General features: G+C 56.0%; 51 protein-coding genes and 3 tRNA genes (2 of these 54 cut by a window edge). 27 read left to right on the forward strand and 27 right to left on the reverse strand.

Annotated features, from left to right (window positions below):
- From radA to BUB62_RS02225, 4 genes are all read left to right on the forward strand, one after another.
- On the forward strand, positions 1–1,152 hold the 3' portion of the coding sequence (radA, locus tag BUB62_RS02210) for a DNA repair protein RadA (RefSeq protein ID WP_073105570.1). The gene continues 234 nt to the left of window position 1, outside the view; 1,152 of the gene's 1,386 nt are visible here — the last part of the coding sequence; the start codon falls outside the window, past its left edge; the stop codon is at positions 1,150–1,152.
- A gap of 279 nt (positions 1,153–1,431) precedes the next feature.
- Positions 1,432–2,904 (forward strand): TlpA family protein disulfide reductase, encoded by a 1,473-nt coding sequence (locus tag BUB62_RS02215; protein WP_073105571.1) that lies wholly within the window; start codon positions 1,432–1,434, stop codon positions 2,902–2,904.
- Between the two features lie 92 nt (positions 2,905–2,996).
- Positions 2,997–4,415 carry a T9SS type A sorting domain-containing protein gene (locus BUB62_RS02220; protein WP_073105573.1) on the forward strand — a complete coding sequence of 473 codons (1,419 nt, stop codon included), beginning with the start codon at positions 2,997–2,999 and terminating at the stop codon, positions 4,413–4,415.
- Between the two features lie 121 nt (positions 4,416–4,536).
- Complete coding sequence (locus BUB62_RS02225) at positions 4,537–5,556, forward strand: SPASM domain-containing protein (protein ID WP_073105574.1); 1,020 nt, start codon at positions 4,537–4,539, stop codon at positions 5,554–5,556.
- A gap of 112 nt (positions 5,557–5,668) precedes the next feature.
- Here the strand turns inward: BUB62_RS02225 and BUB62_RS02230 are convergent, their stop codons facing one another.
- The 6 genes from BUB62_RS02230 to BUB62_RS02255 form a co-directional block, all read right to left on the reverse strand.
- Positions 5,669–6,010 (reverse strand): hypothetical protein, encoded by a 342-nt coding sequence (locus BUB62_RS02230; RefSeq protein WP_073105575.1) that lies wholly within the window; start codon positions 6,008–6,010, stop codon positions 5,669–5,671.
- 112 nt (positions 6,011–6,122) lie between these two features.
- On the reverse strand, positions 6,123–6,311 hold the full coding sequence (locus BUB62_RS02235) for a FeoB-associated Cys-rich membrane protein (RefSeq protein WP_073105576.1): 189 nt from the start codon (positions 6,309–6,311) through the stop codon (positions 6,123–6,125).
- Positions 6,312–6,514: 203 nt separating this feature from the next.
- Positions 6,515–7,333 (reverse strand): inositol monophosphatase family protein, encoded by an 819-nt coding sequence (locus BUB62_RS02240; protein ID WP_073105578.1) that lies wholly within the window; start codon positions 7,331–7,333, stop codon positions 6,515–6,517.
- A gap of 131 nt (positions 7,334–7,464) precedes the next feature.
- Positions 7,465–9,168 (reverse strand): apolipoprotein N-acyltransferase, encoded by a 1,704-nt coding sequence (gene lnt / locus BUB62_RS02245; RefSeq protein ID WP_084538756.1) that lies wholly within the window; start codon positions 9,166–9,168, stop codon positions 7,465–7,467.
- A gap of 16 nt (positions 9,169–9,184) precedes the next feature.
- Entirely contained in the window at positions 9,185–9,892 is a 708-nt protein-coding gene (rsmI, locus tag BUB62_RS02250) for a 16S rRNA (cytidine(1402)-2'-O)-methyltransferase (protein WP_073105579.1), read from the reverse strand.
- Positions 9,893–9,942: 50 nt separating this feature from the next.
- Complete coding sequence (locus BUB62_RS02255) at positions 9,943–10,191, reverse strand: 4a-hydroxytetrahydrobiopterin dehydratase (RefSeq protein WP_073105580.1); 249 nt, start codon at positions 10,189–10,191, stop codon at positions 9,943–9,945.
- Positions 10,192–10,369: 178 nt separating this feature from the next.
- Between BUB62_RS02255 and BUB62_RS02260 the strand changes: the two genes are divergently transcribed.
- From BUB62_RS02260 to BUB62_RS02270, 3 genes are all read left to right on the forward strand, one after another.
- Entirely contained in the window at positions 10,370–10,876 is a 507-nt protein-coding gene (locus tag BUB62_RS02260) for a hypothetical protein (protein ID WP_073105583.1), read from the forward strand.
- 58 nt (positions 10,877–10,934) lie between these two features.
- A complete protein-coding gene (locus tag BUB62_RS02265; protein ID WP_073105585.1) occupies positions 10,935–11,147 on the forward strand; it encodes a hypothetical protein in 213 nt (70 codons plus the stop codon).
- An 89-nt stretch (positions 11,148–11,236) separates the two neighbouring features.
- A complete protein-coding gene (locus BUB62_RS02270) occupies positions 11,237–11,935 on the forward strand; it encodes a metallophosphoesterase family protein (RefSeq protein WP_073105588.1) in 699 nt (232 codons plus the stop codon).
- Positions 11,936–12,069: 134 nt separating this feature from the next.
- Here the strand turns inward: BUB62_RS02270 and BUB62_RS02275 are convergent, their stop codons facing one another.
- A complete protein-coding gene (locus tag BUB62_RS02275; RefSeq protein WP_073105589.1) occupies positions 12,070–12,876 on the reverse strand; it encodes a tetratricopeptide repeat protein in 807 nt (268 codons plus the stop codon).
- A gap of 69 nt (positions 12,877–12,945) precedes the next feature.
- Positions 12,946–13,506 carry a hypothetical protein gene (locus BUB62_RS02280; protein ID WP_073105590.1) on the reverse strand — a complete coding sequence of 187 codons (561 nt, stop codon included), beginning with the start codon at positions 13,504–13,506 and terminating at the stop codon, positions 12,946–12,948.
- Positions 13,507–13,684: 178 nt separating this feature from the next.
- Here BUB62_RS02280 and BUB62_RS02285 point away from each other — a divergent pair, with 178 nt between their 5' ends.
- The 3 genes from BUB62_RS02285 to rpiB all read left to right on the forward strand — a co-directional run bounded on the left by BUB62_RS02285 (position 13,685) and on the right by rpiB (position 16,531).
- A complete protein-coding gene (locus tag BUB62_RS02285; protein ID WP_073105592.1) occupies positions 13,685–14,974 on the forward strand; it encodes a serine hydroxymethyltransferase in 1,290 nt (429 codons plus the stop codon).
- Between the two features lie 144 nt (positions 14,975–15,118).
- On the forward strand, positions 15,119–15,982 hold the full coding sequence (gene tatC, locus BUB62_RS02290) for a twin-arginine translocase subunit TatC (protein ID WP_073105594.1): 864 nt from the start codon (positions 15,119–15,121) through the stop codon (positions 15,980–15,982).
- A gap of 114 nt (positions 15,983–16,096) precedes the next feature.
- A complete protein-coding gene (gene rpiB / locus BUB62_RS02295; RefSeq protein ID WP_073105595.1) occupies positions 16,097–16,531 on the forward strand; it encodes a ribose 5-phosphate isomerase B in 435 nt (144 codons plus the stop codon).
- Positions 16,532–16,608: 77 nt separating this feature from the next.
- Here the strand turns inward: rpiB and BUB62_RS19250 are convergent, their stop codons facing one another.
- Positions 16,609–18,021, reverse strand: coding sequence for a hypothetical protein (locus BUB62_RS19250; protein ID WP_159437389.1), 1,413 nt, complete (start codon positions 18,019–18,021; stop codon positions 16,609–16,611).
- Between the two features lie 153 nt (positions 18,022–18,174).
- On the opposite strand from BUB62_RS19250, the gene BUB62_RS02305 reads away from it, so the two are divergent.
- The 5 genes from BUB62_RS02305 to BUB62_RS19710 all read left to right on the forward strand — a co-directional run bounded on the left by BUB62_RS02305 (position 18,175) and on the right by BUB62_RS19710 (position 25,452).
- Positions 18,175–18,606 (forward strand): ribosome-binding factor A, encoded by a 432-nt coding sequence (locus BUB62_RS02305; RefSeq protein WP_073105598.1) that lies wholly within the window; start codon positions 18,175–18,177, stop codon positions 18,604–18,606.
- A 96-nt stretch (positions 18,607–18,702) separates the two neighbouring features.
- Entirely contained in the window at positions 18,703–19,512 is an 810-nt protein-coding gene (locus BUB62_RS02310; RefSeq protein WP_073105601.1) for a class I SAM-dependent methyltransferase, read from the forward strand.
- A gap of 146 nt (positions 19,513–19,658) precedes the next feature.
- Entirely contained in the window at positions 19,659–19,991 is a 333-nt protein-coding gene (locus tag BUB62_RS02315; protein ID WP_073105602.1) for a hypothetical protein, read from the forward strand.
- Positions 19,992–20,039: 48 nt separating this feature from the next.
- On the forward strand, positions 20,040–21,269 hold the full coding sequence (locus tag BUB62_RS02320) for an ABC transporter permease (protein ID WP_073105603.1): 1,230 nt from the start codon (positions 20,040–20,042) through the stop codon (positions 21,267–21,269).
- 247 nt (positions 21,270–21,516) lie between these two features.
- Positions 21,517–25,452: an SNF2-related protein gene (locus BUB62_RS19710; RefSeq protein WP_317041370.1), complete on the forward strand. Its 3,936-nt coding sequence runs from the start codon at positions 21,517–21,519 to the stop codon at positions 25,450–25,452.
- A gap of 67 nt (positions 25,453–25,519) precedes the next feature.
- Here the strand turns inward: BUB62_RS19710 and BUB62_RS02330 are convergent, their stop codons facing one another.
- Together BUB62_RS02330 and BUB62_RS02335 are read right to left on the reverse strand one after the other, a co-directional pair.
- Positions 25,520–26,659, reverse strand: coding sequence for an NAD(P)/FAD-dependent oxidoreductase (locus tag BUB62_RS02330; protein WP_073105607.1), 1,140 nt, complete (start codon positions 26,657–26,659; stop codon positions 25,520–25,522).
- A 101-nt stretch (positions 26,660–26,760) separates the two neighbouring features.
- Complete coding sequence (locus BUB62_RS02335; RefSeq protein ID WP_073105609.1) at positions 26,761–27,240, reverse strand: T9SS type A sorting domain-containing protein; 480 nt, start codon at positions 27,238–27,240, stop codon at positions 26,761–26,763.
- Between the two features lie 318 nt (positions 27,241–27,558).
- On the opposite strand from BUB62_RS02335, the gene BUB62_RS02340 reads away from it, so the two are divergent.
- From BUB62_RS02340 to BUB62_RS02350, 3 genes are all read left to right on the forward strand, one after another.
- A tRNA-Pro gene (locus BUB62_RS02340) sits at positions 27,559–27,632 on the forward strand.
- A 98-nt stretch (positions 27,633–27,730) separates the two neighbouring features.
- Positions 27,731–27,804, forward strand: a tRNA-Pro gene (locus tag BUB62_RS02345).
- A 197-nt stretch (positions 27,805–28,001) separates the two neighbouring features.
- Positions 28,002–28,706 carry a hypothetical protein gene (locus BUB62_RS02350; RefSeq protein ID WP_073105612.1) on the forward strand — a complete coding sequence of 235 codons (705 nt, stop codon included), beginning with the start codon at positions 28,002–28,004 and terminating at the stop codon, positions 28,704–28,706.
- 65 nt (positions 28,707–28,771) lie between these two features.
- On the opposite strand, the gene BUB62_RS02355 is transcribed toward BUB62_RS02350, so the two are convergent.
- The 5 genes from BUB62_RS02355 to BUB62_RS02375 all read right to left on the reverse strand — a co-directional run bounded on the left by BUB62_RS02355 (position 28,772) and on the right by BUB62_RS02375 (position 33,991).
- Positions 28,772–29,296: a hypothetical protein gene (locus tag BUB62_RS02355; RefSeq protein WP_073105614.1), complete on the reverse strand. Its 525-nt coding sequence runs from the start codon at positions 29,294–29,296 to the stop codon at positions 28,772–28,774.
- Between the two features lie 138 nt (positions 29,297–29,434).
- Positions 29,435–31,195 carry an ABC transporter ATP-binding protein gene (locus BUB62_RS02360; RefSeq protein ID WP_073105616.1) on the reverse strand — a complete coding sequence of 587 codons (1,761 nt, stop codon included), beginning with the start codon at positions 31,193–31,195 and terminating at the stop codon, positions 29,435–29,437.
- 126 nt (positions 31,196–31,321) lie between these two features.
- Positions 31,322–32,119: a tRNA pseudouridine(38-40) synthase TruA gene (gene truA, locus BUB62_RS02365; protein WP_073105619.1), complete on the reverse strand. Its 798-nt coding sequence runs from the start codon at positions 32,117–32,119 to the stop codon at positions 31,322–31,324.
- Positions 32,120–32,223: 104 nt separating this feature from the next.
- Positions 32,224–32,784, reverse strand: coding sequence for a GNAT family N-acetyltransferase (locus BUB62_RS02370; RefSeq protein ID WP_084538758.1), 561 nt, complete (start codon positions 32,782–32,784; stop codon positions 32,224–32,226).
- A gap of 4 nt (positions 32,785–32,788) precedes the next feature.
- Positions 32,789–33,991, reverse strand: coding sequence for a thiolase family protein (locus BUB62_RS02375; protein WP_073105621.1), 1,203 nt, complete (start codon positions 33,989–33,991; stop codon positions 32,789–32,791).
- Positions 33,992–34,082: 91 nt separating this feature from the next.
- Between BUB62_RS02375 and BUB62_RS02380 the strand changes: the two genes are divergently transcribed.
- Complete coding sequence (locus tag BUB62_RS02380; RefSeq protein ID WP_073105623.1) at positions 34,083–34,559, forward strand: DUF4293 domain-containing protein; 477 nt, start codon at positions 34,083–34,085, stop codon at positions 34,557–34,559.
- Between the two features lie 158 nt (positions 34,560–34,717).
- On the opposite strand, the gene BUB62_RS02385 is transcribed toward BUB62_RS02380, so the two are convergent.
- From BUB62_RS02385 to BUB62_RS02405, 5 genes are all read right to left on the reverse strand, one after another.
- The gene (locus BUB62_RS02385) at positions 34,718–35,515 is read right to left on the reverse strand and encodes a proline and serine-rich protein 1 family protein (RefSeq protein WP_143163989.1); all 798 of its coding nucleotides are present in this window, start codon (positions 35,513–35,515) and stop codon (positions 34,718–34,720) included.
- A 207-nt stretch (positions 35,516–35,722) separates the two neighbouring features.
- A complete protein-coding gene (locus tag BUB62_RS02390) occupies positions 35,723–37,651 on the reverse strand; it encodes a CHU_0125 family OmpA-like outer membrane integrity protein (RefSeq protein WP_073105627.1) in 1,929 nt (642 codons plus the stop codon).
- Positions 37,652–37,724: 73 nt separating this feature from the next.
- Positions 37,725–38,249 carry a hypothetical protein gene (locus tag BUB62_RS02395; RefSeq protein ID WP_073105629.1) on the reverse strand — a complete coding sequence of 175 codons (525 nt, stop codon included), beginning with the start codon at positions 38,247–38,249 and terminating at the stop codon, positions 37,725–37,727.
- A gap of 129 nt (positions 38,250–38,378) precedes the next feature.
- Positions 38,379–39,236 (reverse strand): (Fe-S)-binding protein, encoded by an 858-nt coding sequence (locus BUB62_RS02400; protein WP_073105632.1) that lies wholly within the window; start codon positions 39,234–39,236, stop codon positions 38,379–38,381.
- Positions 39,237–39,350: 114 nt separating this feature from the next.
- The gene (locus BUB62_RS02405) at positions 39,351–40,754 is read right to left on the reverse strand and encodes a 4Fe-4S dicluster domain-containing protein (protein ID WP_073105634.1); all 1,404 of its coding nucleotides are present in this window, start codon (positions 40,752–40,754) and stop codon (positions 39,351–39,353) included.
- A 166-nt stretch (positions 40,755–40,920) separates the two neighbouring features.
- On the opposite strand from BUB62_RS02405, the gene BUB62_RS02410 reads away from it, so the two are divergent.
- The 6 genes from BUB62_RS02410 to BUB62_RS02435 all read left to right on the forward strand — a co-directional run bounded on the left by BUB62_RS02410 (position 40,921) and on the right by BUB62_RS02435 (position 48,448).
- Positions 40,921–40,993: transfer RNA gene (locus BUB62_RS02410), tRNA-Phe, on the forward strand.
- Between the two features lie 296 nt (positions 40,994–41,289).
- On the forward strand, positions 41,290–42,192 hold the full coding sequence (locus tag BUB62_RS02415) for a DUF4007 family protein (RefSeq protein WP_073105637.1): 903 nt from the start codon (positions 41,290–41,292) through the stop codon (positions 42,190–42,192).
- Complete coding sequence (locus tag BUB62_RS02420) at positions 42,176–45,418, forward strand: P-loop NTPase fold protein (protein WP_073105639.1); 3,243 nt, start codon at positions 42,176–42,178, stop codon at positions 45,416–45,418. Before BUB62_RS02415 ends, BUB62_RS02420 begins: the two co-directional genes overlap by 17 nt.
- Positions 45,408–46,514, forward strand: a complete 1,107-nt coding sequence (locus BUB62_RS02425; RefSeq protein WP_073105642.1) for a phosphoadenosine phosphosulfate reductase family protein — start codon at positions 45,408–45,410, stop codon at positions 46,512–46,514. Before BUB62_RS02420 ends, BUB62_RS02425 begins: the two co-directional genes overlap by 11 nt.
- Before the next feature lie 15 nt (positions 46,515–46,529).
- Positions 46,530–47,591, forward strand: a complete 1,062-nt coding sequence (locus tag BUB62_RS02430) for a DUF262 domain-containing protein (RefSeq protein WP_073105645.1) — start codon at positions 46,530–46,532, stop codon at positions 47,589–47,591.
- Between the two features lie 2 nt (positions 47,592–47,593).
- A complete protein-coding gene (locus BUB62_RS02435) occupies positions 47,594–48,448 on the forward strand; it encodes an SIR2 family NAD-dependent protein deacylase (protein WP_073105647.1) in 855 nt (284 codons plus the stop codon).
- Here BUB62_RS02435 and BUB62_RS02440 read toward each other — a convergent pair.
- On the reverse strand, positions 48,445–50,922 hold the full coding sequence (locus BUB62_RS02440) for a hypothetical protein (protein WP_200799889.1): 2,478 nt from the start codon (positions 50,920–50,922) through the stop codon (positions 48,445–48,447). The genes BUB62_RS02435 and BUB62_RS02440 overlap by 4 nt on opposite strands.
- Before the next feature lie 621 nt (positions 50,923–51,543).
- Positions 51,544–51,798 (reverse strand): helix-turn-helix domain-containing protein, encoded by a 255-nt coding sequence (locus BUB62_RS02445; protein ID WP_159437390.1) that lies wholly within the window; start codon positions 51,796–51,798, stop codon positions 51,544–51,546.
- 106 nt (positions 51,799–51,904) lie between these two features.
- Here BUB62_RS02445 and BUB62_RS02450 point away from each other — a divergent pair, with 106 nt between their 5' ends.
- Both BUB62_RS02450 and BUB62_RS02455 read left to right on the forward strand, forming a co-directional pair.
- Positions 51,905–52,324 carry a hypothetical protein gene (locus BUB62_RS02450; protein WP_073105649.1) on the forward strand — a complete coding sequence of 140 codons (420 nt, stop codon included), beginning with the start codon at positions 51,905–51,907 and terminating at the stop codon, positions 52,322–52,324.
- An 18-nt stretch (positions 52,325–52,342) separates the two neighbouring features.
- Positions 52,343–52,747 carry a hypothetical protein gene (locus BUB62_RS02455; protein WP_073105650.1) on the forward strand — a complete coding sequence of 135 codons (405 nt, stop codon included), beginning with the start codon at positions 52,343–52,345 and terminating at the stop codon, positions 52,745–52,747.
- A 45-nt stretch (positions 52,748–52,792) separates the two neighbouring features.
- Here BUB62_RS02455 and BUB62_RS19490 read toward each other — a convergent pair whose 3' ends face one another.
- From BUB62_RS19490 to BUB62_RS02480, 4 genes are all read right to left on the reverse strand, one after another.
- Positions 52,793–53,860: a DUF6371 domain-containing protein gene (locus tag BUB62_RS19490; RefSeq protein WP_073105653.1), complete on the reverse strand. Its 1,068-nt coding sequence runs from the start codon at positions 53,858–53,860 to the stop codon at positions 52,793–52,795.
- A gap of 138 nt (positions 53,861–53,998) precedes the next feature.
- Positions 53,999–55,441 (reverse strand): DUF3987 domain-containing protein, encoded by a 1,443-nt coding sequence (locus BUB62_RS02465; protein WP_073105656.1) that lies wholly within the window; start codon positions 55,439–55,441, stop codon positions 53,999–54,001.
- 489 nt (positions 55,442–55,930) lie between these two features.
- Complete coding sequence (locus tag BUB62_RS02475; protein WP_143163990.1) at positions 55,931–56,335, reverse strand: helix-turn-helix domain-containing protein; 405 nt, start codon at positions 56,333–56,335, stop codon at positions 55,931–55,933.
- A 145-nt stretch (positions 56,336–56,480) separates the two neighbouring features.
- Positions 56,481–57,387, reverse strand: the 3' portion of a protein-coding gene (locus tag BUB62_RS02480; RefSeq protein ID WP_073105665.1) for a site-specific integrase. It continues 254 nt past the right edge of the window; only the last 907 of its 1,161 coding nucleotides appear in the window; the start codon falls outside the window, past its right edge; the stop codon is at positions 56,481–56,483.

Consider the following 57,387-nt stretch of genomic DNA (forward strand, 5'->3'; position numbering starts at 1 on the left):
GACACCAACGACGGGGAGCTGAACCGCGTGCTGGGCGGCGGCCTCGTGCCGGGCTCTTTGGTGCTCATCGGTGGTGAGCCCGGCATCGGCAAAAGCACGCTGATGCTGCAGATTGCCATGAGCCTCAAGCAAATGAAGGTGCTCTACATTTCGGGCGAGGAAAGCGAGCAGCAGATCAAGATGCGGGCCGAGCGGCTGGGGCCCCAGCACCCGCAGTGCTACATTCTCACCGAAACCAACACCCAGAACATCTTCAAGCAGATCGACCAGCTCCAGCCCAACGTGGTCATCGTCGATTCCATTCAGACGCTGCACTCGGGGCTGGTGGAGTCGGGGGCGGGGTCGGTGAGCCAGGTGCGCGAATGCACCGCCGAGCTGCTCAAATACGCCAAGGAAACCGGCGTGCCGGTGCTGCTCATCGGCCACATCACTAAGGACGGCTCCATTGCCGGCCCCAAGATTCTGGAGCATATGGTGGACACGGTTTTGCAGTTTGAGGGCGACCGGCACCTGAGCTACCGCATCCTGCGCACCACCAAAAACCGCTTCGGATCTACCTCGGAGCTAGGCATATACGAGATGCAAGGCACGGGTTTGCGGCAGGTAAGCAACCCCTCCGAGATTCTGCTTTCGCAGCGCACCGAGAGCCTGAGCGGCATGGCCATCGGGGCTACGCTGGAAGGCAACCGGCCCCTGCTGGTGGAGGTGCAGGCCCTCGTGACGCCCGCCACCTACGGCACGCCCCAGCGCTCGGCCACCGGCTTCGATGCCAAGCGCCTGAATATGCTGCTGGCCGTGCTCGAAAAGCGTAGCGGCCTGCGCCTGGGCCAGCACGACGTGTTTCTGAACATTGCCGGCGGCCTGCGCCTTGATGATCCAGCCCTGGACATTGCCGTGTGCGCCGCCGTAGTATCGTCCTTGAACGACCTGCCGATTCCGGGGCACGTGTGCCTGGCGGCCGAGGTGGGGCTGAGCGGCGAAATCCGGGCCGTGAGCCGGCTAGACCAGCGGCTGAGCGAAGCTGAGAAGCTGGGTTTCAGGGAAATGTACATCTCGCAGTTCAACGCCCGCGGCCTCGACCTGGCCCGCTACGGCATTCGGGCGCAGCCGGTAGGCCGCCTGGACGAAGTGCTGAGCGGATTGTTCGGATAGGATTTATACAGGAACCATTTGCCCACCTGTCAGAGTTTTGTCCCCGTTGGTGCTGCCTATTCAGCGCAGTCCGCGGGTCGAAAATTCCACTCACAATCAAGGCAATGCGCATTCCTGAAAGGACTTAACAAAAAAGCCATAATCTGGATTGTCCGATCTAAACCGGAATGCCGTATCTTCGGTACACGAGTTGGCTTTTCCCACGAAGCCTTCCGGGTCCTTCCAGCCCGGATAGCTTGGGCAAGCTTTTTCGTCGCACCCTGACAGACCTTTCTTTCGATGGCATATTCTCTTCGTATTCCGGGCACGGGCCTGCTGTTGGCCGTGCTGCTGACGGCCGCCCCGCTGGCCAGCCGCGCCCAGGGCACGGTGACTCTGGTGGGCAAAGTCAGTGGCAAAACGGCTGACTCCGTGGCCGTTTCGATTCGGGAAAATCTGCTGGACCCGAAGGAGCAAACCACCTACGCCGCCGTGAATGACCGGGGCGAGTTCCGGCTGGCCGTGCAGGTTAGTGGCCCCACCCGCGCCGATCTGGTGTACGACGATGACGTGGCCGACCTGTTTTTGGAGCCCGGCATGGCGCTGGAAGTCAAATTTAAAGGCAACGATCTGGCCGCCACGGTGCGCTACAAGGGCAAGGGCGCCGAGCCCAACACCTTTCTGGCCGAAATGGATGAGCGCTTCACCGAAGTCGACGGCTTTCAGGTGCTCCCTGAAAACATCATGTTTTACGAAGCCGGCTTCCTGCACTTCCTCGACTATCGGCGCAAGGAGCAGCGCAAATTCTATGAAAACACCATCGACAACGAGCACTATTCGGCCGCTTTCCGCGACTACATCAACTCCGAAATCGATTACAGCTACGCCAACGACCGGCTGACCTACCAGGACCTGCGCGAGCAGGTGGTAGCCACCGAGGGCCGGCTGAAAATGACCCCCACGTACTACGATTTTCTCAACGACAAAGCCCTGATCAACAACCCGGTGGCTTTACGCAGCGAGCTGTACCAGGAATTCTTGCTCAACTACGTGCATTATATGGCCACTTCCGGCGGCCACCAGCGCACCGACCCCAGCTTCTACCAGGTGTGCTACGATATAGCCAAGAGCCAGCTCAGCGGCCCCACCCGCCCGATTATTATGGGGCGCGTGTTGCAGGAGTCGTTCCGGTTTGGGCACGTGAAGCAATCGGCGGCCATGCTGGCTGATTTCCGCGCGGCGGATGCGAAGAACGAGTACTTCCCGGTGCTGCAGCAGGATTTTGAAACCCACAAGGCCTTCGCCATCGGTGCGCCGGCTCCCAACTTCCACCTCACGACGGCCAGCGGCGACTCGGTTTCGCTGCGCAGCTTCGCGGGCAAGCTGGTCTACATCAATTTCTGGCGCACCACCAGCGGCCTGGCCCTGCGCGACCTGCCCTACGCCGCCGACCTGATTAAGCGCTTCGACGGCAAGAATATCGTGTTTCTGAACGTGGCCCTCGACGAGAACGAGCCGGCCTGGAAGCAGCTGGTGCTGGGCAAAAAGCTGCCGGGCGTGCACGTGCGGGCCGCCGGGGGCATGCGCTCAGCCATTGCTAAGGCCTACGCCATTCAGGACGTGCCGGCGTATTTCCTGCTGGCTGAAGACGGAACTTTCCTCAACACCAAGCCCAAACGCCTGAGCAGCCGCGCCGCTGTGGACGAAATCAAGCAGTCGTTTGGTAAAGCTGGTACGTATAGCAGCACGTTGCCTTCGTCGGCTGGCAAGTAAGAGCTTAACTTCATCACTTCTAAAAATCCTCCTGGATAGCCTGGGAGGTCTTTATTCTTACAAAATATTCTCCTGATCTAAATTTGTCAGGAATGCTATCTTCCAAGCTTCAGAGGATTACCTTTGAAGCTGATCTTCTACTCGATATGCAATCAGGTCTACGTATTTGCGCGCTTCTTTTCGTGACGGCTGTGGCGCAGGCCCAACAGCCGCAGCTGCCCGTCCGCCAGTTTAACCCATTCGGCTTGGGTGAGAATCCTGCTCCCTCATCGTTTCATCGGACTGCGGCAGCTACGAGCTTGCCACACCAAGCCACGGCTTACTATCGGAATTACGCTACCACTGGCCTGCCATTGAAACAGGCTTTTACAGAATACTACACCTACGACGCGCAAGGGCGCCGAACGGAGGAAGTAGTAACTGATTCAGCAACGGCTACGCCCCTCTACCGCAACCGATATGTCTACAATAGCCAGGGGCAGGAAACCAGCTACAGCAATGATCTGTGGGGCAATAATGTGTGGGCCACCTATATCAAGCGGGAGCAGGACTATGACAGCCACGGTAACGTCTTTGAAGCTCGCTCCTACCGTTCTTCTGGTATTCCGGCCGCCTTGCAGCTAAACCGCACCACCTATTACCGACGCACATACAGCGCCAGCGGCGTACTGACCTCTACACTGACTGAGGGCCTAGATAACTACCCTGGCGCAACGCTGCAGCCTGAGGAGCGCGTAACCTACACGCTGACTAACGACCAGTGGGCCAGCAGTGTGTATGACGTTTTTATCACCAACGCTGGCTGGGTGCTGGGGGCCGCCCGGGTTTCGCAGTATACTTGGCACAACTGGCCTACCCGGCAAGTAGCATCCTACGACTGGGAAGTATACCAAGGACCCCAGCGCCGCAATACCGTGACTTACTACCCCAACAACGCTGGGCAGCGCGACTATGGTGAAGCCCGGACAACGGCAACTGCCAGTTGGCAGCCCGAGCAGCGCTACACCGTGCGCTACGATGTGGAGGGCAACCTTGTATTGGACCTACACGAAATATGGAAGGCTGGTTCTGGGCGCTGGGAAGCCAATCAGAACTGGGCTTACGACGACAGCCTGACACTGAGCTATGACGCCCAGCGCCGGGTAGTTCAACGTATTTCGCAGTCCATTGCCCCTGATGGCAGCCTGAGTGTTCGTTCCCGCCATGTATACAGAGACTTCCGGTCAGTGGCCCTGGCCAATGCCTCACAAGCACCGGCCGGAATGACCCTGCGTGTGTATCCGAATCCAGCAAAGGCAACAGCCCTGCTGGAGCTTACTGGGTCTGCCAGGGCGGAAACGCTGCACGGTAGTTTGCTCAATAGTGTAGGACAAGAGGTGCAACAGTTTGTGGTCGGCCCGCAGTCGAATCGGGCAATAGAGCTTGACCTGACTACCTTGCCTAGTGGGTTATATTTGGTTAAAATTCAGACTACTGGTGGTCTAATGCAACAGCAGTTGCTCCACGAATAAATTACGTTTCAAAACAGATCGACCCAAGTCCGGCAGACGGTGCCTGAACTAAAGACAGAAATTGAGGTTAGTGGTAGCTGGCCGCCGTTATACTTTAGGGTGCTGCCGACCATTACCTTGCATGTCTTCCCTCCTCACCGACGGTCTGAATTTCGTTTCCAAGCTCACCCCGCGCCGCGCCCTGAACGCGGCCCAGGTGGTAGGCAGCTACGCCCTGAGCAAAGCCACTGGCAAAGCCCGGCACTGGGGCCTGCCGCTGGCCCTGAGCTTCGAGCCCACCACCAGCTGCAACCTGCGCTGCCCGGAGTGCCCCAGCGGCCTGCGCAGCTTCACGCGCCCCACCGGTATGCTGCCCGATGCGCTGTTCAAGCGCACCATCGACGAGCTGCACCAGCGGCTGTGGTACCTGATTTTCTATTTCCAGGGCGAGCCGTATCTGCACCCCAACTTCCTGGATCTGGTGAAATACGCGGCCGACAAGGGCATTTACACGGCCACCAGCACCAACGCCCACTACCTGAATGACAGCAACGCCCGCCGCACGGTAGAGTCGGGCCTCGACCGGCTGATTATCTCGCTCGATGGCACCACGCAGGAAGTGTATCAGCAGTACCGGGTGGGTGGCAAGCTGGATAAAGTATTGGAGGGTACGAAGAACGTGGTGCGCTGGCGCAAAGAGCTGAAATCCAGCACGCCGCGCATTATATTCCAGTTTCTGGTGGTGCGGCCCAACGAGCACCAGATTGAGGAAGCCAAAACGCTGGCTCAAGAGTTGGGGGTGGACGACGTGTGGTTCAAAACCGCCCAGATCTACGACTACGAGCAGGGCTCCCCGCTCATCCCCACCATCGACTACTACTCGCGCTACGAGAACAACAACGGCACCTGGAGCATCAAAAACAAGCTCCTGAACCACTGCTGGAAGATGTGGCACAGCTGCGTGATTACCTGGGACGGGCTGGTAGTGCCCTGCTGCTTCGACAAGGACGCCGAATACCGCCAGGGCGACCTCAAAACTGAAACCTTCCGCCAGCTCTGGCACGGCCCCAAATACCGCACCTTCCGCGCCTCCCTCCTCAAAGGCCGCGACCAGATAGACATGTGCCGCAACTGCACCGAAGGCACGAAAGTGTGGGGATGAAAGTGAAATAGTGAGATAGTGAAATGGTGAGTTTGATGTTCGGTTTGCGCTAGATGCGCCGCATGCGCGGAATGCGCAGCAAGAAAATCAAACTCACCATCTCACTATTTCACTACTTGTGTGCTTTCGTGAGGTTTTTGCCGAGGTCGTCCACTTTTTTCAGGAACTCGTCGGTTTCGGCATCGGCGTAGGTGCCGAAGGAGTTGGATATGGTGCCACGCACGCCGTCGGCGCACTCGATGGCGTAAAGGATGGACATATCGTCGGGGTCACTTTCGCCCTCGAAGCGGTAGAAGTCCACGATGGTCACTTCCTCCGGGGCGTAGCTCTTTTTCGACTCGGTATCCATGGTTTGCAGGCGGCCGTCGCACACATTGAAATCCTGGGTGAACCCGTCGCTGTTCAGCTTTTTCTCGACGTTAATCAGCGAGCGTTCCTCTTCTTTGTCTTGCATCGTGGTAGTGTTTTGGTAGGGAGCGAAAATAGCGCGGGGCCGCAAAAGCGAAGCCCCCGCGCCGGCTATACGCAGCCGGGGCGGGGGCAGGTTGTCTGAACTTGAGCGGCAGCTAGCCGCGGGCCGGGGCCGCCTTTTCGATGGTGCGTTGCAAACGGTCAACATCGAGCGTGCCGCACGCGCCGCAGCCCTTGGCACAGCCGCCCTCCGCCTTCACAAAGAAGGCCCGCCAGAAAATGCGCCCGACGTAGAACATAGCCGCCAGAAACAGCAGGCCGATGATGAGGTATTGGAAGATCATAGTGCGGGCAAAACTACGCCCAGCGCGGAAAAGTTTGCACCCTGTCATTGCGAGGAGGCACGACGAAGCAATCCGTCCTGGACAATGAGTTGAGCCTTGTAAACCGAAAAGCTTCAACGTATGCCTGCGCCGGGGCTTTGTAGGTTAACAGGGCTTTTTACATTTAAGAGGACGGATTGCTTCGCGCTGCTCGCAATGACAGGTTATTTCACTTCCCAAAACTCCCCGATAACACCCTGCATTTCAGCATGCAGCGTGCCGTTGGAGGCCAGCACTTCGCGGCCGAATATCGGGTCGCCGTCGTGCAGGAACTGCGTGACGTGGCCGCCGGCTTCGCGCACCAGCAGGATGCCGGCGGCCACGTCGTAGGAGTTGATGTTGAACTCGAAGTAGCCGTCGAAGCGGCCGGCAGCGGTCCAGGCCAGGTCGACGGCGGCGGAACCCACGCGGCGGATGCCGTTGGTGCTGCTCATAAACTGCTTCAGAATGCTCAGGTAGTCATCGACGCGGTGGAAATTGCTGTAGGGAAACCCAGTGGCTATCAGCGACTGGCTGAGCGCGGGAGCCGCCGATACCCGGATGGGCTGCTCGTTGCAGAAGGCCCCGCCGCCGCGCACGGCCCGGAAGCACTCATCTAGGTTCACCTCATACACCACCCCAATCACCAGTTCCGGGCCTTCCATGAGGGCTACGCTCACCGAGTAGCAGGGCAGGCCGTGGATGAAGTTGGTGGTGCCGTCGAGCGGGTCGATAATCCAGGTGAGGGCCGTGCCGACGCTGGTAGCTTGGCTGTCGGCGCCGGTAGTGCCTTCTTCGGTGATGAAGCCGGCCTGGGGCAGCAGCTCGCGCAGCCCGGCCACCAGCATTTTTTCCGCTTCCTGATCGACGTACGACACCATATCGTGCAGGCCCTTGTGCTGGATGCGGCCGCGGTCGAAGGTGGCGGCCTCCTGGCGAATGAACTGGCCGGCCCGGCGGGCTACGTCGGCGACCTGGTGGCTGAGGGCGGTGAAATCGGTCATGGGGTACGGATTGTTTACGTCTGTCATCCTGAGCAGAGCGAAGGACCTCTCCCGCTTCGTTGGATTGCCATTGCAACGAAGCGGGAGAGGTCCTTCGCTCTGCTCAGGATGACAGACGATTTATGAGTTATCTAAACAGCAAAGCGCCGGTTCAGCGCGCGCACCATCACGAAGGCCAGCAGCAGCACGGCCAGCACCTGCGCCCCGCGCCCGATCAGCTCGCCGTAGCGGACGTAGAACGTCATTTCCGTGTTCAGGCGCACGGTGCCGCGCAGGGCAGCAGGCACCCACCAGCCGGTTTGCTGAATTATTTCGCCCTTCTGGTTGATGAAGGCCGAAATGCCGGTGTTGGCGGAGCGGGCAATGGCGCGGCGGGTTTCGATGGCGCGGAGCGTGGCGTAGTGCAGGTGCTGCAGGTGGCCGGGCGAATCGCTCCACCAGCCGTCGTTGGTGATGATGCCGATGAGCGTGGCTCCGCGCCGGATGTATTGGCTTACGTAGTCGCCATACACCGATTCGTAGCAGATGACCGGGGCCGTGCGCAGGGTCGAATCGGGGGCGGTGGTGCGGAACACGCCGGCCTGCGCCTGCCGGCCCAGCCCGCCGGCCGCCCCGCCCAGATCAATCACGAAGGCCGACAGCCAGTGCGGCACGCCCTCCACCCCCGGCACCAGCCGCGACTTGTGGTAGAACTGCACCGGCTGCGCGGCGTTGCCGAAAAACACGGCCGTGTTAAAGAAGTCGTAATACCCGATATCGTCGCGGTAGCGGGAAGATTCGCTGGCGGTTTCCTTGCTGGGGTAGGTGGTGAGGGTGGTGGCGCCGGTTATCAGCTCTAGGCCGGGATGACGAGCCAGAAAGCTCCGGATTTGCAGGGCTTTGGGATTGGCTTCGAAGGTGGCTTCCCAGTTATTCTCTTCCAGCGAGGTTTCGGGCCAGAGCACCAGCTTGGTCTGCGGGGTCAGGTTTTGCTCGGTGAGCCGGAACATGCGCTGCAGTTGCTCGTGGTAAGGAATGAACTTCGCCCCGCCCTCAAACTTCTCCTGAAACGGGTCGAAGTTGGGCTGAATGACCAGCACCTCCGCCGCCTGCCCCTTTTCCTGGTAGCGGCTGCTGATGATTTTGGACACTACGATTGGGAGCAGAATAGCCACTAGCGTGGCAATTAAAAATTGAGAATTAAAAATTAAAAAAGGCTTACGACGCATTGTCGAGGCTTGCTCTGCTGACTCCTGAGCTTCATTTTTAATTCTTAATTCATCATTTTCAATTGAAAAGAACACCAGCAGGTTCACTACCCAAATCCAGACAGAGCCGCCCAGAAAGCCGGTGTATTCATACCACTGCACCCACTCGGTGGCGGTAGCGAAGCCGTTGCCGAGCGTGAGCCAGGGCCAGGTGAAATCCCAGTGCAGATGCAGCTGCTCGAAGGCAATCCAGTAGATGGGTAGCGAGACGTAGCCCAGGCGCGGGCCGGCCAGTCGCTTGGTGTGATAGAAGGCCATGGTGGGCAGGCACATCAGCAACGCATTGAGCACCACGGCCGCAATGCCGCCGCCGAGCGTGCTGTAGCTCACCCACCAGGTGGTAAAGGCGTTCCAGAGTACCAGTGTGAGGTAGGTGTAGCGAAACACTTTCCAGCCCGTAGCGCCGCGCCGCACCAGCGCGGCCTCCAAATACAGATATGGCACCCAGCCTACCAGCAGCACCAGCGCCAGCGGAGCGGGGTGCACCGGCCAGCCCAGCCACAGCAGCCCGGCGCTGAGCAGCGCCAGCAGCGCGGGCGGCCAGGAGGCGGGGCGCGTCCAAGTGAAGGCCGGGGCGGTAGATAGCACGGAAGTTTCAGCAGGTTTAGTCAGCACGGCGCTCTTCTTTATGGCCCTGAACTACGAGTACGATTTCGCCTTTGATGCTGGCGCGGGCCGCGAAATTGGCCGCCAGCTCGGGCAGCGTGCCGTTCAAAGTTTCTTCAAACAGCTTGGTCAGTTCACGACTCACGGAAGCTTGTCGCTCCGGCCCCAACGCCTCGGCCAGCTGCTCCAGCGTCTTCACAATGCGGTGCGGCGACTCGTAGAAAATCATGGTGCGGGTTTCCAGCTGCAGCTCCCGGATGCGGGTCTGGCGGCCCTTTTTCACCGGCAAAAAGCCCTCGAACGTGAACCGCTCGGCCCCGAAGCCCGACTTGAGCAGGGCCGGCACGAAGGCCGTAGCGCCGGGCAGGCATTCCACTTTCAGGCCTTTGGCCAGGCACTCGCGCACCAGCAGAAAGCCGGGGTCGGAGATGCCGGGCGTGCCGGCATCGGATACCAGGGCCATTTTCTCGCCCTTTTCCAGTCGGTCGAGGATGCGCTGCACGGTCTGGTGCTCGTTGTGCAGATGGTAGCTGAGCAGGGGCTTTTTCAGGCCCAGGTGCTGCAGCAGCCGGCCGCTGGTGCGGGTGTCTTCGGCCAGCACCACATCTACCTCGCCCAGAATGCGGATGGCCCGCAGGGTAATATCCTCCAGGTTGCCGATGGGCGTGGGCACGAGGTACAAAACGGTAGGCGTGGCGTCAGACATAAGCACAAAGGTAGCACGCCGGCAGGCTACGGGCGGAAGCAGCAAGCATCCTATTCTGCCCCATGCCGCGCCGCCACGGCGTCAATGGCGGCAGCCAGGCGATGGTCGCGGCGGGTTACGGTGTTGCCGGCATCGTGGGTGCGCAGGCGAAACTCGACGGTGTTGTACTCATTAGCCCACCACGGATGATGGTCGAGGCGCTCGGCTTCGACGGCCACTTCGGTCATGAAGGCGAAGGCCGTGCGAAAATCCGGGAAGCGAAAGGTGCGGGTGAGGGCATTGTTGTGTTCGGTCCACATAGCTGGGGGGAGTTGGATGAATTCAGAAAAAAGCCAGAGACATAACGGTTTGCGGCAGGGCAACTGCCATTTGGGCGGGGCCGGAGGAAAGAAGCAGCGGCTGAGCTAAACCCAAAATCCCAAACCACAGTACACTTCCTTACCCACCCATCACCTCCACCTCTAATCTTTCCGCCTCATGGCCATTGACCCCAATAATCGTCCCGTACGCGTCATAAACGACGATACCACCGACCAGGAATTTACGGAAGGCCACATCATTCCGGGGGCCAATCCGCCCAAGAACGAAGCCGCCCGCGGTGGTTTCGGCAACCGCGACGGCAAGGAAGGCTTCGGCACCGACAGCGGCAGCGGCAGCACGGCCGTATCGGTGAATGAGGATAGTGACCGCGCCGAGCGCCCCGCCGACAACATACGCACTGCCGACGAAGGGGCCGACCAGCGCCCCAACCAGGATATGCCCGCCGATGACGAACTGAGCCAGCGCCGCGTCACTGGCCCCGTAGACGAGCTGGATGCCGATGACCGCAACGCCAGCCGCGACGAGATGCGCAACCCCAACTCACGCGTAGGCATGGGCCAGATGGAACAGGTGCAGCCCGACTCGGCCAAGACCGGGGCCACTACCCAGACCAACGCCGAGCTGACCGACCCGAACGCCTCCGATACGGCTATCGACCAGTAGGCAGCTCGACGAGCCACATCTTTTTGCCCTGGTTTTCACTCCTTAAAAGCAACAAGACATGCCATCGCACCATAATGAATCGGACCCCAAAGCAAAGGTAAAGCACAACACGCCGGCCGCAGAAGGCCAGCCCAAAGCCGACGCGCTGCCCACCAACCAGCTCGACCCTGAAACCGAAGACCGCTTGGAACAGGAAGCCACCGATGCCGGTCTGCGCCACCCCAACCGCAACCTCAACAAGCCCGATATCGACAAGCCGGCCTACAGCTGAACCCCGCCCGGCTACCAAACAGCGAAAGCACCTGCCTTATTTGCGGGTGCTTTTTCTTTGTCTCACCGTCTGATTTCGCTCCTTAACTTATGGCCCGCTACGTCCTCACCGATTTGCACGGCTGCCTGCACACCACGCGCCACCTGCTCGAAAACGTGCTTCGCCTGCGCCCCCAGGATGAGCTGTATGTGCTGGGCGACTACGTGAACAAGGGCCCCGACAGCCGCGGCGTGCTCGACTTGCTGATGCAGCTACCCCAGCGCGGCTATCAGCTCTGGTGCCTGCGCGGCAACCACGACCAGGAGCTGCTCGATGCCGCTCAGGGCCGCGCCGACGTGCTCTGGGCCTCCGCCGCCGACCGCCAGCTCACGCTGCAAAGCTTCGGTGTAGCCGAGGCCACCGCCATTCCCTCGTCCTACCTGCAGTGGCTGGCAAGCCTGCCCTACCAGTTCGATATCCCCGGCTTCACCCTCGTTCATGCCGGTTTCGACTTCCGTCTGCCCCCCGCCGAAATGCGTCAGGACCCGCACACGATGATGAATATCAAGCAATTCACCTTCGATGCATCTCGTCTGCAGGGCCGGCGGCTCCTTCACGGACACGTACCCACGCCCACCGCCGAGGTGCAGCAGCAGGTAGCAGAAAAAGCCGGCAGCATCTGCCTCGATACCGGCTGTGTGTACCGTCACAACCCCGAGCTGGCCCACCTGGCTGCTTTAGAGCTGGATTCCTTCCACCTCACCCTCCAACCCAACATCGAGCTGCCGTATCCTATTGCCGTGCGGTAGGAGAACTGGCATTGCGAGGACGAAGGACGAAGCAATCCGTCCTAGACAATGAGCTGAGTCTTGTAAACAGAAAAGCCCTGACGTATGCGTTGCGTCAGGACTTTAAGGTTTAACAGAGCTTTCTACCTCACCACTTACCGCGAAGAATCCTGGGGTTGAATGACTTTGGCGTCCAGCACCCGGCGGGCGGGCTTGCGGTAGGGGTTGAGCGAGTCGGAGGCTACTTCGCGCAGGGCGGCGCGGGCTTCGGTGGCCTGGTTGGCCATCCAATAGGCCATGCCCAGATGGTAGCGGGCCTTGCTGGTCAGGTTCGACTGCGGCATCTGGCTCACGCGCTTCAGATACGAGCGGGCGGCCACCGGCTGGTTTTGGCGCAGCAGAATAATACCGTTGTAATACAGCACCGTATCCTGGCCCAGGTTGTCGGTGGGCACGCGGCGCAGGGCGTGCAGCGCGGCCGGGAAGTGGCCCGCGCGGTACTGCTGCATGGCCTCGGCCAGCAGCGGCCGGTGGCTGCTCAGGCCCGCCGACTCGGGCAGGCCCGGATCGGGCACGTAGTAGCGGGCCCAGTCGCGCTGGGCGTTGGGCGGCGGTGTGCGCAGGGCCAGCCACAGGCCCAAGGCCGCCAGCACTACCGCCGCCGCCACTAGGCCCCAGCGCCGCTGCTGCCGCCGCTGGCGGCGGTGCATCCGGTCCAGCGCATCCTGGCGCTGGTCGAGGCGCATATCCAGGCCCTGCAGGCGGTGGCGCAGGGTTTCGTGGCCGGCCACCCAGCGCAGGTCGGAGGTTATTTGCTCATATAGCTCATAGGCCCGCTGCAGGTCGGCGTCCTGCTCCAGTCGTAGCTCGAAGGCCTCCTGCTCGGCGGGCGTCATCAGGCCGTCGTCGAAACGCTCCAGCTCATCCAGGTAAGGGCGCAGGTCAATAGGCGGCGGCGTCATGGGCGGCGGAGAAGCGGGTAAGCAGGAAAACTGGGCAACAACTGAAAGCGGGGGCTAAACTACGCAGAATCAGGTAGCCAGGGCCGCAGCACCGGCCCCATCGTCGGCCGAGTTCTGGTCGCGGCTCATAATCTCGTAAAGCTTGCGCAGGCAATTGGCCTTTTGCAGGCGGGCCACGTTGGCATTGGCGTAGCCCATCTTGCCGGCTACTTTATCGAAGCTGAAGGCTTTGAAATAGAAGTACATAAGCAGCAGCTGACTATCGGAACCCAGCTGGCGAAACAGGCGCAGCATGCGCTGGCGGCGGCTGGCCTCCACCACTGGCAGCTCCTCGGTGCCGGTGCTCACGCGCGAGGCGGCTTCCATGCGCTCCTGGCCCATACCGTAGAGGTGCGCCCGCATATCGGCGGGCATTTTGGTGAGGCGGCCATCGGCTACCTGGTCGTAGAAATCGACCAGCACGGTGCGCAGCAGCTCGTGGGCCGCGGCGGGCTCCAGCTGGTGCTGGCGGCGGGCCCAGCGGGCGAAATGGTCGCGGCGGTCCTGGTAGAACTTGATCAGAAACGACTGATTGCCAACGCGCATCTGCGTCAGAATTTCGGCAAGCGGCTGGTTCGCGGTGGTCGGCATGGGGCTGATAGCTAGGCTCCTGCGGGCAGGCAGGCCCGCCGGACGGAACAAGATAAGGCAGAAGTGCCACAATTTGCCACAATCCGGCCCGGCGCCCCGGTTGGGCCGGCCCCGATAGCCATTGGGCAGCCGGCTGCGTAAGTTGGTAGTTCCCTACCCCCGCCGTACTTTTGACTTTATGGAAACCCGCACCGCAATTGCCCAGGACACGGTCCTGTTCGACCTCATTCGCCAGGAAAAAGAGCGCCAGACGCACGGAATTGAGCTTATTGCTTCCGAAAACTACGTCTCCGAGCAAGTGATGCGGGCCCAGGGCTCCATCCTGACCAACAAGTACGCCGAGGGCCTGCCCGGCAAGCGCTACTACGGCGGCTGCGAAATCGTGGATCAGGTGGAGCAGCTGGCCATCGACCGGGCCAAGGAGCTGTTTGGCGTGGAGTGGGTGAACGTGCAGCCCCATTCCGGCGCCCAGGCCAACGCGGCCGTGATGCTGGCCGTGCTCAACGCCGGCGACAAGATTCTGGGCTTCGACCTGAGCCACGGCGGCCACCTCACCCACGGCTCGTCGGTGAACTTCTCGGGCAAGCTCTATAAGCCGTCCTTCTATGGCGTGGAGCCCGAAACCGGCCTGATTGACTGGCAGAAGGTGAAGGAAACTGCCCGCCGCGAGCAGCCCAAACTCATCATCTGCGGTGCCTCGGCCTACTCCCGCGACTGGGACTACAAAGCCCTGCGCGAAGCCGCCGACGAGGTGGGCGCGCTGCTGCTGGCCGATATTTCGCACCCGTCCGGCCTCATTGCCAAGGGGTTGCTCAACTCGCCCTTCGAGCATTGCCACATCGTGACGACCACCACCCACAAAACCCTGCGCGGCCCCCGCGGCGGCCTGATTATGCTGGGCAAGGACTTCGAGAATCCCTTCGGGCTGAAAACCCCGAAAGGCGAAATCCGGATGATGTCGGCGCTGCTCGATTCGGGCGTGTTTCCCGGCACCCAGGGCGGGCCGCTGGAGCACGTGATTGGGGCCAAGGCCGTAGCCTTCGGCGAATGCCTGACCGATGCCTACACCGATTACACCCATCAGGTCATCAAGAATGCCCAGGCGCTGGCCGGCGCGTTTGTGGAGCGCGGCTACCAGATCATCTCCGGCGGAACCGACAACCATTTGATGCTCATTGATCTGCGCAGCAAGGGCCTGACCGGCAAGTTGGCCGAAAATACGCTCATCAAGGCCGACATCACCATCAACAAGAACATGGTGCCTTTTGATGACAAGTCGCCGTTCGTGACCTCGGGGATGCGCATCGGCTCGGCCGCCGTGACTACCCGTGGCCTGCGTGAGGCCGACATGGGGCGCATCGTAGGCTTCATTGACGAGGTGCTCACCAACCACACCGACGAGGCTCACCTGCTGCGCGTGCGTCGGCAGGTAAACGAGTGGATGCAGCAGTATCCGCTGTTCGCCTAACTTCCTGGAAGGCTGCGCGGTTAGGCAGTATTTCGGCCGAAAGCCGGCCCGGCAGCATCCTGTTCGGGCTGGTTTTCGTTTGTGATGCACTCCTTTCTGTTCCGTCCTTCCTTCATTTTCTCATTTCCCGCTACTGTGGATCAAATGCAAAACCAGCCGGGCGCCCCGCTGGGCGAAGCACCCGAAATGTCGTTTATCGACCATCTGGAGGCGCTACGGTGGCACATCATCCGCTCGGCCATTGCCATCGTGGTCTTCACCACGGCCGCCTTTCTGGCCAAGGACTTTCTGTTTCACGACCTGATTTTGGGCCCTTCGCGCGGCGACTTCTGGACATACCGCGCCTTTTGCGACTTCGGCCGCTGGATCGGGGCCGACACCTTGTGCATCGGCAAGCCCACCTTCGATTTGCAGAACCGCCAGATGAGCGGGCAGCTTTCCATGCACATCAGCTCCTCCTTCGTGGTGGGGCTGGCTATGGCGTTTCCCTACACGTTCTGGGAAATCTGGCGGTTTGTGAAGCCGGGCTTGTACCCGCATGAGCAGGCCAACTCGCGCGGGGCGGTTTTCTTCGTGTCGGTGCTGTTTGTGCTTGGGCTGATGTTCGGCTATTTCATCGCGGCCCCATTGAGCATCAACTTCTTAGCTTCCTATCAGCTCGATGCCAGCATCGAAAACCAGATCGACCTGCAGAGCTATATCAGCACCCTGACGACGATGAGCCTTTCGTGTGCTTTCGTGTTTGAGCTGCCCATGATTGTGTTTTTCCTGGCTAAAGCCGGCCTGATTACGCCCGAAATCATGCGCCTCTACCGCAAGCACGCCATCGTGGTCATCCTCATCATCGCGGCCATCATCACGCCCCCCGACATTTCGGCCCAGATCATCGTCACTATCCCGATTCTGATTCTCTACGAGCTGAGCATCAACATTGCCCGCGTAGTAACCCGCAACCGCACCCAGCGCCTCAACGACGCGCTAGCCACAAACGGCGGAGTCTCTTCTTAATGTGCTAATGTGGAAAACGTGTGTGGTGCATTTTCAAATTCCGCTCAATCTTTACACTAAATCTCACTAGCACATCAGCAAATTAGCACATCAACAAATCAGCACATTAAAAGAATGAAAACCATTGCCATCGGCTCCGATCATGCCGGCTTTGAGTACAAGCAGATGCTAGCCGAGTGGCTGCGCGGCAAGGGCTACGCCGTGCGCGACTTCGGCACCCACTCCCCCGCCTCCGTCGATTACCCTGACTTCGTGCATCCGCTGGCGCTGGCCATCACGGGTGGCGAGCTGACGCGCGGCATTCTGGTGTGCGGCTCGGCCAATGGTGTGTGCATCACGGCCAACAAGCACCAGGGGATTCGGGCCGCGTTGGCCTGGGAGCCGGAAGTAGCCGCCCTGGCCCGGCAGCACAATGATGCCAACATCATCTGCGTTCCGGCCCGTTTTGTGAGTGAAGAAGCCGCCCGCGCCATCGTCAGTAAGTTCCTGAACACCGATTTCGAAGGCGGCCGCCACCAGAAGCGAGTTGATAAAATAGTGAAATGGTGAAATAGTGAGTTTGATGTTCTGTCTGCACTAATTGCGCGGATCGAACATCAAACTCACTATTTCACCATTTCACCATTTCACCGCCTCCGGTACACGTTGGGGGTGGCGGTTTTCTGGTAGCGGCCGAACACGGCGGGCACTTTGTATTGCAGTTCGCGCATCAGCCGCGCTTCGTCGATGATGTAATCCGGGGGGAGCTGGGCGAAGCTTTGGGCGAGTCGGAAGATGGCGGCATACTCATTCAGATGGCCAAAATCGGCCTGCGACAGTTGCCAGTCGAGGTAGGGCGTGGCGGCGCGATTTTGCAGGTAGGGGCGGCGGTCGGGACCCAGCACCAGTAGGCGCTGACCCCGCAGGGCGGCATACGCGGGGTTAGGCTGCACAGCATAATGCTGCTCGGGCGGAATGGGCAAGGCTTTTTCCAGGGGCAACAGCGTGCGGTAGCGCACCACCACCACCACGCTCAGCAGAGCAATGAGCAGCACCTCCACCAGCCACGGATGGCGGGCTTTCTGCCACAGAAACAGGCTGAAATACGTGAGCGGCGGCAGCGCCAGCACAAACGTGCCGGGCGCTACACCCCGCCCCGCCGCCGCCATAGCCACCGCCACCAGCAGCCACACCAGCATCAACTGCTGAAACTTCACCTGAAATACCAGCCCCAGCGACGTGGTGAACGAGCGGCCCAGGGCCAGCAGCAGCACCAGACCCGGCACAATGAGCAGCCGCAGCTGCACGAACAGCGGCAGCCCATCGGCCCCGGCCACCAGCCCGCTCAGCGTGGGGCGCAGATGAAACTGCGCGAAAGCCGGCAGCGCCTCCTTGTACAGAAAGAAGGTGCCCGCCACGGCATACGGAAACAGAAACCCGCACACCAGCAGCAGAAAGCTTCGAAACGAGTTGGCCGCGAAGATGATAACAGCAAACAGCCCCACTAGCAGAAACAGCGCCAGCGGCAGGTAGCACAGCGCCGCTACCCCAACCAGGAAGCCCGCCCGGAACAGGCGGCGGTTGTCGTAGCCCTCGCGGGAGGTGGGCAGCAGCGCACTCAGGGCAATGATGATGAACGTATGCCCAATAAGCAGCGGCGAAAGGGTGTCGAGGTCGGCGGTGAGGCTGCCCAGCACCAGGTAGGTGAGCGCCGCTACGAAGCCGCGCTCGGGGTGCACGTCGGCGCGGTTGAGCACCAGGTTCAGACGCAGGGCCTGGAAAAACAGCAGCGCCAGCGCCAGCGTTCGGTAGAGCCAGAGCGGGCGACTGGCCACGGCCTCCAGCGCCCCGAAAAGCAGGGCGGCCAGCGGAGCGGTGCTGTCGTAGAGGCCGCGGTAGAGCAGCGCGCCTTCGTGCAGCCGCTCGCCCACCAGCATGGCCCGCAGCTCGGCCGCCGTGAGCGGCACGCCCAGCCACAGCAGCGGCAGGCGCACGGCCAGCACCAACAGCACCAGCAGCACCAGCCGCGACGGCAGCGGACTTTTGAAGAAACGAAGCAAAGCGAAGGTTTTAAGCTGCAAGCTACAAGCTTGGAGCTACAAGCCGCAAGCCATATGCTTTTGACGCTTTCACGGATTGCCGTTCGTAGCCTGAAGCTTGCGGCTTGTAGCTTGAGGCTTGCAGCTACAACCTTCCTATCTTTGCTAATTCTTATGGAAAGTAAACGACAGCAAAAGTTTGCCAGCCTGCTGCAGCAGGATCTGGCCGCCGTATTTCAGCGCGACCTGCCGCACCTGTTTCCGGGCCTGCCGCCCGGCATCAGCACCGTGCGCATCTCCCCCGACCTCGGCGTGGCCCGCATCTACCTGAGCGCTCTGCTCGCCGGCAGCGGCGAAGGTCTGCTGGCCAACGTGCAGGATAACAGCAAAGCCATACGGCATGCGCTGGCCAAACGCATTCACAAGCAGGTGCGCATCATTCCCGAGCTGGTCTTCTTCCTCGACGACAGTGCCCAATACGCGGCCCACATGGATGCCGTGCTGGGTACACTCCACATTCCGGCCGAAACGCCCGATGCCCCCGCCGAGCCCGAAGCCCAAGATGCCCCCCAGCGCCCCAAGCTGTTTGCTGACGAAGATGAGTAAAAGTGACGTTGTGGGATTGTGAATTTGTGGGCCTTCCGGCCGATTCGTCACAATTTCCCCGCGCTTCACAATTTCACAATCTCACAATTTCACCTCTTGTACTACGACCCGATTAAGAAGTCTTTGGGCGAAGTGTTTAACCGCACGCCGCTGCTGCGCCGCGTTTTCTACTTCCTGCTCGATTTGCTGCTGCTGCGCACCTGGCACGTACACCGCGAGCTGCGCCAGTGGGCCGCCGGCCGGCAAGACGAGGCCCTGACCATCCTGGATGCCGGCTCCGGCTACGGGCAGTACACGTACTGGATGAGCGGCCTGAGCAAGAAATGGCAGATTCTGGCCGTCGATGTGAAGGACGAGCAGATTGCCGATTCCAACCGGTTCTTCCGCCAGATCGGGCGCACCAACGTGCAGTTTGCCGTGCAGGATCTGGTGCTGTACCAGGAGCCCAACACCTTCGACCTGGCCCTGTCGGTAGATGTGATGGAGCACATTCTGGAAGACGTGGAAGTGTTCCGCAACATCCACGCCTCCCTCAAAGATGGCGGCATGCTGCTCATTTCGACCCCCAGTGACCAGGGCGGCTCCGACGTGCACTCCGACGGCGAAACCAGCTTCATCGAGGAGCACGTGCGCGACGGCTACAACATTCACGAGATTCAGCAGAAGCTGCGCACCGCCGGCTTCGAGCGCATCGAGGCCCGCTACAGCTACGGCGAGCCGGGCCAGATTTCGTGGCGCCTGAGCATGAAATACCCCATTCTGATGCTGGGCGCGTCGAAGTGGTTTTTCCTGCTGCTGCCATTCTACTACCTCGTCACCTTCCCCTTCTGCCTCATCCTGAACTGGATTGACTCGACCAGCAAGCACGACTCGGGCACTGGTCTGATTGTGAAGGCCTGGAAGTAAGCACGACCTTTTGAGCGCAGACCCGTATCTTGGGACGCTATCTTTTTCTCCGCTCCTGAATCATGGCCGACCAACCCGAACTCCTTCATGTCCTGCAACAGCTAGTGACACGGCTTGATAGTCAGGAACAGCTAAATGAGCGGATTTTGGCCCGTCTCGACCACACCAGCGGCACTATCGAAGCCGTAGCTTCTACTTTGGAAACGGTAGTAGTGGTGCAGAATAAGATGCTGGATCAGATGCAGCTTATCTATGAGGAGCAGCAGGTAAACCGCGACCAGCGGGCTTTCAACGAGAAGCAAATTGCTTTTAATGAGCGCCAAACCGCTTTCAATAACCGCCAGGAGGAAACCGATGCCATTCTGCTGTCGGAGCTGCGCGAAATCAAGACGGATCTGCGGGAGTTGAAAACCATCGTCCTCACCGACCACGAGGAGCGCCTGCGCCGCCTCGAAGACTTCATGCGCCGCGCTAGCTAGCATTTTTCTCACAGTTTCTACCATCGCCTCCTTTCGCCTACGCCCTGCATGAACGTTCCCTTGCTCATTGCCCGGCGTTATTTCTCGTCCAAGAATAAGCGCAACATCATCAGTATCATCTCCAACATCTCGATGGTGGGGGTAGCCGTGGGCACGATGGCGCTCATTATCGTGCTGTCGGTGTTCAATGGGCTCGAAGATCTGGTGCGCACGCTTTACGGCAAATCGGACCCCGATCTGCTGGTTTCGGCGGTGAAAGGCAAATCATTTGAAACCAACGAGCAGCTGCTCAACCGCATCCGCGCCACGCCCGGCGTAGCCCTGCTCACGGAAGTGATTGAGGACAACGCCCTGCTGCAATACCACGACCGCCAGATGGTGGTGAAGCTCAAAGGTGTGAGCGACAACTATTTCGCCCAAAGCCACATCGACTCCGCCATCGTGGAGGGCGACCACCGCCTCACGCGCAACGAGGAGCCCTACGCCCTCATTGGGGCCGGTGTGCAGCACGAGCTCAGCATTGCCATCGACAATAAGTTTGCGCCCCTGCGCCTGCTCTATCCGCGCAACACGGGCAAGAAAACTCTCTCGATGAACCCCGAAACGGCCTTCACCGAGCAAAGCATCGTGGCCGGCGGCGTATTTCTGATTGAGCAGCACATCGACGACAGCTACATCTTCGTGCCCATCGACTTTGCCGAGCGCCTGCTCAAATACGGCACCCGCCGCACGGCTTTGGAAGTGAAGGTGGGTGAAAGCCGGCAGATCGAAGACGTGCAGCAGGATCTGCAGAAGCTGCTGGGCGCGGACTTTCACGTCTACAACTCCGATGAGCAGCACGTGAGCCTGCTCAAGGCCATTAAAGTGGAGAAGATGTTCGTGTTCATCACCTTCACCTTCATCCTGCTCATTGCCTCGCTCAATATCTTCTTCTCGCTCTCGATGCTGGTTATCGATAAGAAAAAAGACATTGCCATTCTCATGGCGATGGGCGCTACTAGTCGCACGGTACGCAACATTTTTCTGTTCGAAGGGGCCATTGTGGCGCAGGTGGGGGCTATTGTGGGCCTCACGCTGGGCATTCTGATCTGCTGGCTGCAGCAAACCTTCCATATCGTGAGCATGGGTATGGCCACCAGCGTGGTAGACTCTTACCCCGTGAAAATGCAACTCTCCGATATCATCCTCACGGGCGTGGCCATTGTGGTCATCACCATCACCGTGTCTATCCGCCCGGCCCTAACGGCCTCGCGCTTCGCCCTTCGCGACAACCTGTAACCCTTTACCGGCCGAATCAGTATTTCGTCTACCTCCCAGTAGCATCCGACTACTGGAAACGGGGATTCATTCTATTTATGTGATTATTTATATAAAAAATTTTACTTTTTGCTAAAAAATATACTACTTAGTGTTTACACCCTACTTTTAACCCTCATTTTCCGCTGGATATACGACTATGAAGGTCTCAACTTCACAGCCTTTTCAAATCGTTTATTCGCTGCTTGAGCACGAATATCTGGGCTATTTGTTTGAGTCCTATGTCGTACAGCGCAATGCCCGCGGGCAGCTCACGCTCCAGCACCAGACCGTATCGGCCAAGAACGCGCCGGAGTTTGCCGATGGCCTGGATGAAACTGATTTTGAGCTAATTGCTCTCACCGACCAGATTCAGCAGGATGCGGTTATTAAGGAATTCTGGGCGAAGAAAACCACGCCGGCCGATTTCTTCCTGAAGATCTATGATGCCGAAAAAGGCGACAAAGTCCTGCAGGATGCCATTTGCCGCTATGTGCAGGAGCGCATGGGCCAGATTCTGGCCCGTCTGCGCGGCAAGCTGGTCTTTATAACGGGCAAAGACGGCGAGCCGACCTGGAAGGAAATCGGGGTGGCACCGGAGCCAGCATCGGTGCTGTTTCATTTCCGACGCAACGAAGACAGCACGCACTATTTCCCCACCATTCAGTACCAGGGTCAGAAGCTGGATTTCCAGTTCAAAAACGCCGTGCTCGTATGCACCCAGCCCGCCTGGATGCTGCTCGACGACCGGCTCTACGACTTCCGCAACGACGTGGACGGCAAGAAGCTCCAGCCGTTTCTGAACAAGAAGTTCATCATCATTCCGCGGCAGGTTGAAGACAGCTACTTTCAGCGCTTCGTGGCTCCGCTGGTCGAGTCGTTTGATGTGCACGCCCGCGGCTTCGATATTCGCTCGGAGCGCTACGTGGCCCGCCCCCAACTCACGTTTTCCGACACGCCGGGGGCCGTCATCGTGCCGGCGGAGGAAGAGCGCAGCCGCGCCTCCGCGCGCCGCACCAGCGACATCAGCAGCGCCCTCACCGTCGCGCCCTCCGACCACATTCACTTCGACCTGAGCTTCCGCTACGGCGACCATACCGTGCACAACAGCTACGACAAGCGGGTGTGCGTGAAGCTGGAAAAGAACGAGGACTCTTACATTTTCCACCGCCTCGTCCGCAACCTCGACCACGAGCAGGAAATTATCCGCGAGTTGGCCGACCGGGCGCTGGAAGTGCGCAACGGCCGGGCGGTGCTGGAAAAAGCCACCGCCTTCCGCTGGCTGCACAGCCACGCCGAGGAACTGGCCCGCCTGGGCTTCACGGTGCAGCAGGGCACTACCTCCAGCAAAGACTACTTCATTGGGGCCGTGACGGTGCAGGTGGGCATCACGGAGGGCAACGACTGGTTCGACGTGCATGGCACGGTGCGCTTCGGCGAGTTCGAAATCCCGTTTATCAAGCTGCGGCCCTACATTCTGGGCCGCCGCCATGAGTACCGCCTGCCCAACGGCCAGATTGCCGTGATTCCGGAGGAGTGGTTTACGCAGTACCTGGAGCTGTTTGCCTTTTCCGAGGAGCACCAGCACCACCTCACGCTGCGCAAGCACCATCTGGCCCTGGTTTCGGACTTGCAGAATGGCAACCTGGCCACCGTGACCATGTCGCAGAAGCTGGAAAAGCTGCGCGAGTTTGAGGCCGTGGAAGACCGGCCCATGCCCGTGGGCTTTCAGGGCCAGCTGCGGCCCTACCAGAAGGCTGGCTACAACTGGCTGCACTTTGTGAAGGACTACCAGTTTGGCGGCTGCCTGGCCGACGATATGGGGCTTGGAAAAGCCCAGCCGCTACACGCCAACATCCTGACGCCCAACGGTTGGAAGCAGATGGGCGAGATGCGCGTCGGCGACTCAGTTATTAATTCCCAGGGCCTCACCAGCCGCGTAACGGGCGTATTTCCGCAGGGCGAGAAGGAAATTTTCAAGGTCACGTTCACCGATAATTCTACTGCCGAATGCTGCGCTGAGCACCTATGGGCCGTGCAAAGTCCGGTGCAGAAGTATCGGAAGCAAGAGTACCGAGTGAAGTCACTGGAGGAATTGCGCCACGACCTGCACGACCGGCACGGCAATACAAAGTGGTTTATCCCGATGGTGAAGCCCGTAGTGCTGCCCGCGCAGCCGGTACCGGTCGACCCCTACTTTATGGGCCTGCTGCTTGGCGATGGTTGTTTCCGGCAAAACAGCATCATGCTATCGACGGCGGATGTGGAAATAGTGAACTACGTAGCGCAGGATTTGCCGCCGGGCCTGACGATGCGTCGGCAGGGCCCTACCTGCGACTATACGTTTGTCAAAAGCGGGGCGGGCTGGACCAACGAGCTGATGCAGACGATTCAGGCGCTGGGCTTGAAAGGCAAGGGGTCGAAGGACAAATTCATTCCTGAAGTGTACTTGTACAACGACCCGGCTACGCGCCTGGCCGTGCTGCAAGGGCTGATGGACTCCGACGGTTACATGTCGGTGAAGGGGGATGTCTGCCAGTTTACCTCTGTTTCTGTTGAGTTGATTGCGGGGGTTACTTTCTTGGTGCAGTCGTTGGGCGGCACTGTGAAAAAGTCATCCAAAATGCCTTCCTACACGCACAACGGTGAGAGTCGGACCGGGCAGCTGGCTTACACGCTCACACTGAGCCTGCCACCTCATACTCAGCCCTTCCGACTGGCCCGCAAGGCGGCTCTCTACCGGCCCAAGACGAAATATCAACCCTACAGGGGCATTAAGGCGGTGGAGTTGGTAGGCACTATGTCGGCGCAATGCATTTCCGTGGATGCGCCCGACCGCCTGTATGTGACGGATAACTTTGTGCTCACGCATAATACCATTCAAACGCTGGCGCTGCTGCTGGAGCGCAAGGAAAGCGGCGACGCTATCGGTGCGGCCACGCTGCTGGTGATGCCTACTTCACTGGTATACAACTGGTTGAGTGAGGCGCAGAAGTTTACGCCCGGCCTGCGCATTCTGACTTATACCGGCACCTACCGCGACAAAAACGTGGCGCAGTTTGCCGACTACGACGTAGTGCTGACCAGCTACGGCATCGTGCGGCTGGATGTGGAGCTGCTGCGCACCTACGGCTTCGATTACGTGATTCTGGACGAGTCGCAGGCTATCAAAAACCCCAGCTCAACTACCTCGCAGGCCGTGCGCAACCTCCGCTCACGCCACCGGCTGATTCTGACCGGTACCCCGGTCGAAAACAGCACCATGGACCTGTGGTCGCAGATGTCGTTTATCAATCCCGGTTTGCTGGGCACCCAGACGTTTTTCCGTAAGGAATTCCTCAAGCCCATTGAGAAAGGCAAGGACGAAGGCCGCACCCGCAAGCTCCACGCCCTTATCAAGCCTTTCATTCTGCGCCGGCATAAAGCCCAGGTAGCCACCGAGTTGCCGGCCAAGATTGAGCACCTGAGCTACTGTCACATGACGGAGGAGCAGGCCCAGTGCTACGAGGAAACCAAGAGCTACTACCGCAATAAGATCCTCAAGAATATTGAGGAGCACGGCACGGCCGGCACCCAGTTTATGCTGCTGCAGGGCCTTACCAAGCTGCGCCAGATTGCCAACCATCCGCGCATGGCCCACGAGGACTACGAGCACGAGTCGGGCAAGCTGCGCGAGGTGATTCGCATGATCCGTAGTGTAGTGGCCGAGGGTCACAAGGTACTTGTATTCAGCCAGTTCGTGAAGCACCTCGACATCGTGCGGGCCTCACTCGATGAGAAGCAGGTGGAGTACGCTTACCTCGATGGCAACACCCGCGACCGGCATAAAGAGGTTATCCGCTTCCAAGAAACCGAGGCGTTGCGCGTGTTCCTTATTAGCCTCAAAGCGGGCGGCGTGGGCCTCAACCTCACCGCCGCCGACTATGTGTTCATCCTCGACCCGTGGTGGAACCCCGCCGTGGAGGCCCAGGCCGTGGACCGCGCCCACCGCATCGGCCAGCAGCGCACGGTGTTCACTTACAAGTTTATCAGTAAGAACACCGTAGAAGAGAAAATCCTGGCCCTGCAGCACAAAAAGATTCAGCTGGTTACGGATTTGATTACGACCGATGAGGCGATAATCAAGAGCCTGACCAAGGAGGATATTGAGGAATTGCTGGGATAAACTGAGAGGTTGCTTGCAAGCTAACCACAAGGCTGCTTGTGAAATACAAATCCAGTCAACCCAGCTTCTAAGCTTCCAGCATCTCCGCCGCCCGCCGGCCCACCCCTGCCCCCATTGCCACGCCCATGCCATTGCAGCGCAGCGCCCCGAAAATACCGGGAGCCAGCGGCTGAATGATAGGAGCCAGATCTGCCCCGAAGGCCATAACCCCGCTCCAACGGTAGTCGATGCGGGGGCGCTGACCGGGTAGAATTACTTCGTACAGCAGCTGTTCCAGCTTTTGCTGCACCAAATCGGTGAGGCCGGGCTCCGTAGTAGCTTCGGTGGCGAAGTCGAGGTTTCGGCCGCCGCCGAGCAGAATGCGGCCATCTACCTGCCGGAAATAGTAGTAGCCTTTGTCGTAGTGAAACGTGCCGAGCAGGCGCAGGCCAGCAATGGGCTCGGTCACGAGCACTTGCCCGCGGCCGGGCTGCACATCCAGCGCCGGAAAAAACTGCCGGCTGAAGGCATTGGTGGCCAGCAGCACCTGTCCGGCTTCGATGGTGGCCGACGGCGTGCGCAGGCGCATAGTGGGCCCGGCCTCCTCTATGGCCAGCACCGGGCAGCTATGCAGCACCACAATATCATGCTGCCAGGCCAGCTTCAGCAGTGCGTGCATCAGGCGGCCGGTATCCAGGGCTCCTTCGGCCTGGTTTTCCAGCATCGTAGTCACCTGGCCCAGGCCGAAGCGGGAAATGTTGGCGGTGGCATCACGAAAAACGTCGGGACGGCCGATGATGGGGGCAAGCAGGTCGTTGAAATAGCCTATATGGGCTTGACAGGTGTGGGCCAGCGCCGCTTCCTCGGGCCGGAATAGCTCGTAGCTCCCTGCGTCTTCATAAAGCAGGGCCTCGTCGCCGAGCAGCTCGCGCAACAACGCCAAGCCTTCCCAGCGGGCGCGCACCACGTTGAGCAGCGCGGCGGTGCCGCCCTTTTTTTCCTGCTCCAGCAGCTCCGAAATGCTGCCGAAACAGGCGAAGCCCGCGTTTTTGGTACTGGCCCCGTTGGGCAGTATATCGCGCTCCAGCACGCACACGCGGGCCTGGGGCCGCAGCCGCTTGGTAAAAATAGCCGCCGTGAGCCCCACGATGCCCGCGCCTACAACGGCCACATCGAACCCTTGCAAAAACTGCTGATGCTCCCAGTACGAAAATGCTTGCTCGGCCATAGTCAAAGGTAACAGGCCGAAGCAAGTACGCACCCCGCTACACAGCAAAGCCCGGAAACGCAGAGGCATTTCCGGGCTTTAGCTCTGACTGGGCAGACCGTCTATTGGCCGACCAGCACGCGGCGCATACCGCTGCGGCTGCCCGCCGTGCAATGCACGATGTAGTAGCCCGGTGGCAGGCTGCTCACATCCAACACGGTAGCCTCGTCGCCGGCTATCAGGTCGCGGGTGATGACGGGGCGGCCCTCTGCGTCGTTGACTTCCACGCGGGTGGGGCCGGCTACGTCGGTGCGCACCGTGAGGCGGTGCGTGAGCGGATTGGCTTCGGCCCGCACTTTTATAGCATCGGTGGAAGGCGGGGCCTGCTCCATCTTACTGGTTATCAGCTCCACCGGGGCCGGCTTGGCTTCGGCGGCCGCAACGGCCACAGGGGGTTTGGCGGCCGTGGTAGCAGCCGCTTTCACCGGCTCCTTGGCGGCTGGCTTCGCAGTGGCCGGCTTGGCCGATTTGGTTTGGGCCTGGGCTGAACCGGCCAGCAGCGCCGCACCAAGCAAAATGAGCGTTAGAGTAGCTGTTTTCATACGCGTCGTAAACGCTGGGTTGAAGGAACCAGTGCCTGGTAAAAGTAAAAAATCCTTGCCTGTCTTGGCCAGTAAATCCGCCGAACCGGGCCGAAATGTCGACCAAGCAACTGATGGCTACCATATTTTTTCCGCCACAGCTATTTTCAGGCCACATTCTCCAAGCTCCACACCCAGAACAACTTCCCGACCTGGAATGCGTGCTTTAGCGGCAACAGCCGACCTACCGTACCCGAATTTTGGCAGGCTTCGGCAAAAATATCGGGGCAGAAGTTGCGCCGCACGCTGATTGTGCCTTACATTTGCAACTCAATTCCTCGGGGTGTAGCGTAGCCTGGTATCGCGCCAGCATGGGGTGCTGGAGGTCGTAGGTTCGAATCCTGCCACTCCGACGGAGCAGTTTGCTGCCAAAAGGCCTCCGAATTTCGGTTCGGAGGCTTTTTTTGGCCGTGACTATTGAAAGTACCTGTGCACTACGCAGCACAGTTTTCGGGGTGTAGCGTAGCCCGGTATCGCGCCTGCTTTGGGAGCAGGAGGCCGCAAGTTCGAATCTTGCCACCCCGACACTGATTTATTCAGGTCATTCAAAAAGCCCGCTGAACTTCGGTTCAGCGGGCTTTTTTGGCTTTCGGGGTCGTGAAAACTTATTTTTTGCTGCTCATTTTCAGCTATATGCCTTTTTAAACATTTTGCGGCTAATAATGCGACGCGACCGGCCGTTGAGAGGGAGCATTTCTTTTTACTCTCTCCAATTTATTTCAATGCAAAAATTCGTGTTGAGTACTCTGCTCGCAGGTGCTACCATCAGTGTCGCCCAGGCGCAGACCAAACCCGGTACGGTGCTCCTGGGCGGCAGCGTCAGCTACAACAGTGGCAAGTCGGAAGCCACTACCTCGCAGGCATCTACCATCCCCAAGCTGGCAACCGATATCAGTAGCCGTCAGGTATCGTTCAGTCCGCAAGTAGGTTTCTTTGTAGCCAATAACCTGGTGCTGGGACTGAATGCGGGAGTATCATCAGACAAGACCACTTCCTCGCAGGATAGCTATTCCGGGGTGGGTACGCCCGTTGCCTATGCCAACGAGGAGATACTGAAAGAACTGCATTTAGGGCCTTTTGTGCGCTATTACCACATGTTTGGCGAGAAGGCGGGCCTTTATGGGCAAGTAGGCGGAGGCTACCATCGTAGCACCCGCGAAAATAGCAGTGAGGTTCCCTTCTCGTATGATAGCGAGAGCAAAACCACCGGTGGCTATGCCAACCTGCTGCCGGGGTTCGTGTATTTCCCAACTCCGAAGATTGGGCTGGAACTGACGATGGGCAATATATTCTACTCCAAAAGTAGCTACACCTCGCAGGTGCTTTCACCGAACAAGTCGGAGTCGAAAGGCAACAGCAATAGATTTGGGGCGAATTTTGGCCTGCACCAACTGGCGGTTGGCGCTTCTTTTCACCTGGGTAACTAAACCGGACGCAGATTTTATCAAGGGGCTTCCTCGCAGTCAGCGGGGAAGCCCCTTCGCGTTTGGGACTACTTTACCACTGCCAGCACTTCGGCTCTGTCATCATCTCCGAACCGCTCCAGATATACTTGCCGCAGTTTCAGCTGCTCCTTTTCGGCGAAGTTTTTCACGCCGCTGTAGAGCTTATCGGGAGCCACCATGTAGCTGGCCTGGATGCGGGCGTGTAGCACGCGCTGGCCGGCGGCGAAGGTGCGGTAGTGGTAGTTGGCGGGGAGCTGCTGGGAGGTTGTATCGGCCACCACTAGGCCCACGAAGGCTTTTACGGTGTCCTTGGCGGCGGCGGGGTCGTTGTAGTAGATGTTGGCCAGGTCGCCGCGGAGCTGGCCGCTCTGGCGCAGCTGCTGGGCCTGGCGGAACAATGGCCCGAACTCGTCGCTGCTTACGGGGCCAGCAAAGTAGCGCCCAGCCAGAAAGATGGGCTGCGGAATGGTTTCGAGCGTGACGGCGGCGGCGCGGAAGCCGCCCAGATAGGTATAGAAGCCAGCAAAGCCAAAGGCGATGAGCAGGGCGGCAAGAAAAATCCAGCGGGTCATGGATGGTGAAGTGGTGAGATAGTGAAATAGTGAGATGGTGAACTGGTGAGATAGTGAGTTTGACCTTCTGTTAGCGCAAGTGGCGCAGTTGGCGCAAGCCGAACATCAAACTCACTATCTCACCGGTTCACCATCTCACTACCTGTACTGCATCTGGTAGAGCTGCTGGTAGAAGCCGCCGTGGCGCAGCAGTTCCTCGTGGGTGCCGGCTTCCTTTATTTCGCCCCGATCCAGCACGATGATGCGGTCGGCTTTTTGGATGGTACTGAGGCGGTGAGCAATGACGAGCGAGGTGCGGCCCTGCATCAGCTTCTCGATGGCCTGCTGAATTAATTCCTCCGTCTCCGAATCGACTGACGACGTGGCTTCATCCAGAATGATGATGCGGGGCTGATACACCATCGCCCGCACGAAGCTGATGAGCTGGCGCTGGCCCACAGAAAGCGTAGCGCCGCGCTCCATCACGGGGTATTCCAGCCCGCCGGGCAGCCGCTCGATGAAGCGGCGGGCCCCTACCAAATCGGCGGCGGCCCAGATCTGCTCGTCGGTTATGTCCTTACTACCCAGCGTGATGTTGTCCTTGATGGTGCCGGCGAAGAGGAATACATCCTGTAGCACCACACCGATGTGGCGGCGCAACTCCTTGAGGTCATATTCGCGCAGGTCGTGGCCGTCGATGGCAATGGTGCCTTTGTTGATTTCGTAGAAGCGGCTGAGCAGGTTGATGATGCTGGTTTTACCCGCGCCAGTAGCGCCCACGAAGGCGATGGTCTGGCCGGCCTGCACGCTGAAGTTCACGTCGCGCAACACCCACTCTTCGTCGTTGTAGGCAAACCAGACGTGGTCGAACTGCACGTCGCCGCGGATGGTGGCCGGGGCGTACGTGCCGTTGTCGGCAATCAGCTCCTTGCTGTCGAGCAGTTTCAGTAGGCGCTCAGTGCTCACCAGGCCCAGCTGCAGCGTATTGAAGCGGTCGGCAATCTGGCGGATGGGGCGGAAGAACAGCGCATTATACATAATGAAGGCGATGAGCGCACCCTTGGAAATGGTGCCCTCAATCTGGCCCTGCGCGGCGTACCACACCAGCAGCCCCACCCCTACCGCCGCCAGCACTTCGGCCACCGGAAAGTAGATGCTGTAGTAGAGCACCGAACGAATATTGGCACGGGTGTGCTCCTGGTTGATGGCCTTGAACTTGGTGAATTCGCGCTCCTCGTTGTTGAAAATCTGCACCACGTTCATGCCCGTCAGGTGCTCCTGCACGAAGGAATTCAGATTGGCTACGGCCGTGCGCACTTCCTGAAACGACTTTTTGACCTTCTCCTTAAACACGTAGGTGCTGAACAGCAGCAGCGGAATCACGGACAAGCTCACCAGCGTCAGCCGCCAGTCGATGTAGAACATGAAGGCCATGATGAACACCAGCTGCAGAATGTCGCCGATCATGGCCGCCAGCCCTTCGCTGAACACATCGGACAGCGTTTCCACGTCGGAGATGTTGCGCGTGACGAGCACGCCGATGGGCGTGCGGTCGAAGAACTTGAGGCGCAGATTCAGAATGTGCTTGTAGAGGTCTACGCGAATGTCGCGCACGATGTACTGGCCCAGCCAGCCACCAAAGTAGGTTTGCAGGTAGCTAACCAGCGCATGGGCCACCAACAGCACCAGCAGCAGCCCAAACATCTTGTTCAGCCCCAGCATGTCGCCCTGCTCGATACTCACGTCCACCATCTGTTGAATCAGGAAGGGGCGCAGCGTGCCCAGCGCGGCGGTGGCCACGGTGAGGAAAATCAGGAAGTAGAACACGCGCCGATAGGGCCGCACGTACTGCATCAGCCGGCTCAGCACCTGCCAGTCGAAGATATTGCCGGTTTTGGTGGCGGTAGTTGCTTGCTCCATGGGTGTGCTTAGGGCTTATTCAATAGCGGGGCTTGTTACGGGTATTGTCATGCTTGATCTGGCGTCTGCTTGTCGAAGCATGACAGTTCTGGATAACCAATAAAAGCCCGCCAAGTTGCCTGCCTCTCAACGAGGCCGTCCCGCAAAATACGGCATTCCGACCGGCGCGGCCGTCTCGGGCACCAAGCCTTCCGGATACTCCACGCGGCTCAGAAACAGCCCTTGGGCCGGCGCGGCGCTGCCCGCATCTACCCGGTTCTGGGCCAATAAAATGGCTTTAAACTCCGCGGGCGTGATTTTGCCGCGACCCACGGCCAGCAGCGTGCCCACCACCAGCCGCACCATGCCGCGCACAAAGCGGTTGGCCCGGATGCGGAACACCAGCCCGCCCGGTGCCTCGTGCCAGCCCGCCTCGTAGCAGGTGCAGACGTAATGATTTTCGCCCCCCTTCACCTTCGAGAAGCTGGTAAAATCGAAGGAGCCAATCATACTGGCCGCCGCTTCGTTCATGGCCGCTACGTCGGGTTGGCGGTCGAGGTAGAGGCTGTGGCCCACGCTGAACGGGTCGGGCACGGTGCGCACGTGGTACTCGTAGGTGCGGGCCTCGGCATCGAAGCGGGCGTGGGCGCGGGCCGGCACCGGGTGCAGCAGGCGCGTAGCAATATCCTTGGGCAGGGCACGGTTGAGGCGGTACACCACGGTAGCCTCATCCAGCCCAGCGGGCAGCTCGGCATCAAAGTGAATCACCTGGTGGCTGGCGTGCACGCCGGTATCGGTGCGGCCGCTGCCCAGCGTGCTGATGGGCTGGCGCAGCACCTGCGCCAGGCAGCGCTCCACTTCCCGCTGCACCGTAAGCGTGTTGGGCTGCACCTGCCAGCCGTGGTAAAGCGTGCCGTCGTAGGCCAGATGAAGGAAATACCTCACTTGTTGGAATTCTGAATTAGGAATTAAGAATTCTGAATTGAGTAGAACAACGAATTCCTCTGCTCCGATGGACCAGCGACAATTCATAATTCAGAATTCAACATTCAGACTTTGAGCAACGCGAACAACAGCGCGTCCAGCGTTTCACCGTCTTTGGTGATGCTCTGGCGTAAGCGGCCTTCAAGCGCGTAGCCGGCCTTTTCCAGCACCCGCGCCGAGCCGGCATTGCGGGCAAAGATGGAGGCATAGAGCCGACAGACATCAAAATGCGCAAATGTATAGTCCGACAGCGCCCGCACGGCCGCCGTGGCAATGCCGCGCCCCCAGTACGCCCGCCCCAGCCAATACCCGATTTCGGCGCTCCGGTGGTGAACATCCGTCTGAAAAAGGATACTGATGCTGCCTACCGCCGCGCCGTCTACTTCAAAAGCCAGATGAATATCCGGGGATTTCGGGCGCGTCGCGAAGCTGATGTACTGCTGCGCGTCGGCCAGCGTGTAGGGGTGCGGAAACACGTCCCGTAAGTTCAGCCACACGCCCCGGTCGTTGGCGTGAGCGGCCAGACCAGGCGCATCCGTTGCCAGCCAGGGCCGCAGCCGCACGCCCGCCACCGGCAGCGCCAGCGTGGGGCGCAAAGCGTTATCGGTGACGATGGGCGCGGCCATCAGCCTAGAGCTTTTCAAAAACCATGGCCGCGCCCTGCCCCACGCCCACGCAGAGCGTGGCCAGGCCGTAGCGCACGCCTTCGCGGCGCTGCATCTCGTGCATCAAGGTAGCCGTGATGCGGGCCCCGCTGGCCCCGAGCGGGTGCCCAATGGCAATAGAGCCGCCGTTCACGTTCACTTTCTCCGGGTTCAGATCCAGGTCGCGCAGGCAGGCAATGGTCTGGGAGGCAAAGGCTTCGTTCAGCTCAATCAGGTCCAGATCCGCCACCGTCAGGCCAGCGCGCTGCAGAGCTTTCTGAGTGGCCGGCACCGGCCCGATGCCCATCAGGGCCGGATCGACGCCCGCCACGGCCGTGGCCATAATGCGGGCCAGCGGCTTCAGATTGTAGCGCTTCAAGGCTTCCTCACTCACTACCAGCACGGCCGCGGCCCCGTCGTTGATGCCCGACGAGTTGCCGGCCGTCACGGTGCCATCTACGGGCAGAAAGGCGGGGCGAATGCTGGCCAGCTTCTCCATCGAAGATAAGCGCGGGGGCTCGTCGGCATCAAACAAAGCCGTGTCGCCCTTCGGATTGGGCACGAACACAGGCACGATTTCGCGGCGAAAACGGCCTTTTTCCAGGGCCCGCTGGTATTTGCGCTGCGAGTGAAAGGCGTACTCATCCTGCTCCTGCCGCGTGATGCCGTATTTGCGGGCCACGTTCTCGGCCGTTTCGCCCATCGTGTAGGGGTGGTGAAGCTTGGAGAGCTTGTGGTTGGTGAAGCGCCAACCCAACGTAGTATCGTGGGCCGTCAGCTCGCGGCCAAACGCCGTTTCCGACTTGGCCATCACAAACGGGGCGCGGGTCATGTTTTCGGAGCCACCGGCGAGGTACACGTCGCCCTCGCCGCACCGAATGGCGCGGGAAGCATCGATGATGCTCTGCAGGCCCGAAGCGCAGAGCCGGTTTACGGTGATGCCGGGCACCGTGATGGGCAGCCCGGCCAGCAGCGCGGCCATACGGGCCACGTTGCGGTTGTCTTCGCCGGCCTGGTTGGCAGCGCCCATTATCACGTCTTCTACGGCCGATTTATCCAGGGAAGGATTACGGCGCAGCAACTCGCGCAGCACGTGCGCGGCCAGGTCGTCGGGGCGCACGCTGCTGAGGGCACCCCCGAATTTGCCGATGGGAGTGCGGACGGCGTCCACGATATAAGCAGTTTGCATTAGGTTGAAATGCGGTTATTCCGATCGTTGTTGGCTACTTTTGCCCGCCTGCCACCCAATCGGGCAGGGCCGAACTGATTCAACCACAAAGATGATACAAAGAATTCAAAGCGTGTTTCTGCTGCTGCTGGCGCTGGCCATGCTCAGCGTGCTGTTCCTGCCCCTGTGGAGCAAGCTCGACCCTCTCAGCAACCAGGAACTGGTACTCACCGCCACCAAGCTAACCTACGCCCACGCCGACGCGGGCATGTCGGTGCCCACACCTACCTACATCATTGCCGTGCTGGCCGTGGCCTCGGCGGCGGTGGCGCTGTTCGAGATTTTCCAGTTCCGCAACCGCTTCCTGCAGCTCAAATTGGGCATTCTCAACTTCCTGCTCATCGTGGCCACCATCGGCGCGAGCTTCTACTTTTCGGGAGTAGGCGAGAAAATGCTCAACATCAAAATCCCCGGCACCTTCGAAGCCGGCTTCTACCTGCCCACCCTGGCCCTGATGCTGAACCTGCTGGCCAACCGCTTCATCCGCCGCGACGAGCAGCTGGTGCGCTCAATTGACCGGCTGCGCTAGGTTATAAGCCGCAAGTTTTAAGCTGCAAACCACAAGCTTCTGGGGTTTAGTTGTCTGTGGTCCGCGCTACTCCTGGCTAGCCATTTGAGCTGTCATTTACACTCACAAAAAAGGCTTCCGTGCCGTACGGAAGCCTTTTTTGTGCTTTAAAAGCTCGCTCAATTCCGGCCACCACCCACGGCCCGCTGCACTTCCTGCACGCTCGACTGAAAGTCGAAGGCATCATACAAGCGGTAGAAATTCTGCCGGTCGGCTACGTGCGGGTAAGCGTATTTGGCCAGCTCCACCCGCGAGGTTTCAAAGTCGAAGCTGGCCAGCAGCAGTTTCAGGTCGTTGGCTTGAATATAGGACTGCTCCAGCGCCTGCTTCGCGATGCTGAGGCGGTTGCTGTCGAAGGAGGTACGTTTGAGGGTTTCGGCCAGCTGGTCTACGTCCTGCGGGCGTAGCACGCGGTTGCGGTCAGCCCCGCCGTATGGGTCGCCGTAGGGGCCGGAGCCGCCGGCGGGTGGGCCGCCGTAGCCATCGGCAGGCAAGTCGCGGTCCTCGTCGCGGTAGCCGTAGTCCTGCTCATACTCGTCCTCACGGCCGCCGTGCTGGTAGCCGCCGTATCCGGGGCCGCAACGCAGCGCCACGGCGGCCACTTTGCGCAGCTGGGGCGGGTAGCCGGAGCGCGTAATCAGCACGAAGCTGGTTTCCAGGCCGGGGTCCAGGAATACGCGGGTGCGAAAGCTGTAGGGCCGGCCGTAGGGGGTCGGCAGCAGAAACTCGGCCCAGTGGTAACCGGGCGCGAGACGGTCGAGGTGAATCTGGGTGGTGCCGCGGCTGAGCGGGCGGCCATCGAAGATAAGCCGGAACGGCAGGCCGCGCTCCGAGGCAAAATTGACGTTGGCCGGCGCGGCCCGCAGGCCGGCGGCCAGCAGCAGCAATGTAAGGCTGAGAAGTAGGGCTTTTTTCATGACAATGGCAACTGGCGCGAAAGCCATTCAGCAGCTCTCGTCGGGCAGCCAAAGCCAAGGATTATGCCACAATCGGAACTTTACGACCCGCACCAGCCCGTCGCCCCCGCTTTCGGCCAGATACTCTGCCTTCGTGGCCCCAACAAGCAAAAAAGGGCCTGCATCCGTGAATGCAGGCCCTTTTAGCCATCGAGCTACCGCTAGCGGCTATTCGTCGATCTTGGTCACTTTGAACTCCGTACGGCGGTTGCGCTGGAATTCGTCTTCGGTTTTGGCGGCCTTCAGCACGGGGCGGGTTTCGCCGTAGCCTTTGGCCGTAATCCGGCTCTTGTCGATGCCCTTGCTGATGATGTAGTCTACGGCTGACTGTGCCCGCTTCTGCGACAGTGCCATGTTATAGGCATCCTTGCCGCGTGAGTCGGTGTGCGAGCTTAGCTCGATGGTGATTTTGGGGTTGTCCACCAGCGTCTGCACCATCTTGTCCAGCTCCAGAGCTGCGTCGGGCCTGATATCAGCCTTGTCGTAATCGTAGAAAATGTTTTCGACCACAATGGCCTTGTTCTTCACAATCTTGGTGAGCGTGAGCGTGACGGGCACGCGCACGTCGTTCATCTCGTTGGGCAGCTGGTCCTGAGTTGGCTTGCGGCCAATGGTGCTCACCGAGTTGCGGGCCGTGAAGTAACCGGCGCGGTCGGCCAGCAGGCCGTAGCTGGCGGCCGCTGAATCCAGCTTGATGCTGAACTTGCCATCAGCGCCGGTGGTCACTTCCTGCAGCTTCTGGCCGGTAGTGCTCAGCAGCGCCACGGTTTCGTTGGCCACGGGCAGGGTTTCGCCGGTCTTGTCGTTGCGCTCCAGCAGCGTGCCATCGGCGTAGAACGTGACTAGCTTCAGCAGCTTTTTGTGGAACATGTACAGGTCGTCGGAGCCCTTGCCGCCGGCGCGGTTCGAGGAAAACACGCCCATGTCCTTGCCCGTGAAGTAGGGAGCAAAGTCGTCGCCGTTGCTGTTGATGGGCGCACCCAGGTTCTTCACTTTGCCCTTCTCCACCATAAAGATGTCGAGCTTGCCGAGGCCAGCGTGCCCGTCGGAGGAGAAGTAGAGCGTGCCATCGGGTGCCACGGCCGGGAAGTTGTCGTTGCCGGCCGTGTTGATCTGGTCGCCCAGGTTTTCGGCGGGCGAAAAGCGGCCGTTGGGGCTCATCGTGGCCTTATACAGGTCGATGCCGCCCAGCCCGCCCTTGCGGCCCGAAGCGAAATACAGCGTTTGGCCGTCGGGAGCAAATACCGGCGAGAAGTCGTCGGCGGTCCGGTCGTTGATGTTGATGAGCTTGGGCTCTTCCCACACGCCGTTTTTGTAAAACGACGACCACAGATCCACGCTCAGGTAGCCTTTCTTCGAGCCGTTGTTGGAGCGGGCAAACACCACCATCTTACCGTCGGGCGAGTAGGTGGCGCTGGCTTCGTGCTTGTCGTCGCTGTTGAACAGGGGCTCGAGCTTGCGCACGGTGCCGCCCGTCATCTTGGCCGCATCATCAAATTTGATGGCGTACAGGTCGTTAAATCCTTCGCCGTTGCCGGCGTACTTCTTGCCTTCGCGCCCCGAGGCAAACACCAGCTCCTTGGTTTCCGGCATCATGGTCGCGCTGAAATCGGAGGAAGGCGAGTTCACCTGATCCAGCGCCATGATTTCGTTGTTGGTGACCATGGCCACGATGTCCTTGCCGGCGCGGGCATTTTTGGCTTCCATCTCGGCGCGGGCGGCCAGCGTGCGGTTGGCCCCACTCTGGGCGTAGCTGTCAAATTGGGTAGCCGCCTCGTCAAATTTGCCGTTGGCTTTCAGAGCCAGCCCGTAGTAGAACGGGGCTTCGCCGGCCTTCACTCCCCCATCAATGGCGGCCTTGTAGAAAGGCTCGGCCTGCTCAATGCGGTTCGAGAGCCGGTAGGCCTCTCCCACCCGGTAGTTGGAGGTTGCCACGTTTTTGCCGTGGGCTACGTCCGCCTTGTAAAGCTCAATGGCCGTTTCATACTCGCCGCGGGCAAACCGCTTGTCCGCTTTGCTCAGGCTGCCAGAAGCTGCGCAGCCGTTCAGCAGGGCAGCGGAGCCCGCCGCAACGCATACAAATAGTAATTTCCTCATGGGTGGTGGGGTGGAATAAAATACAGAGAAGGCGCTGTATCCGGCCAACTTGAGCCTAGCAATAATACTAAGTTTACCTATGATTTCTGCTAGGGTCCTGGTTTTTTGCTTCGGCGGCAAAATACTTAGCCAGCCAGGTAGTGGCGGCCGGGGCCGGCCAGGCCTGCTGCAGCTGTCCGCGCTGGGCTATCGTATTATCAAAATAGAGCGTTTCAGGAGTCAGCGTTCCGTCGGCTACAGCCTGGCGCAACTCCTGGCGGCCCAGCAGCCGCACCTCTCCCCCCACCAAAAACGCCAGCCGCGACTTTTCCAGCAGCTCCACGCCCAACTGCTGCTCTACCTGCTGCACAAAGCGTACCGAGGCATCGATGGAGCAGCCGCTGGCATCGGCCACGGCTTCGTTCAGACCGATAACCAGAAACTGCCGATGCAGAATGGCCGCGGAAGCCTGCAACGTACGGCCGTGGCTGGTCCAGGCCTCCGCAAACTGCGCCAGGGCTGGCTGTACGGCGGCTATTTCGGCGGCCGTGAGCGGGCGGCCGGCCTGATAAATCCAGATGCGGGCCGCATCTGGTAATTGATCGAAAGGAACAAACATGGGTTGGGGTCTTGGTTGCTTAGGAACTTGGGGCGAGTGTAACGGGCTGATGATTCCTAATTCCTACAAAATAAACAGCCCCGGCCAGAAGTTCCGGCCGGGGCTGTTTGCAGTGGGTTGAAAGGACGGCTAGGCGTTCAGGCCTTCAGCGGTAGCAATCAGCTCAGCAATGTCGAAAACCTGCACTGAGGATTCGCGCTCCTTGTTCTTCACGCCGTCGCTCATCATGGTCATGCAGAACGGGCACGATACGGCGATGATGCCGCGCTGATCGGTGCGGGCCGAGGGCGTAGCGCCGGCGTTGCCACTTTCCACGCCATTGAGGTTGGCCAGGGCCGCCGCGTTGCCGTCGAGGGTGGCCAGGGCTTCCTCGGTGCGCTCCACGTTGATGTCTTTTTTGCCGGGCTCGGGCTCTTTCCACATCTGCGCACCGCCAGCGCCGCAGCACAGGCCGTTGGCTTTGCTACGCTTCATTTCTACAAGGTCAGCATCTAGGGTGGCCAGCACGTCGCGGGGAGCTTCGTAGATGTTGTTGGAACGGCCCAGGTAGCAGGAATCGTGAAAGGTGATGCGCTGGCCCTTGAACTCGCCGCCGCCCGACACGCCCACGCGGCCCTCGTTGATGAGCTGCTGTAGGAAAGTGCTGTGGTGAATGACTTCGTAGTTGCCACCCAGCGCAGGGTACTCGTTCTTAATGGTGTTGAAGCAGTGCGGACAGGCCGTCACAATCTTCTTGATGCCGTAGCCCTCGAAGGTGGTGATGTTCTGCATGGCCTGCATCTGAAACAGGAACTCGTTGCCGGCGCGCTTGGCTGGGTCGCCGGTGCAGGTTTCTTCCATGCCCAGCACGGCGTATTTCACGCCCACGTGCTCCAGAATCTGCACGAAGGCCCGCGTCACGCGCTTGTAGCGGTCGTCGAAAGCGCCGGCGCAGCCCACCCAAAACAGGATTTCGGGCTCCTCCCCAGCCGCCGCCAGGTTGGACATGAGGGGGACATTGATGGGTCGCTTGGCAAGTTGCTCAGCCATATTTTTGGGAAGCTAGAAGTCAGGAGTTAGAAGATAGGAGCAAAGGTGGCACAGGAGTCGAGCAGAAGCATTCTAGCTCCTAACTCCTGTCTCCTTCTCCGTCACGTACAGGTCATCGGCCCAGTTGAAGCGGTCGGAGGGCGAGAAGGCCCACGGGGCGCCGTTGTTTTCGATGTTGGAGAACATCACGTTCAGCGAGTTCGGCGCGGCCGACTCTTCCAGCACCAGGAAGCGGCGCATCTCGATAATGCTTTCCAGCGGGTTGATGTTCACGGGGCAGGCTTCCACGCAGGCATTGCAGGTGGTGCAGGCCCACAGTTCTTCGGGCGTCACGTAGCCGCGCAGCAGCGTATGATTTTCTTTATCAAGCACTTCCTGCTCGGCGTGCTTGGCTTCGGCGCCGTACAGGTTAGGCTGGAAAATCAGCGGCGAGTTGTACTTCTCCTCCACCCGGTCACGCGTATCCATGATGATTTTGCGCGGCGAGAGCAGCTTGCCCGTCAGGTTAGCGGGGCACACCGAGGTGCAGCGGCCGCACTCGGTGCAGGAGTAGGCGTTGAGCAGGTTGGTCCAGGCCAGGTCGTCTACGTCCTTGGCCCCGAAAGGCGTGGGCGCCATAGCCGAGCCGTCGGGGTTGGTAGCCGGAGCCGGCACCACATAGGTCGGGTCCATCATGGCCTTCACTTCATGGGTAATGCTGTCCACGTTCGAAAACTGCCCCTGGGGCACCAGCCGTGAGTACCACACGTTCGGAAACGCCAGGATAATGTGGAAGTGCTTGCTGCTGGGCAGATAGTTTAGAAAGCATAGGATGCCCACGATGTGCGCCCACCAGCCCACGCGCTCCAGCGCGTGCAGAGCTGTTACGCTATCCGGAAACAAGCCCGTGAGCAGGCTGCTGATGGGGAAAGTGCCCGGCAGATCCACGCCTTCCAGCTGGTGCAGCTTCAGGTCGGCGGTGTTCATGGTGAACAGCGCCGCCATCAAAATCACCTCTATATAAAGAATCACGTTGGCATCTAGCTTGGGCCAGGCCCGCAGTTCGGGGCCGGTAAAGCGCTTCACCGGCGGCTTCGAATTGCGCCGCCACCAGAAGGCGGCCACCGCAATAATCACCAGTGCGCCGAGAATCTCGTTGGTCGCCATCAGCACATCGTACACCGGACCGAGGAAACTCAGGGCCCGGTGGGTGCCAAAGATGCCGTCAATCATGATTTCGATGACCTCGATGTTGATGACCAGAAAGCCCACATACACCACCATATGCAGCAAAGCCGGCGTGATGCGCTTGAACATTTTCTGCTGGCCGAAGGCTACGAGCAGGGTTTTGTTGAGCCGTTCGCTCACGTTGCCGGACATATCCCGGTCGCGCCCGACGAGGATATTGGCCCGAACTTTCCGGGCCTGCCACACGAACAGGCCGAAGCCCGCGATGGCAACCAACAGAAACAGCAGGTTTTGGATGGAGAAGTGCACAGCAGTGGGTAGGTTTGGGAATCAGACCGAAATATACTCGGTATGCATAATAATTTACGGGTTTTCTGCGGAAAGATTTTTTTACCGGAAGCCTTGCAGGTCCGATTGGGTTTACTACTTTTGTGCTCCCCAATGGCCAAAAGGCCCGCGGGGAATACCAAGAGCTGGTAATGTAGCTCAGTTGGTAGAGCACAGCACTGAAAATGCTGGTGTCGTTGGTTCGATTCCAATCATTACCACTAAAAAGCCCTTCTGCAGCACGCGGAAGGGCTTTTTTGTTGTTTGGGGCATGAATTGGGGTATGTGGGGCGTTGCCTATATGCATCTGTTATATGCGATACTAAAGGACTACGAAGTCATTTGGGAAGCATGTACCAGGGGCTGTTGCCTTACGCCCTCTCCTATTTGAGTACCTATCAAGCCTTCACTATTTCTGCTCTCAAGGAATTTAAGCCTTTATTCCGACGCTTGTTTGAGCCCCTCTTTGTGTAGGCTACCTTAGCAGAAAAATTCCTTTAGTAACCCTGCTGTTGATATGGAGCGCCTAATATTCAGTGGACACGATACGTTTACGTGTAAGCACAGTTGGCTGAAAAAAGGCTATGATTTCTTAAACACTGGGCATAGCTTCACCGATGCGGATGCAGTCGTAAAGCTTGGCGTAGGCAAGAACATGGTCACGGCTATTCGCTACTGGCTTCGCTCCTTTGGCTTAACAGATGAAAGCGATACCCTGCAGGAGGAAGCTCATCTCTTTCTTTCTACCGACGAAGGATATGACCCTTATATTGAAGACAATGCGACACTTTACTACCTGCATTATCTGTTAGTCAAGACGAATAGGGCTTCGCTTTACAGTATAGTTTTTAACGAATTGCGAAAAGAGAGCTTTGGCTTTAGCCGGAAGCATCTGCAGCAATTCGTGGTCCGCAAGTGTGAGGAGGTGGGGGCCCCTCTGGTCAACGACAACACGCTAGATACTGACATCACAGTATTCGTGCGAAGCTATTCCGCTAGTAATCGAAGCAAGCCTGATGTGGAAGAAGATTCAACGGGCCTCCTGCAGGACCTCTCGCTACTCAGCGTTGACCGTACTACGGAGAGGGTAGACAACAAGGAAACTTCCATTGAATGGTACCGGCTAGAAAATCAAGAGCGTAACGACATACCCTGGCAGGTTGTCCTAATGATTATTCTGGACAACCCTACCTGGGGTGAAGTTATCAGCTTCCGGGACTTGGAGGCTGCTCCTAATTCACCGGGGTTAGTGTTTGCGCTGAATGAAAAAGGCCTCTATTACAAGATCGAAGAGATGATAGAGCGTTACCCAAAAGACATTGTTTATTCCAGCACAGCTGGCAACCGGGTTTTAACAATCAAAAAAGACCGAGTGCAACTCGCAGAGGTCATGCAAGAATATTATGGCCAAACGGTTTAGTCCTTCTGTCAATATCGTTCGGGATGCAACTCATGAGCTTTCCTACTTGCCTACGCCCAATGCGAAGGCTGTTTTTGGGCAACTTGTCAACAACTACCTATCTGGCACCCACTGCTTCAATATAGTAGGTGCTTACGGCACGGGTAAGTCGGCCTTCCTGTGGGCTTTCGAGCAAACCTTAATGAACAAGAAAACCTACTTCCAATCAGAAGTCGGTTTTAAGAATGTAGCCGCTTTTAAGTTTGAGCACTATGTTGGTCAATATGCCTCCCTAAAAGAGACCTTGGCCCAACGCTTTATGCCTGATGGCAATGCTGAAGCAAACTCAAAGGCTGTAATTAATGCCCTTGACAAAGAGTACCATAACCTTGCTGCCAAGCAAACAGCATTGGTTTTAGTAATCGACGAGTTCGGTAAGTTTCTAGAGTACGCCGCCAATGAGAACCCTGACGAAGAACTTTACTTCATCCAGGAGCTAGCAGAGTATATCAACGACTCTTCCAAGGAAATTCTCTTACTAACTACCGTCCACCAAGACTTCAGCAATTATGGCTTCGCGTTAAGTCGTACCCAACAGCAGGAGTGGGCGAAGGTGAAAGGACGTTTGAAAGAGTTGCCTTTCAACGAACCGGTAGAGCAGCTACTCTATCTAGCGGCTCAGCAACTAGCTACTTCTCAGGAGTCAAAGGCTGACCTGTCACTCAACCAGCAGCTTTTTGAGGCCATTAGCGCCGCGAAGGCGTTTCCGCTGCATGATTACTTCACTCCCGAGGTACAACGGGACGTATGGCCGCTAGACATACTCTCAGCTGCTGTGATGGTGTTGGCCCTGCAGCGTTACGGGCAAAACGAACGGTCACTGTTTTCCTTTCTACGCTCAGATGACTACTTAGGTCTTCAGGATCATCCAGCCGATGGCACCTACTATGGTGTTAGTAGTGTATACGACTACCTACTTTACCACTATTACTCGCTGCTGTCCTCGCGCCATAATCCACATGCGGCACATTGGGCCAGCATAAAGGAAACTTTGGACTTGCTAGAGGCTGGCTTCCATGAAAAAGCCGGCCTAGATGCCGCACGTAAGCTAGTTAAGACCATAGGTCTCCTATCTCTTTTCGCGCCAGCTGGTGCTGAGTTAGACTCAGACTTCCTCACTACTTATGCCCGACTCAGCTTAAGCATACCCAATGCTGAACCTATATTGACCGTGCTCACTAGGCGTAAGCTGATCCGGTTTGTAGACTACAAGAAGAGTTATGTTCTATTTGCTGGAACTGACCTCGATATAGAGTTGGCCATTGACGAGGCCGGCAGCTTAGTAGAGCAAGTAACGGATGTAGCTACTCGTCTCAGCACCTTCTTCTCTTTCCCATACGTCGCTGCCAAACGCATCTCTTTTGAAGTTGGGACGCCCCGAATCTTCAAAATCGTAATGACGGAGCACCCTCTACTGGAGCAGCCGCAAGGGGAAATTGATGGCTACGTGAACCTGATTTTCTCCGATACCTTAACTAACAAAAAGCTTCAAGAACTGGTCGGTAACCGGCAGGACGCCATTTTGTATGGCATCTATCATCGTTCGGGTGAAATCAAGAAGCTAATCCGGGAGATTGACAAGGTTCAGAAGGTTCTTGAACTGAATATAAACGATAGGGTGGCTAGTAGAGAATTGAGGGGCATTCTGGAGCATCAGAAGGGCCTACTTAATCATTACGTACTGGATAGTCTTTACCAACCCGACGGGCACATCACCTGGTTTTTCAACGGTGATGTAGACACGCGCTTCCAAGGTCGCCGAGGATTTAATCGGTGCTTATCGGATATAGCAGCTACTGTGTATCCGGACACTCCGCGTTACCTAAGTGAACTGGTCAATAGGACTAAGCTATCCACTCCGATTCTCACAGCGCGCAAAAGCTTTATTCGGGCTCTATACGATAACTGGCAGGAGCATGACCTTCTCTTCCCAGCGACCAACTACCCGCCTGAGAAGACGATTTACCTCTCGTTGTTGAAGGCAACAGAGATGCACCAAATTGTAAATGGCGAGTACACTCTCACCCCCCCTGCCAATGCCTCTTTTGCACGGTTGTGGGATGAATGCGAAGTTTTCCTGCAGCAGTCTCAGGAAGGTAAGCTACCGATCTCTGATCTGATGCAAATTCTCTTGAGCAAACCGTTCAAGCTCAAGCAGGGTTTTGTTGATTTTTGGGTACCGGTTTTCTTGTTTATCAAGCGTCACGATTTTGCGCTGTATGGTGAGCAAGGCAGGTACATACCCGAGTTGAATGCTTCTGTAGTCGACTTGTTTACCAAAAGCCCTAGCCAGTATTATGTGAAGGCTTTTGCTTTGGTTCGGGAGAAGCTGGCACTGTTCAATGACTATCGGGAATTACTGCAACTTGGGCCAGCTGACCGCACCTCCAACAGTGCATTCATAGAATCGATTAAGCCTTTCTTGACGTTCTATAAGAAGCTACCAGCTTACACACGCAACACGCAAAAATTGTCGCCGGAGGCGAAACGCTTGCGCGAAGCTATTTCTAAGTCAAAAGACCCAGAAGCCGCTTTCTTCGAGACGTTCCCTAGTGCACTCCGCTTCCACGTCCCTGAGTTGCAGCAGGATGCTGCTCTTAGAGAACGATACATCCGTACACTGCAGAGCACTATTGAGCAGCTACGGAATGCTTACTCGTCCCTTTTGCAACGATTAGAGACTTTCATTGCGCACAATGTGGCGGGCACTGCTCCAGAGTTCGAACTGTACCAGCGTGCCATGCGCGAGCGTTTCCAGCGCCTTGCTCCTTACCAGTTGAGTGAAGAACAGAAGTCATTTCAGGATCGGCTCATGTCGAAACTGGATGATCGGGAAGCCTGGTTGAACTCGATTGCGAATAGCCTACTCGGTAAGAGCCTGCAAAACTTTGAAGACAAGGATGAGTTGGTGTTTCAACATCATTTCCAAAAGCATGTAGCAGAGCTCGACAACCTGAGCGAGCTTTCAAGTATGGTGATTGATGCCGACAAGGAAGAAGTGTTTCGTTTGGGAATTTCCACCTTCGGCGATAAGGAACAGGCCCGTATCATCCGCCGCCCCAAGCAGCTTAGTGTGAAGGACGCCGAATTGGAAGCAGATATTCGTAAGTTGCTAGGCGACGACAAACAGCGTAGCCTGATTGTTTTAGCTAGGCTACTAAAGGAGCAATTAGAAAATGGAGAATAAGCCTCTGCGGCATGTGCTAGGTATTTCGGGAGGCAAAGACAGTGCTGCCCTGGCTATCTATCTCAAGAAGACGCACCCCGAATTAGATATAGAATACTACTTCTGCGACACGGGCAAGGAGCTGGACGAGACGTACAATCTCATCAGCAAGCTGGAGAACTATCTAGGGAAGAAAATCACCCATGTAAACGCGATAACAGATAGCCCAGAAGATTCCTTTGACCACTTCGTTCAGGCATATGGTGGCTATTTGCCGTCTTCTAGTGCCCGCTGGTGCACTAAGAAGTTGAAGCTAGAACCCTTTGAGGCATTTATCGGCGATGATCCTGTAGTGTCCTACGTGGGCATCCGAGGCGATGAAGACCGGGAAGGCTATATCTCGCATAAACCTAACGTACAATCCGTCTTTCCTTTTCGCAGGAACATATGGAGCGAAGATGTGGTGCAAAAAGTATTGAATGCTTCCGCTCTGCCACGCTTGATAAAGGCTTATGAAGGATTGGTCCAGACTGATAAGCACGCCCGTTTACTTCAGTTGGCACAAACGCCTATTTCCCGAAGTTTCCCTCAGACTCAGAAGCTGAATGCCTTACTAGATGCCGACACGGTGCTATTCAACAAGGCTGTTTTTACAATGCTACGGGATACCACGTATCCTTTGGCACTAGCGGAAGACTTCGCACTTCTAAATAATGACGAGGTGCTAGTACGCGACGATATTTTTCGCATTCTGCGCGAGAGCGGTGTAGGTGTGCCAGCGTATTATGAGAAAATAGTATTTGAAGTAGATGGCGAACAAGGCGAGTATGCCCGTAGCCGCTCCGGATGCTACTTTTGCTTCTTTCAGCAGAAAATAGAGTGGGTTTGGTTATACGAACAACATAACGAGCTCTTCTTGAAGGCGATGGACTATGAGCGGGACGGCTATACGTGGATGGAAGAATCTCTCTCAGACCTTATTAAGCCAGACAGAGTCCGCCAGATTAAGCTTGACGCACTCGCCAAGCAGAAAAACAAGAAAACACCTGAAAGCATCTATCTCCTTGACATCCTTGATGATGAAGAGGAAGTAGGGTGTGCATCATGTTTTATATAAATCAAAATCACAACAATGAAAATTGAAGTTGAAGAGTGGTCAATCAATGACCTTCTATCTAAGAAATCTGATATTAACGATCAACCTAAATATCAACGAGGTCAAGTTTGGCCGCCATTTAAAAAACAATTATTGATAGATTCTATATTGAGAGGAGTAGACCTGCCTAAACTTTACTTGAGAGTGAATGAAGTAGGTCCCTTTAAATATGAAGTTGCAGATGGGCAGCAACGCCTTGATGCAATGCACCTATTCAAAAGCAATAAATTCCCTTTATCCGGTAGAGAAGAAGCAGGCGTTAAACTTTCCAAAATCGAATCAGATGACTTACAAAATCTTGCTTATCAAGACCTAGTATGTAAACACAAAATTTATGCGGACATTTTTGACAACTATAAAGTTACGGTTGCTCTGATTCACGGAGCAACCGAGGCCCAGATTCGGACTCTTTTTGGGAGATTGCAACTTGGCAGCCCTCTTAATCAAGCTGAAAAAAGGAACTCTATTATAAGCAGCATCGGCATACAAATAGATAATTTTGTTTTAAATCATAAATTTTTTGACACATCGAGTATAAACGAGTCTAGATTTACCAGGCAAGATCATCTTGCTCATGCTCTTGCCTTGATTTACTACAGCAACAAGCATGATCTAAAAGCAAATATTATACTTGAGTTATATAATGCCGGCAAGCACACTTTCCCTGATCATTATATTAAAGACACAAACACTGTCTTAAAATGGATGAAAAGGATTAATGATAATAGTACGAAAAAGTTAAAGAACAAGTGGGCTTTCACTGATATGTTCTGGTTTCTATATCAGAATCTGAGAAATAAGCAGCTGAAAGATATTGATGAAGTTGGTTTAGGGCTTGCCTATTCAAAATTTGAGAAAGACCGTCTCCTCAATCACTCAAACCCGAAGGCACTCCTGAGAACAAGCCCTGTTTCTGCATACAATCAGAGGATGTATGATTATGTAACAGCTTTCAAGACTGAGGGTGCTCGATCAGGCAATCTTAATACAAGAAACGCTGCTTTTCAGGCTGAGTTCAAATCGCACCTCATTTTCTAAGCATGAGTTTCATCATTCCAGACGACCTAGTTGAGCTTTTTGATAGAAGAGCTTGCGGGCTGTATGTCGGAGCAGGGTTGTCACAAGCAGCGGGTTTTCCGAGCTGGGGGCAACTTCTTCAACTCTTAGTTGAAGAAGTTGGTAAGCGCCCTTATAATGTTCAAAGCAAGATAGAAGATTACAAAAAATTATTAAACGACCCTAATCAATACTTACTTGTTGCTGAGGACATAAAGGCTCAATTAGGTGATAGGTTTTCTAAGTTCATGTCTGACACCTTCTCAGATCAAACTAAAAAGCCTACCGAAACATTAAAAAACTTCATGAAGCTTCCGTTGAAGTTTGTAATAACTACAAACTATGACATGCTGATAGAACAAGCTTATAACAAAGTACACGATGCAATTCCAGCAACATTGACTTACGATCTAAGTAAGGACATTGCGCATAATTTGTGGGAAGACAAATTTTTTGTACTAAAAGCTCATGGAGACGTTCAGTACAATAGCGGAAGGCTAATAATCTCAGAAAGAGACTATAGAGATATTCTATTCAGGCAACCTGGATACCAAAGTGCTCTACATGCTATGTTCTCTTCTAAATCGGTTTTATTTGTTGGGACTTCATTTACAGACCCAGATCTAATCCTATTACTGAGATATTTGCATTCATCCTTTCATGGAGGAGGACCAACCCATTATATTTTACTTGCAGAAGACTCTGTATTAGACACACAGTCTGAAAGATACATGCATGACTTTAATCTTCATACTATAAAATATGACAAAAAAGACGGGCATAAAGAAATAAATGAATTTGCCATTGAACTCTTAAGCAAGATCAAAGAATCAAATTAATCATTCAGCCCTTGCATCATTTCTTCCATTCCTCCGAAATTCAGAATAAAATCTGAGTAAAAATTTTCAAATAAGTCCTTAATATAATCACCTATATCTACTGTGTCCTGGGCACCAGCTTTCATCTGGGAGATTTGATATTTGCGGTTTTTGGTAATACTGTATAGAAAGAGAGTATGTAAGTACACTGCAGTCCAGTATTTTCTATTAGTTACTTCTATCATATCTTGGCTAGGATTACGGTATTTCGAGCGGAAATTCTTCAGCACTTCGCTATCCATATTGATGAATATCTTTTCGAGGCTCTCACCATTAGCTAAAGGGTGCATTACAGTCTTATAATCGACAGTTACTCCTAGCTCGTCCAAAGCGTCCCAGGTTACTGCATTCTCTTTTGGCTCTTTATACATGAAGACTGGCTCAGGAAGGCCCTGTAATGGTTGCTCTTGCTCTTCCTTAGGTGTACTCTGAGGAGGAGCTTCCTTCTCGCTAATCTTCACCCAGAAGATTTCTTCTAAGTCACCTCCTGGGGCAGACAAGGACACTCTCACTTGCACTGCGTCGCCTACCTGCACTTCTTTCTGTGGGTTCATTGCGACCCGAATAGAGCCTTCCTGCGGGCTGCTCATACTTACGTTGAGCACTTCCTCAATGCGTGATGGTAGTCCAGCTTTGGTACCACCCTTATTACCAGGAGCACGTTTCACATCCAGCAAAGCTATCTTCAGCTCCCCTGGCTCTTCAGCGCGACTTAGGTATTGATCTTCGACGTCAGTATTAAAGCGGATAGTCTTTTCCCCTCCTAGCGGAATTTGCGCAATGGGCTTCTCACCATCGTTTCTCCCCTTTACATTCAAAAACGAAGGGAAACGCTTTGGCTTGAACGGCTCTTTCTCCTGCTTAGTAGGGGCTTTGCGCTCCGGCTTATCTTCTTTCTTAGGTTGCTCCTTCTTCTCGTCCAGCTTAAATGTGCTCCCCAATAGTTTCAGCAACTCTGGATTCAAATTAATATTCTTAGTAACGTTTTTGAGGAGTTCCTTCGAGTCGCCCCCATCGACGGAAATAGAATCTTTGCGCTTCTTTTCCACCTCAGCTAGACGGCCGCTGCTACGTCCTAGCTGGGTTGCTAGAAACTTGCGGAGCTCCCGCGTCTCCTCGCCTTCCTTGAGCCGGTCACGAGAGGCCATAAACAGCTCCGAACGGAAGCCGTAGTCCATATCCGTGCAGTCTACATGAATGAGCAAATGGTTCTTCAGCAGATTGAGCTTCAGTGATTGCGTAATGAATGATGAACTATAAGAGCCGTGCACTTGCCCATTCATAGCGAACAGCACGGCCATGTTGTTCTTAAAGAACTCGTCTTGAATCGTTTTGGTCGTCTCTTTCGCACTCTTCCCCTCAACCTTGGTTCTAAAAACGTAGCATGTAACCCGCATAGAGCCGAACAGGTCATTCTTGAAATCCTCGACGAAGGTGCTTTCGACGTACTTATTATCTTCTTGGTCAGATTCGAGCCGGCGTTTCAGACCGTAGATAGCTCGTTCTAGGCCTCGGTCATTAGGATACCGTTCTTTGGTATCAACCGTTAGGAATGGCAAAGCAGGATCAAATAAAAACTCATTCAGGCTACGGCCTAGCTCCCGGGAAATAACGGAGCGTGAGCCTTCAGGCAGCTTATAAGAATAGAGCTTAATAACAGTACCCGTTTTAAACTTGCGGTTGTGCAAGCCGAGGTCTAACTCAGTAATGTCGAAGGATGGTATTACCCCATCAACTGTCAGAAACTCATACCAGGTGTTTTTCTTGGATTGTTCCTCCTGTTTCAGCAGCTGATGTTTGCGAATGATGGTAAAGCCAAATTTCCCTTTGCCGTCATAACGTTTGGACGCGACGAGCTGATAACCACGCTTGCCGCAGAATACAATGGCTCCACTACCACCCATATTATATTTGCCCTGCACGAAGTGGATTTCGTTCTTATTTCCCCGCAGCAGGGACAAGAAAGTATTTTCGAACTTATCTGGATTTTGCCCTTCCCCATCATCGTACATGGTCAGGGTTGGCTGCTTGAGCTTGCCAGAAGCTACAATCTGAATATTCTCAGCCTGAGCCCTACGAAACGAAGGCAAGTCCCACTTAGTGGCCTCTACGCCATAGAAGCTCTTCACAGCCTCGTGCATCGTTTTCGGTGCCCCAGCTGACTTCGGGTCAACCCCAGCCTCATAACACTTCCGCATGAGGGTGGCGTCAATAGAGTTAGTCAGCTTCTCAACTAAAGCTGCGATAGGAGATGCCTGCTGGTTTTCTATAACTCCATAAAGGTTTTCGCTTCCACCAAGTGGCTTCCAATTCTTCTGCGCAAAGACAACAGGATCTTTACCTATTAGATCATCAATTTCCTCTTCAGTTGCACACTTATACAGTTTGCGGAATAGAACTTCCACATCAGTTGAAACAGTAGAAAACAAATCCATTCTTGAAATTGGTGCAATAAAGAGTGGGTAGTTAAGCAGTCATATTCGAGGTTATCACTTAGAATATTCACATACTATACTATTAGGTAACAAGATACTAAAACGCTGTGATTGTTATCATAGCATTTCTCAGGACGTATCTTCTTCAACTGTTACTTCTTATAAATCAGAACTCTAACCCACCAGAGTTATTAGCACAGGCCAAATCACTCAAGCTACTGTTATACAAAACTTTAGCATTTCAAAGCCAACAGGAATGTGCTTTTTGTTGTCAACATAAACTGGCAAAGACAACTTGAGGGCATCTCATACAACAAATGGGGAATCTTAGTAAGATTCCCCGTAGAAGAGTACCCCTGATTTTCTTTGGCTTATCCTTGGGCTAGCGAAGCAGACCTTTAGTTTTCTGCTTGATAGCGACTCGGCTAGAATATGGGGTACCCGGTTGCAGAAAGCGTTTCCATTTTGATTGCATGTCCCCGCCCTTTCTACAGCTGTTACATTAGCCTACGCTCTTCACACTTATTCCCTCACTGTGAAGATGCTGTTAGCAATTATTTCTGCTGAGAGCAGCCTTGGACACTAGCCTGGTATTGTCTTATTTGTTAGCTCAGGGTGTGCTTATACTTCGGACTCAATCACGTCGGGAAAATCCATCAGTTCTCGTAGAGACACTCTGAGTACCCTGGCCACAGATACAAGCACATCCAGAGTCACGGAGAACTTTGCCTGCTCGATCCGTTGAATAGTTGCCTTTGCTACGTCGGCATGGTCTGCTAGTTCCTGCTGGCTGAATCCTCTGGCTTCACGGAGCTTCCTTATGTGGGTACCAAAAGCCTGTAGTACTGCCGCGTTTTTCACGGCAGCAAGCTCCAACTCAACCGAAAAAGCCCTGGCCTCACATATGCAACCAATTCAGGCCTAAGCTTTATCTTTGCGGTGCATATCGACAAACTTCACTGTCTATTGTGCTCCCATAGCCATGCCTCACCCCCCTGTCGACCTAGCTCCTGATTTGCAGCTGCATATACTCTGGTCAAACCGCGTCTTGCGTCCAATACAGAGACGTTCAAATGCAAGTTTCTCGCTCGACTTTTTAGAGGAAGAGTTTACACCCCCTCAAATAGAAGAGGCTGAGCCCGAACGTCCCGAAGTTCTTGAGGCGTATAGAATGTTAGAACAAGCTCATGAAGCGGTAGCAACGCTATTCGTGAAGCTGTTTCGTTACAACCAATCCCTGCCAGGTTTAGGGGAAGAAGTCTGTGTGAACCGCATGACATTCCGCGTCGATAATCGCTCTTTCTTTCTGCCCTCAGAAGGGCCTCAGATACCAATGATTTGCTACGAACTGGGCTGTGATGACTATGCGGGCTGGGCAGAGGATGAGGATAACATCGAGTAGCGGCTCTTACATACTTCTATGTTGCCCTTGATCGGAGATCAGCACCTGTACGTTGGCCCAACACCTGCTCTCGTAATTGAGGCAGTGTGGGATAGTCAGGTATTACGTTTTATTTACCAATGGTCTACTGCACCTGATGCCAGTCCTGAGATTGACAGACATCAGCAGGCCGAACGTATCTACCAAGATTTGAGCCGCAGCCGCCAGGAAGCAGAAGTGCTCCTAAAAGGGCTTTATCGTGCTACTGGACAATGGCTCACTGTTGGTGACGGGCTTTCATTACAGGACTCCACGATGCGGCCACGAGTAGTTTATAGGGATTTTTTTGCCAAGTCTCAGCAGCCGCAAGCATTTGGCCTACTCTACCATCTGACTTGCGACTGCGAAACCCTTCTTAACACTTATACCAAGGCGGCCCTGTAGCAGCATTTTTATTGCTCAACTAGCTGCTACTTCCTCTAAAGGGCCTTAACAGTCCCAGCTTGGTGGATAGCCTGGCCATCGAGACAGTAAAACATCCGCTAGGTCAATGCCGGCCGCCTTCTGCTCGGCTGTGGCTCTTCTCTCTAGTAAGGAAGACACCTCAATCTGAAAGCCTGAATATCTAAGTAATTCAGCCTGCCTAAGCCATTTTGAGTAGGCTGTACCGTTGCTGGAGGCGTCAGGGTACAGTACTATACGTCGACTCTTCAGCGGACGTAGTCGCTCGGCGTTCAAGTAGGTAAGCGAACCGACGGCTACCCACGAGAGGGACGGCATATATGCTGTACACAGAATGGCTGTTTTAGGCGCCTCTACGATAGCAACTGCGCGGCCAGGTGAATCACCGAGTACTTGGGGCAGACCGTATAGGCTAGGGGATTTTTTTACCTCATTGGCTGGATCGAGATAGTCTACAAGCCATGAGGGATACAATTTACCATGCTTTCTACACGCTTTAGCGTAGGCCGCATGCACCCAAGTTGTACAACGTCGGAGGCTGCCGTCTGCACAAACTGCCTTTGCGGTATGCCCTTTTTCGTCGAATAACACTACTTGCCCACCCCGCACTAAACCTTCTACATCGCGCTGCCAGAAGATAGTCGCGCCGGGCCAGTGCCTCGACGTTCCAATCTCAAACCGTTGAAGTAAAGAATCTGCTTCTCCACAACCGAAATGGCGCTGTAGCAGCAGAGCGAAATTATTTTTATCATACTGCCCCAAAGTCTGCTCCATTACCTCGACAGGAATTGAACAAATGGTTTTGGTTGGATATGATAACGGCATTTTAGGGCAGTTTCTGATTGCTTGAGCTTGAATATGATGATGCTCAAGAATATCGCCCCTAGCTCCTCTTTCCCCTTTTTGATAGGGGCTTAATGAGTAACCGCAGCTATCAGCCCTATTACAAATGCCGTAAGAGTCAGGTAGGTAGTTGCCCGTTTGGGTGTCAACCCACCTACTGAACTCACGGGGCCTACCACAGCTAGGGCAGGTAAAACGGGACTTGGAGCCGCTATACGGCTCAAGCCGATAGCGAAGAGTTGTGAGTGACATCGGGTGTATTTTGAGTTTATAAGAAATTTGCTCGCAGGTCAAGCAGCCACGAGAAAACACGAAGAGTGGCTAGAGATATTCCAATGTGCTGTTCCATTGTTTCGCGTTCCATTTATGGAACGGCACATCTTTGGAACACTACTCTTTGACCCACCGTTGGCAGGTTGACAGAGGTTTTCCTGACCGTTTTACAATCTCGCGCAGGGACATTCCTTCCTCACGAAGCTTCCATACTAGGGCTTTATCTTCTGCCTTTGCAGCAAAGTCATTACTTCGGGGTACGCTTGACACTACTGGCATCGAGTCAAGCAAATACAACGCATGGGCGCGCAACGTGCTCATGATGTGAAGCGCCGTTCTGACATCTTCTGGGTCCGCAACTACCTCCCCACCTGGCTCGAGACCATGCTCAAAACAGCGCAGCATAGTCAAAACTCCGGCGATACGGAAGGCAATCAATCCAAGCCGGACTGCTGTGCTTTCTCCTCCCTTAGTACTGGCCTGCTCTTCCGCCTCTGCTAAACCTGCTGCGCATGCCTCATTGAGTGCAGCCCATGATTCGGGTAGAAGGGTAATGTCTACTTGTTTTTCATCACTTACCTCAAGCATCTTGGTGACTTCGGCTGCCAAGCTTGCAAAGTATCCGTCCAACGAGATTCCTCCGCCTGGGCTCACGTCTAGCCAAACGCGAGGAGCCTTGTATGTATAAAACATAAAGCGGCTAAACAGACCGTTTTCAGCAGTAGAAATGAGGCGTTTCAACTGAGCAGGGGTACCGGTGAGAGCGACAGACACGGCAGGCGCTTTAATTTCTAGGTACTCGTCGTCCTTGATTCGGGTCTTACTGATTGTCTCGTGACCGAAAGCTTTGCATAAGTCAGCGGCAAAGCCACCAAACTCTTTGCCCATAGCCCCGCTTAATGTGTCAGCCTCAGTCTCACATATAATGCCGCGCCCACCATTATTCTCCAAGGCTTTGAGCAGCGCAGCGGCACTAGTGTCGCCAGGCACGAACAACATCTTGAAAGGAGGTTTGACAGGGAGAGAAGCAGAACTGACTGACTTGCCCTTTTTCGCAACCTCGTGAGCAGCTAGGGCTTCCAGATAATCCGCTCGTTGGGCCTTACTCTGCTCTAGTATGCGTTCATGCCAAGGCAAAGCCAACTTCTTAGCCCATTCTAAAGTACCCTTTCCACTGGCTGCTGGCGCAAGAATAAAGGAGTAAAGGTTGAGACCGTAGCTTTTGCGGGAGTATGTGCCTCTAGCACCAGGAAAGCACCCAGAAAGTACCGCTAGCGACGAGAGGAGCATTACGGCCCGCTCGTGCTCGGTTTCAAAGGGTTCTATACAGCGCCTCAGAAAATCTGGAAGTGCCTCGTATACGCTAGGCAGAATGTGGGCAGGCATTGGAGCTTCCTCCAACTGCTCAGCTGCGGCTTCCTGACTATACCGTAGGGCATCTTCTAATAAATCAGCACGGGTTAGTGGGCTAACAGGGAGAACAGCTGTTTCGCTGTCCTCACCTTGGTTAGCTATTATGCGCGCACTGATTGTGTTGGTTGTGCTTTGTGGCTCAACCATTACCTTTTTAATAAGACCTGCAGGGCCTGGCAATGACAATGGCTTCTATCTCGCTTCGAGAGAAGAAAGTGTTCTGCCCAACTTTCCAGCGATGAAGCCAGCCCATGTTAGCAAGGCAATGTACGGTACGAACACTAACCATGAGCCATCTAGCAGTATCTTCTATACTGAGTGTCTTGCCCAAGCCTGGAGCATGCTTTCGCTCCTCTTCAGCTTGAACCAGCAAACTCAGTATTGCTCGCCGCTGTATATCACGGCGTTGATCCTCCCGCACAAATTCGACTACAAAGTCATGTATTCCGTCGTCTGCCTTTTGGGCTACGAAATCACGTAACGCGCGCTGATCTGTCTTTGAGGAGTGAAAAAGGCTGCTGTATCGCTGAAAAGGCTTTTTGATTCCTTTTGCGAGAGCAGCTGTTAGAGATTGGGGCACACTTAAAAGCTGCGCCAATGCTCTGGTTCGAGGGTTATACGCCTCATTCATTGTTTTTAAAGGCTGGCTTGGTACCGACGACGTGCGTTTTTCCGTGTACCATCCGGGCGAGTTTGTCTCTTCAGGGCCGAGAGCAACTCTACCTTGTAGAAATAGGTGGTTCGGCTGCCGTTCAGCTTATGACGATCTATTAAGCCTTTACTGGCCCAATTATGAATCGTTTGGCCGCTCATCTTCAAAAGAAGTGCCGCACCTCTTACTGTTAGAAGCTCATCAGTCTGCCCGATGTATTGAGCCTCGGTTTTTAGCGCCTGCTGGCGCTCGAGTTCGTCCCTAATGATAGAGCTAATCGTGTCAGAAAAGCTCTTGACGAAATCCAATGGTGCACTGGCCTGGCCACTCGTGGCGGCAAATGCACCGGTTCCTTGTAGCGGATTCGCTACGCTGGTTGCGGTAATCATTGACTATCCCGAACTCTGGGTAAGAATACTCATTGTTCGTGGGACAAAGCTGCTAACACAGATTTCGATCTCCAAAAAAATCTTTTTCAAAAACCTTTCTATACTTTTGCAAATACCTGATAATCAAGAATAATTTTTTTAACAATCATTTCCACATAACTGAAAATGCTGCGATTTGGCGATCCTCGGTTACTTGAATGTATCGGTTGAATGCTTTGAATTGCTTGTGTCCTGTGACCTTCATAATTACGTCCCAGGGCAGTCCTTGCTCGAGGGCAAGAGTAACAAAAGTTCTACGGCCACAGTGTGAGCTTATAAGCTCATGCAAAGGCTTTATTTCTTCACTCCGTTTTCCAGCCCGATAGATAACCTGTTCTACTTGGCGGTTGAGTCCTGCCTTAAGTGCCAGATCCTTGATAAAAGCGTTGAGCTTCTGGTTGGTGATGCAGTGCACCTTTCCCGCCCAAAGATTATCAAGAATGACACGGGCTTTGGGATTAATCGGAATGATGAGTCTGTCTCGCGTTTTCTTGGTAGTGAGACGCAACCGGTCTTTGTGGTCGTGTTCTGGCTTGAGGGCTTCAACATCGGAGAAACGCAGACCGGTATAGCAACTCAATAGGAAGAGTGCCCGCGCATTATTCAGATAATGTCCCATCGGCAGTTCCAAATCTTCTAGCTGCTTCAGCTCTCCCTGCATAAGAGCAATTACCTCGGGCTCATGATTACTCCACTTCCATGTCTTGTATCCCTTGTCCACTGGCCTGCCTAGGTCAGTAGCATAAGTAAGAAACTGCTTGAGCAATGCTAGTTGCTTCTTGATACTACTGTCCCGTAGCCCTGCGATTTCAACCAAATACACCGTAAAAGCATCATAAAAACCAGTCGTGAACTGGTTATACTGCAAGTCAAGGCCCTTTTTTACGAATCCACTAATCTGGCAGAAGCGTGTTAAATGACTGAGCGTAGTGCGAAGCGACTTTACTGTTGCAGCTTCCTTTGTCAGACCGTGACGCTCTATGAAGGCCGCGAAGTCTGACAAAGGAATATTA

Source organism: Hymenobacter daecheongensis DSM 21074 (genome assembly GCF_900141805.1).
In the GTDB taxonomy this organism is placed as follows: Bacteria; Bacteroidota; Bacteroidia; order Cytophagales; family Hymenobacteraceae; genus Hymenobacter; species Hymenobacter daecheongensis.

What these genes read in the sequence shown, in the direction of transcription:
- BUB62_RS02215 (WP_073105571.1), top strand. Translation starts at nt 1,432, where the DNA reads ATGGCATATTCTCTTCGTATTCCGGGCACGGGCCTGCTGTTGGCCGTG.
- BUB62_RS02220 (WP_073105573.1), top strand. Translation starts at nt 2,997, where the DNA reads ATGCTATCTTCCAAGCTTCAGAGGATTACCTTTGAAGCTGATCTTCTA.
- BUB62_RS02225 (WP_073105574.1), top strand. Translation starts at nt 4,537, where the DNA reads ATGTCTTCCCTCCTCACCGACGGTCTGAATTTCGTTTCCAAGCTCACC.
- BUB62_RS02230 (WP_073105575.1), bottom strand. Translation starts at nt 6,010, where the DNA reads ATGCAAGACAAAGAAGAGGAACGCTCGCTGATTAACGTCGAGAAAAAG.
- BUB62_RS02235 (WP_073105576.1), bottom strand. Translation starts at nt 6,311, where the DNA reads ATGATCTTCCAATACCTCATCATCGGCCTGCTGTTTCTGGCGGCTATG.
- BUB62_RS02240 (WP_073105578.1), bottom strand. Translation starts at nt 7,333, where the DNA reads ATGACCGATTTCACCGCCCTCAGCCACCAGGTCGCCGACGTAGCCCGC.
- rsmI (WP_073105579.1), bottom strand. Translation starts at nt 9,892, where the DNA reads ATGTCTGACGCCACGCCTACCGTTTTGTACCTCGTGCCCACGCCCATC.
- BUB62_RS02255 (WP_073105580.1), bottom strand. Translation starts at nt 10,191, where the DNA reads ATGTGGACCGAACACAACAATGCCCTCACCCGCACCTTTCGCTTCCCG.
- BUB62_RS02260 (WP_073105583.1), top strand. Translation starts at nt 10,370, where the DNA reads ATGGCCATTGACCCCAATAATCGTCCCGTACGCGTCATAAACGACGAT.
- BUB62_RS02265 (WP_073105585.1), top strand. Translation starts at nt 10,935, where the DNA reads ATGCCATCGCACCATAATGAATCGGACCCCAAAGCAAAGGTAAAGCAC.
- BUB62_RS02270 (WP_073105588.1), top strand. Translation starts at nt 11,237, where the DNA reads ATGGCCCGCTACGTCCTCACCGATTTGCACGGCTGCCTGCACACCACG.
- BUB62_RS02275 (WP_073105589.1), bottom strand. Translation starts at nt 12,876, where the DNA reads ATGACGCCGCCGCCTATTGACCTGCGCCCTTACCTGGATGAGCTGGAG.
- BUB62_RS02280 (WP_073105590.1), bottom strand. Translation starts at nt 13,506, where the DNA reads ATGCCGACCACCGCGAACCAGCCGCTTGCCGAAATTCTGACGCAGATG.
- BUB62_RS02285 (WP_073105592.1), top strand. Translation starts at nt 13,685, where the DNA reads ATGGAAACCCGCACCGCAATTGCCCAGGACACGGTCCTGTTCGACCTC.
- tatC (WP_073105594.1), top strand. Translation starts at nt 15,119, where the DNA reads ATGCAAAACCAGCCGGGCGCCCCGCTGGGCGAAGCACCCGAAATGTCG.
- rpiB (WP_073105595.1), top strand. Translation starts at nt 16,097, where the DNA reads ATGAAAACCATTGCCATCGGCTCCGATCATGCCGGCTTTGAGTACAAG.
- BUB62_RS02305 (WP_073105598.1), top strand. Translation starts at nt 18,175, where the DNA reads ATGGAAAGTAAACGACAGCAAAAGTTTGCCAGCCTGCTGCAGCAGGAT.
- BUB62_RS02320 (WP_073105603.1), top strand. Translation starts at nt 20,040, where the DNA reads ATGAACGTTCCCTTGCTCATTGCCCGGCGTTATTTCTCGTCCAAGAAT.
- BUB62_RS02330 (WP_073105607.1), bottom strand. Translation starts at nt 26,659, where the DNA reads ATGGCCGAGCAAGCATTTTCGTACTGGGAGCATCAGCAGTTTTTGCAA.
- BUB62_RS02335 (WP_073105609.1), bottom strand. Translation starts at nt 27,240, where the DNA reads ATGAAAACAGCTACTCTAACGCTCATTTTGCTTGGTGCGGCGCTGCTG.
- BUB62_RS02350 (WP_073105612.1), top strand. Translation starts at nt 28,002, where the DNA reads ATGCAAAAATTCGTGTTGAGTACTCTGCTCGCAGGTGCTACCATCAGT.
- BUB62_RS02355 (WP_073105614.1), bottom strand. Translation starts at nt 29,296, where the DNA reads ATGACCCGCTGGATTTTTCTTGCCGCCCTGCTCATCGCCTTTGGCTTT.
- BUB62_RS02360 (WP_073105616.1), bottom strand. Translation starts at nt 31,195, where the DNA reads ATGGAGCAAGCAACTACCGCCACCAAAACCGGCAATATCTTCGACTGG.
- BUB62_RS02370 (WP_084538758.1), bottom strand. Translation starts at nt 32,784, where the DNA reads ATGGCCGCGCCCATCGTCACCGATAACGCTTTGCGCCCCACGCTGGCG.
- BUB62_RS02375 (WP_073105621.1), bottom strand. Translation starts at nt 33,991, where the DNA reads ATGCAAACTGCTTATATCGTGGACGCCGTCCGCACTCCCATCGGCAAA.
- BUB62_RS02380 (WP_073105623.1), top strand. Translation starts at nt 34,083, where the DNA reads ATGATACAAAGAATTCAAAGCGTGTTTCTGCTGCTGCTGGCGCTGGCC.
- BUB62_RS02385 (WP_143163989.1), bottom strand. Translation starts at nt 35,515, where the DNA reads ATGAAAAAAGCCCTACTTCTCAGCCTTACATTGCTGCTGCTGGCCGCC.
- BUB62_RS02390 (WP_073105627.1), bottom strand. Translation starts at nt 37,651, where the DNA reads ATGAGGAAATTACTATTTGTATGCGTTGCGGCGGGCTCCGCTGCCCTG.
- BUB62_RS02395 (WP_073105629.1), bottom strand. Translation starts at nt 38,249, where the DNA reads ATGTTTGTTCCTTTCGATCAATTACCAGATGCGGCCCGCATCTGGATT.
- BUB62_RS02400 (WP_073105632.1), bottom strand. Translation starts at nt 39,236, where the DNA reads ATGTCCAACCTGGCGGCGGCTGGGGAGGAGCCCGAAATCCTGTTTTGG.
- BUB62_RS02415 (WP_073105637.1), top strand. Translation starts at nt 41,290, where the DNA reads ATGGAGCGCCTAATATTCAGTGGACACGATACGTTTACGTGTAAGCAC.
- BUB62_RS02420 (WP_073105639.1), top strand. Translation starts at nt 42,176, where the DNA reads ATGGCCAAACGGTTTAGTCCTTCTGTCAATATCGTTCGGGATGCAACT.
- BUB62_RS02425 (WP_073105642.1), top strand. Translation starts at nt 45,408, where the DNA reads ATGGAGAATAAGCCTCTGCGGCATGTGCTAGGTATTTCGGGAGGCAAA.
- BUB62_RS02430 (WP_073105645.1), top strand. Translation starts at nt 46,530, where the DNA reads ATGAAAATTGAAGTTGAAGAGTGGTCAATCAATGACCTTCTATCTAAG.
- BUB62_RS02435 (WP_073105647.1), top strand. Translation starts at nt 47,594, where the DNA reads ATGAGTTTCATCATTCCAGACGACCTAGTTGAGCTTTTTGATAGAAGA.
- BUB62_RS02440 (WP_200799889.1), bottom strand. Translation starts at nt 50,922, where the DNA reads ATGGATTTGTTTTCTACTGTTTCAACTGATGTGGAAGTTCTATTCCGC.
- BUB62_RS02450 (WP_073105649.1), top strand. Translation starts at nt 51,905, where the DNA reads ATGCCTCACCCCCCTGTCGACCTAGCTCCTGATTTGCAGCTGCATATA.
- BUB62_RS02455 (WP_073105650.1), top strand. Translation starts at nt 52,343, where the DNA reads ATGTTGCCCTTGATCGGAGATCAGCACCTGTACGTTGGCCCAACACCT.
- BUB62_RS19490 (WP_073105653.1), bottom strand. Translation starts at nt 53,860, where the DNA reads ATGTCACTCACAACTCTTCGCTATCGGCTTGAGCCGTATAGCGGCTCC.
- BUB62_RS02465 (WP_073105656.1), bottom strand. Translation starts at nt 55,441, where the DNA reads ATGGTTGAGCCACAAAGCACAACCAACACAATCAGTGCGCGCATAATA.
- BUB62_RS02475 (WP_143163990.1), bottom strand. Translation starts at nt 56,335, where the DNA reads ATGATTACCGCAACCAGCGTAGCGAATCCGCTACAAGGAACCGGTGCA.